This is a genomic window from Arcicella sp. LKC2W (genome assembly GCF_034931005.1).
Taxonomy (GTDB): Bacteria; Bacteroidota; Bacteroidia; order Cytophagales; family Spirosomataceae; genus Arcicella.
The window spans coordinates 1-57,671 of the sequence record NZ_JAYGIN010000009.1; the positions used below are offsets into that span (position 1 = coordinate 1).

General features: G+C 35.7%; 45 protein-coding genes (1 of these 45 running past the window's edge). 23 read left to right on the top strand and 22 right to left on the bottom strand.

What is annotated here, in order from left to right; all coding sequences use genetic code 11:
• Positions 1–195 precede the first annotated feature (195 nt).
• Positions 196–1,026 (bottom strand): hypothetical protein, encoded by an 831-nt coding sequence (locus VB796_RS08335; protein ID WP_323346067.1) that lies wholly within the window; start codon positions 1,024–1,026, stop codon positions 196–198.
• A gap of 309 nt (positions 1,027–1,335) precedes the next feature.
• On the opposite strand from VB796_RS08335, the gene VB796_RS08340 reads away from it, so the two are divergent.
• A complete protein-coding gene (locus VB796_RS08340; RefSeq protein WP_323346068.1) occupies positions 1,336–1,773 on the top strand; it encodes a hypothetical protein in 438 nt (145 codons plus the stop codon).
• A 106-nt stretch (positions 1,774–1,879) separates the two neighbouring features.
• Here the strand turns inward: VB796_RS08340 and VB796_RS08345 are convergent, their stop codons facing one another.
• The 3 genes from VB796_RS08345 to VB796_RS08355 all read right to left on the bottom strand — a co-directional run bounded on the left by VB796_RS08345 (position 1,880) and on the right by VB796_RS08355 (position 5,882).
• Entirely contained in the window at positions 1,880–3,181 is a 1,302-nt protein-coding gene (locus tag VB796_RS08345) for an amidohydrolase (protein ID WP_323346069.1), read from the bottom strand.
• Positions 3,182–3,465: 284 nt separating this feature from the next.
• Positions 3,466–4,410 carry a ketoacyl-ACP synthase III gene (locus VB796_RS08350; RefSeq protein WP_323346070.1) on the bottom strand — a complete coding sequence of 315 codons (945 nt, stop codon included), beginning with the start codon at positions 4,408–4,410 and terminating at the stop codon, positions 3,466–3,468.
• Positions 4,411–4,634: 224 nt separating this feature from the next.
• Positions 4,635–5,882 (bottom strand): DEAD/DEAH box helicase, encoded by a 1,248-nt coding sequence (locus tag VB796_RS08355; protein ID WP_323346071.1) that lies wholly within the window; start codon positions 5,880–5,882, stop codon positions 4,635–4,637.
• A 394-nt stretch (positions 5,883–6,276) separates the two neighbouring features.
• Here VB796_RS08355 and VB796_RS08360 point away from each other — a divergent pair, with 394 nt between their 5' ends.
• From VB796_RS08360 to VB796_RS08395, 8 genes are all read left to right on the top strand, one after another.
• The gene (locus tag VB796_RS08360; RefSeq protein ID WP_323346072.1) at positions 6,277–9,075 is read left to right on the top strand and encodes a bifunctional YncE family protein/alkaline phosphatase family protein; all 2,799 of its coding nucleotides are present in this window, start codon (positions 6,277–6,279) and stop codon (positions 9,073–9,075) included.
• Positions 9,076–9,283: 208 nt separating this feature from the next.
• On the top strand, positions 9,284–11,800 hold the full coding sequence (locus tag VB796_RS08365) for a TonB-dependent receptor plug domain-containing protein (RefSeq protein WP_323346073.1): 2,517 nt from the start codon (positions 9,284–9,286) through the stop codon (positions 11,798–11,800).
• Positions 11,801–11,932: 132 nt separating this feature from the next.
• Positions 11,933–12,295 carry a hypothetical protein gene (locus VB796_RS08370; protein ID WP_323346074.1) on the top strand — a complete coding sequence of 121 codons (363 nt, stop codon included), beginning with the start codon at positions 11,933–11,935 and terminating at the stop codon, positions 12,293–12,295.
• Between the two features lie 106 nt (positions 12,296–12,401).
• Positions 12,402–13,493 (top strand): F0F1 ATP synthase subunit A, encoded by a 1,092-nt coding sequence (gene atpB, locus VB796_RS08375; protein WP_323346075.1) that lies wholly within the window; start codon positions 12,402–12,404, stop codon positions 13,491–13,493.
• Positions 13,494–13,575: 82 nt separating this feature from the next.
• Positions 13,576–13,815 (top strand): ATP synthase F0 subunit C, encoded by a 240-nt coding sequence (gene atpE / locus VB796_RS08380; RefSeq protein ID WP_323346076.1) that lies wholly within the window; start codon positions 13,576–13,578, stop codon positions 13,813–13,815.
• Between the two features lie 238 nt (positions 13,816–14,053).
• Positions 14,054–14,554, top strand: a complete 501-nt coding sequence (gene atpF / locus VB796_RS08385; protein ID WP_323346077.1) for a F0F1 ATP synthase subunit B — start codon at positions 14,054–14,056, stop codon at positions 14,552–14,554.
• 194 nt (positions 14,555–14,748) lie between these two features.
• Positions 14,749–15,285 carry an ATP synthase F1 subunit delta gene (gene atpH / locus VB796_RS08390; protein ID WP_323346078.1) on the top strand — a complete coding sequence of 179 codons (537 nt, stop codon included), beginning with the start codon at positions 14,749–14,751 and terminating at the stop codon, positions 15,283–15,285.
• 85 nt (positions 15,286–15,370) lie between these two features.
• On the top strand, positions 15,371–16,444 hold the full coding sequence (locus VB796_RS08395; RefSeq protein ID WP_323346079.1) for a CHC2 zinc finger domain-containing protein: 1,074 nt from the start codon (positions 15,371–15,373) through the stop codon (positions 16,442–16,444).
• Positions 16,445–16,487: 43 nt separating this feature from the next.
• Here the strand turns inward: VB796_RS08395 and VB796_RS08400 are convergent, their stop codons facing one another.
• The 4 genes from VB796_RS08400 to VB796_RS08415 all read right to left on the bottom strand — a co-directional run bounded on the left by VB796_RS08400 (position 16,488) and on the right by VB796_RS08415 (position 25,472).
• The gene (locus VB796_RS08400) at positions 16,488–16,994 is read right to left on the bottom strand and encodes a YdeI/OmpD-associated family protein (RefSeq protein ID WP_323346080.1); all 507 of its coding nucleotides are present in this window, start codon (positions 16,992–16,994) and stop codon (positions 16,488–16,490) included.
• Positions 16,995–16,997: 3 nt separating this feature from the next.
• On the bottom strand, positions 16,998–20,096 hold the full coding sequence (locus VB796_RS08405; protein ID WP_323346081.1) for an AsmA-like C-terminal region-containing protein: 3,099 nt from the start codon (positions 20,094–20,096) through the stop codon (positions 16,998–17,000).
• 186 nt (positions 20,097–20,282) lie between these two features.
• Entirely contained in the window at positions 20,283–24,836 is a 4,554-nt protein-coding gene (locus tag VB796_RS08410) for a translocation/assembly module TamB domain-containing protein (protein ID WP_323346082.1), read from the bottom strand.
• A gap of 225 nt (positions 24,837–25,061) precedes the next feature.
• Complete coding sequence (locus VB796_RS08415; RefSeq protein ID WP_323346083.1) at positions 25,062–25,472, bottom strand: GxxExxY protein; 411 nt, start codon at positions 25,470–25,472, stop codon at positions 25,062–25,064.
• An 82-nt stretch (positions 25,473–25,554) separates the two neighbouring features.
• Here VB796_RS08415 and tsaD point away from each other — a divergent pair, with 82 nt between their 5' ends.
• From tsaD to VB796_RS08445, 6 genes are all read left to right on the top strand, one after another.
• Positions 25,555–26,553: a tRNA (adenosine(37)-N6)-threonylcarbamoyltransferase complex transferase subunit TsaD gene (gene tsaD / locus VB796_RS08420; RefSeq protein WP_323346084.1), complete on the top strand. Its 999-nt coding sequence runs from the start codon at positions 25,555–25,557 to the stop codon at positions 26,551–26,553.
• Between the two features lie 320 nt (positions 26,554–26,873).
• A complete protein-coding gene (gene glmM, locus VB796_RS08425) occupies positions 26,874–28,265 on the top strand; it encodes a phosphoglucosamine mutase (RefSeq protein WP_323346085.1) in 1,392 nt (463 codons plus the stop codon).
• A 343-nt stretch (positions 28,266–28,608) separates the two neighbouring features.
• Positions 28,609–29,745 carry a cysteine desulfurase family protein gene (locus VB796_RS08430; protein WP_323346086.1) on the top strand — a complete coding sequence of 379 codons (1,137 nt, stop codon included), beginning with the start codon at positions 28,609–28,611 and terminating at the stop codon, positions 29,743–29,745.
• Positions 29,746–30,174: 429 nt separating this feature from the next.
• Complete coding sequence (locus VB796_RS08435; RefSeq protein WP_323346087.1) at positions 30,175–30,672, top strand: hypothetical protein; 498 nt, start codon at positions 30,175–30,177, stop codon at positions 30,670–30,672.
• A 471-nt stretch (positions 30,673–31,143) separates the two neighbouring features.
• Positions 31,144–32,001 (top strand): energy transducer TonB, encoded by an 858-nt coding sequence (locus VB796_RS08440; protein ID WP_323346088.1) that lies wholly within the window; start codon positions 31,144–31,146, stop codon positions 31,999–32,001.
• A 208-nt stretch (positions 32,002–32,209) separates the two neighbouring features.
• Positions 32,210–34,177: a M1 family metallopeptidase gene (locus tag VB796_RS08445; RefSeq protein ID WP_323346089.1), complete on the top strand. Its 1,968-nt coding sequence runs from the start codon at positions 32,210–32,212 to the stop codon at positions 34,175–34,177.
• 257 nt (positions 34,178–34,434) lie between these two features.
• Here the strand turns inward: VB796_RS08445 and VB796_RS08450 are convergent, their stop codons facing one another.
• Complete coding sequence (locus VB796_RS08450) at positions 34,435–35,145, bottom strand: hypothetical protein (RefSeq protein ID WP_323346090.1); 711 nt, start codon at positions 35,143–35,145, stop codon at positions 34,435–34,437.
• A gap of 86 nt (positions 35,146–35,231) precedes the next feature.
• Between VB796_RS08450 and VB796_RS08455 the strand changes: the two genes are divergently transcribed.
• Complete coding sequence (locus VB796_RS08455; RefSeq protein WP_323346091.1) at positions 35,232–35,864, top strand: NUDIX hydrolase; 633 nt, start codon at positions 35,232–35,234, stop codon at positions 35,862–35,864.
• 69 nt (positions 35,865–35,933) lie between these two features.
• Here the strand turns inward: VB796_RS08455 and VB796_RS08460 are convergent, their stop codons facing one another.
• The 5 genes from VB796_RS08460 to VB796_RS08480 form a co-directional block, all read right to left on the bottom strand.
• Entirely contained in the window at positions 35,934–37,349 is a 1,416-nt protein-coding gene (locus VB796_RS08460) for a vanadium-dependent haloperoxidase (protein WP_323346092.1), read from the bottom strand.
• Between the two features lie 353 nt (positions 37,350–37,702).
• Positions 37,703–38,494, bottom strand: a complete 792-nt coding sequence (locus VB796_RS08465; RefSeq protein WP_323346093.1) for an SDR family oxidoreductase — start codon at positions 38,492–38,494, stop codon at positions 37,703–37,705.
• A gap of 2 nt (positions 38,495–38,496) precedes the next feature.
• Positions 38,497–38,928 (bottom strand): HNH endonuclease signature motif containing protein, encoded by a 432-nt coding sequence (locus VB796_RS08470; RefSeq protein WP_323346094.1) that lies wholly within the window; start codon positions 38,926–38,928, stop codon positions 38,497–38,499.
• Positions 38,921–39,298: a hypothetical protein gene (locus VB796_RS08475; protein WP_323346095.1), complete on the bottom strand. Its 378-nt coding sequence runs from the start codon at positions 39,296–39,298 to the stop codon at positions 38,921–38,923. Before VB796_RS08475 ends, VB796_RS08470 begins: the two co-directional genes overlap by 8 nt.
• A gap of 61 nt (positions 39,299–39,359) precedes the next feature.
• A complete protein-coding gene (locus VB796_RS08480) occupies positions 39,360–41,504 on the bottom strand; it encodes a S9 family peptidase (protein ID WP_416233519.1) in 2,145 nt (714 codons plus the stop codon).
• A 169-nt stretch (positions 41,505–41,673) separates the two neighbouring features.
• Here VB796_RS08480 and VB796_RS08485 point away from each other — a divergent pair, with 169 nt between their 5' ends.
• Together VB796_RS08485 and VB796_RS08490 are read left to right on the top strand one after the other, a co-directional pair.
• Positions 41,674–42,126: a regulatory protein RecX gene (locus tag VB796_RS08485; protein ID WP_323346096.1), complete on the top strand. Its 453-nt coding sequence runs from the start codon at positions 41,674–41,676 to the stop codon at positions 42,124–42,126.
• 407 nt (positions 42,127–42,533) lie between these two features.
• A complete protein-coding gene (locus tag VB796_RS08490; RefSeq protein ID WP_323346097.1) occupies positions 42,534–43,703 on the top strand; it encodes a pyridoxal phosphate-dependent aminotransferase in 1,170 nt (389 codons plus the stop codon).
• A 39-nt stretch (positions 43,704–43,742) separates the two neighbouring features.
• Here VB796_RS08490 and lpcA read toward each other — a convergent pair whose 3' ends face one another.
• The 5 genes from lpcA to VB796_RS08515 form a co-directional block, all read right to left on the bottom strand.
• Positions 43,743–44,315: a D-sedoheptulose 7-phosphate isomerase gene (gene lpcA, locus VB796_RS08495; protein ID WP_323346098.1), complete on the bottom strand. Its 573-nt coding sequence runs from the start codon at positions 44,313–44,315 to the stop codon at positions 43,743–43,745.
• 41 nt (positions 44,316–44,356) lie between these two features.
• Positions 44,357–44,953 carry a YceI family protein gene (locus VB796_RS08500; protein WP_323346099.1) on the bottom strand — a complete coding sequence of 199 codons (597 nt, stop codon included), beginning with the start codon at positions 44,951–44,953 and terminating at the stop codon, positions 44,357–44,359.
• An 81-nt stretch (positions 44,954–45,034) separates the two neighbouring features.
• Complete coding sequence (locus VB796_RS08505) at positions 45,035–45,931, bottom strand: DUF5777 family beta-barrel protein (RefSeq protein ID WP_323346100.1); 897 nt, start codon at positions 45,929–45,931, stop codon at positions 45,035–45,037.
• Between the two features lie 55 nt (positions 45,932–45,986).
• The gene (locus VB796_RS08510) at positions 45,987–46,454 is read right to left on the bottom strand and encodes a ubiquinol-cytochrome c reductase iron-sulfur subunit (protein ID WP_323346101.1); all 468 of its coding nucleotides are present in this window, start codon (positions 46,452–46,454) and stop codon (positions 45,987–45,989) included.
• A 486-nt stretch (positions 46,455–46,940) separates the two neighbouring features.
• Positions 46,941–48,119: an aminotransferase class V-fold PLP-dependent enzyme gene (locus tag VB796_RS08515; protein WP_323346102.1), complete on the bottom strand. Its 1,179-nt coding sequence runs from the start codon at positions 48,117–48,119 to the stop codon at positions 46,941–46,943.
• Between the two features lie 178 nt (positions 48,120–48,297).
• Here VB796_RS08515 and VB796_RS08520 point away from each other — a divergent pair, with 178 nt between their 5' ends.
• The 4 genes from VB796_RS08520 (at position 48,298) to VB796_RS08535 (ending at position 53,786) form a co-directional block, all read left to right on the top strand.
• Positions 48,298–50,175, top strand: a complete 1,878-nt coding sequence (locus VB796_RS08520; protein ID WP_323346103.1) for an ATP-binding protein — start codon at positions 48,298–48,300, stop codon at positions 50,173–50,175.
• Positions 50,176–50,255: 80 nt separating this feature from the next.
• Positions 50,256–50,882, top strand: coding sequence for a response regulator transcription factor (locus tag VB796_RS08525; RefSeq protein WP_323346104.1), 627 nt, complete (start codon positions 50,256–50,258; stop codon positions 50,880–50,882).
• Positions 50,883–51,018: 136 nt separating this feature from the next.
• Positions 51,019–53,184, top strand: a complete 2,166-nt coding sequence (locus VB796_RS08530; RefSeq protein ID WP_323346105.1) for a tail fiber domain-containing protein — start codon at positions 51,019–51,021, stop codon at positions 53,182–53,184.
• 5 nt (positions 53,185–53,189) lie between these two features.
• Positions 53,190–53,786, top strand: a complete 597-nt coding sequence (locus VB796_RS08535) for a hypothetical protein (protein WP_323346106.1) — start codon at positions 53,190–53,192, stop codon at positions 53,784–53,786.
• Positions 53,787–53,791: 5 nt separating this feature from the next.
• Here VB796_RS08535 and VB796_RS08540 read toward each other — a convergent pair whose 3' ends face one another.
• Positions 53,792–54,574, bottom strand: a complete 783-nt coding sequence (locus VB796_RS08540) for a LuxR C-terminal-related transcriptional regulator (RefSeq protein ID WP_323346107.1) — start codon at positions 54,572–54,574, stop codon at positions 53,792–53,794.
• A gap of 597 nt (positions 54,575–55,171) precedes the next feature.
• Here VB796_RS08540 and VB796_RS08545 point away from each other — a divergent pair.
• Entirely contained in the window at positions 55,172–56,008 is an 837-nt protein-coding gene (locus tag VB796_RS08545; protein WP_323346108.1) for a hypothetical protein, read from the top strand.
• A gap of 115 nt (positions 56,009–56,123) precedes the next feature.
• Here VB796_RS08545 and VB796_RS08550 read toward each other — a convergent pair whose 3' ends face one another.
• Both VB796_RS08550 and dnaG read right to left on the bottom strand, forming a co-directional pair.
• Positions 56,124–56,627, bottom strand: coding sequence for a SixA phosphatase family protein (locus tag VB796_RS08550; RefSeq protein ID WP_323346109.1), 504 nt, complete (start codon positions 56,625–56,627; stop codon positions 56,124–56,126).
• Positions 56,628–56,681: 54 nt separating this feature from the next.
• On the bottom strand, positions 56,682–57,671 hold the final stretch of the coding sequence (dnaG, locus tag VB796_RS08555) for a DNA primase (RefSeq protein ID WP_323346110.1). 1,104 nt of this gene lie beyond the right edge of the window; only the last 990 of its 2,094 coding nucleotides appear in the window; the start codon falls outside the window, past its right edge; the stop codon is at positions 56,682–56,684.

Consider the following 57,671-nt stretch of genomic DNA (forward strand, 5'->3'; position numbering starts at 1 on the left):
GAATAGAGAATAGAGAATAGAGAATAGAGAATAGAGAATAGAGAATAGAGAATAGAGAATAGAGAATAGAGAATAGAGAATAGAGAATAGAGAATAGAGAATAGAGAATAGAGAATAGAGAATAGAGAATTTTTCCCTCCATAAAACTCTGATGTCGATTATCTATTTTCTGCCATCTGTACTCTATTATCTACATCAGAAATCATATCCAATAGAAACACCTGTTACGTTGGCTTTGGAGGCTGGATTGGTATAGCCTCTGATTGAGTCAGAAGTACCAATATTTATTCTTTCGTAGCGAAGTTTGATGGTGACTTTTTTGACTCTCACGCCTAATTCAACCGAAGGAGAAAGCATTTTTGTTAAATCAATTTCAGTATTGGGTAAAGCTAAATTTTTTTCATCCGTTTTCATTTTTGAAATAAGTGGATAACTGGTTGAAATTCTTAGACTTACCTTTACTTTTGATTTAGTTGCATAATTTAATTTTGCCCCTAAAGCAGGAGATAAAAATTTATATTTTTCCTCAAAAACCATTGGATTTCCTTCCGTTCCATAATCTGCTGAACGATTCCATACTTTGGCTTCAATTCCTACAAAAGGTTCAATGGAAGTTCTTGAACTATCTCCCAATTTAATTGGTATTCCTGCATCAATATTGACAAATCCCCCCTGATAACCCATTTTAGGAGCATTAAATGACGTAGTTCCATTTGGTCCTAAGGATATTGAACCTCCCATTTGATTTTTGTCCCCAAAACTCATATTTGCAGGATAATTATCGTTCACTTTTACATCACCGAGACTACTAAAAAAACCTCCATCTAAAGACAAACTGACTTTTTTAAGCGGTTGAACTTGAACATGAATACCTAATTTGCCAACAGTGGCATTTTCGAACCAATTAAAATTTTGAATTGAAACAGTTGGAGTAACTATGATAGGCTTCTGAATACCAGACGATTGCGAGAAAGTTGTCAATGAACTTCCTGTTAGGAAAATACCAAAAAGTACAATTCGTTTCATAGTTTTAAGCCCAATAGGGGTTTATAAGTTACTCTAAGAAATTACAACGTAAATCTTACTAAATTATTGCTTAAAAGTACGACAATTATTAAAACAGAAACCCTAAAAAACTGTTAATTTTTCCTAAAAAATCAGGATGCCTCATAACTTTAATTTCGGTGTAAAAATAAAATAAGCGAGCTAACACATACCGAGTTAGCAATTGTTAAGTCAAAACCTAAGGAAAAAGGAGAGTTATTTTGATTTCTATTAAAAAAGTTAATAAATTAGGAGAAAAATAAGACAACCCCATAAATAAAAGATATTTTCATGAAAAAGATTTCCACACTTTTGTCAGTAGCTTTACTTACCAGTCTGAGCATGAGCAGTTGTACTGATACTAAACAAATCACTGATTTACAAGACCAAGCTCGTAGATTAGAAGCACAAGTACAGAAAGAACGTCAAGAAAATGCAGAATTGAGTAGCTATCGTTTTAGCATGGAAAGTCAGTTTAAAAGAAAAAATGAAGACTATGTAAAATGTCAAGAAGAGGGAAAAGAGAATTTTGAATCTTTGAGTAAAAAATACGGTGAATTAGGCTCTGACTATGAAAAATTACAGGCTGCCTACAAATCACTAAATGAAGCTAATGACGCTAACCGAGAAATGTCTGCTCGTGTAATTGTTGATTTAGAAGAAAGAATTAAACAAATAAGAATTGCTAATGCTCCTTCAACTGCTCGTAAACGTAGTAGAAGACGTTAAAAATATAAGGGTTGACATATTATCATTATCAACAAAAAATAAATGTAAAAAGGGTAGCTTTCAATTGAAAGCTACCCTTTTTACATTTAAACTGATTATTTTCAATTTACTTCTCCATATAATCTACCACTAAACTCGCCATTGATTTCATACCTAACACAAAACCACCTTCGTCGATATAAAAATCTGGTGTATGATGTGGTGCAGTTTGCCCTTCGGGTTTGCCTTTTGGAGCTCCACCCAAGAAGAAAAACAACCCTGGTACTTTTTCCTGATAAAAAGCAAAATCCTCTGCACCCGTAGCTGCAGCCGTAATGGATACATTTGCTTTACCAGCTACACTTTCTAAAGTTGGCACCATTTTATCCGTCAAAGCTACATCATTAAAGGTAATCGGACACATTTTCGTAATTTTCACTTCGGCAGTTGCTCCTGCACTTTGAGCAATATTAGTCGCTACTTGTGCCATACGAGCATGAATCATATCTTGCACGGCTGGGTCAAGGGTACGAATTGTCCCGTTCATATTTACTTCTTCTGGAATAATATTGCTACGGACACCACCATTAATTTGTCCAACAGTAACTACTGCCGCAGATTCATTTAGAGGTGAATTTCTACTCACAATCGTTTGTAAACCCATAATCACTTGTGATGCCGTCACGATGGGGTCAATACCTTGCCAAGGGCTTGCACCATGCGATTGTTTCCCTTTAATTTTGATTTTAAACCAATCTGAACTCGCCATTGTTCCACCAGGTCGGTATCTAATTTTACCTATTTCGGTTTGGGCATTGATGTGTAACCCAAAAATAACATCTACTTTGGGGTTCTCCAGAACTCCTTCTTTTATCATCAATGGAGCTCCCCCCTCTTCTCCTTCAGGAGCTCCTTCTTCAGCAGGTTGAAAAATGAATTTAACGGTTCCTTTTAAATCATTTTTCATAGATGCCAAAATCTCAGCCGTACCCATCAAAATAGCAACGTGCGTATCATGTCCACAAGCGTGCATAACATTTACTGGCTGACCATTATATTCTCCAACGGCTTTTGAAGCAAATGGAATATCAACTCTTTCTTTCACGGGCAAACCGTCCATATCTGCACGAAGAGCAACAACAGGCCCAGGTTTTCCTCCTTTCAAAATACCAACAACTCCAGTTTTTCCAACGCCTGTTTTTACTTCTATTCCAAGCGATTTGAGGTGATTAGCTATTTTTTCAGCGGTTTTAAATTCACGATTTCCCAATTCTGGATTCAAGTGAAAATCTCTACGCCAAGCAACTACTTTACTTTCAAGGGTTTCTGCTTTTTGAGCAATTTTAGATTTTAAAGCGGTAGCGTTCTGCCCCAAAGCATTTGCCGTAATAAGTCCTATAAATGCTAATGTTGTAATACTTTTTTGCATATCAATATTTGATTTTTAGAATGATGAATAATTTCTCCATTAATATACAAAAAAAATGCACCCAATCTACATAAAGTTGATTGGGTGTTGTATCTAATTTTAAATTAGTATTGGAACTCGCTATTAATACTAATTTTAATGATTTTGATGCATTTTTAAAATTAGTATAATCAACCCATTGCAACATAAGCAAAGATAAACGAAGACTTATTACACAAAATAAAAAAAAATAAGCCGACTCAAAAATTATTTGAATCGGCTTATTTATAAGGATAAATGGTTTTCTATATTTCCACAAGCATCGCTCCGTAAGAATATCCGCCACCGAAAACGGTAACAATTATTTTATCTCCTTTTACGAATTTACCTTTATTTTCGTCTAAAGTTATCGCACAACCTGCACAACCTGTATTACCTAAATATTGGATATTTGAAAGCATCACATCTTCTGAAACGCCCAAAGTTCCCGCAACGTTTTTCGAAATCCTAAGGTTTGCTTGGTGTGGTGCAATATATTTTATATCGTTGATTGTTAAACCATTACGCTCAATTACTTGTAAACTTGCCTTTGGCATATAAGTACAAGCATTGATGAATACGTCTTTCCCGAAAGGCATAATAATTCCTCGGTCAAGTGGCTTTAAGGTTACGCTTACAGATGCTTTTCCAACATTGGCTGCTCCTCCCGTAAGTACATCTTTTATTTCCCAGTCTGACTCGGACGTTCTTTCTTTTGAAATTGACAACACTACTGCACCATCACCCCAAAGATGTCCTGCTTTTGTATCGTCTTCATTATTATAAGCCGTATTATGCTCTGATGCCACAATAAGTGCCTTTGTAGCCTTATTCAAAGCAAAATATCCTTGAACAATTTCGACAGCATTCAATAAAGATGAACAAGCTGATGAAATTGTTACTACTGGAATTTCTCCAACATTAATGTGATGTTGTACGGCATGAGCAAGTGTAAAAATACAATCATGTGGCGTATAAGTTGCCCCAATAATGAGGTCTATTTCAGAAAGGTCATAAGGAAGATTAGCGGTTAGTTTATCTACCGCCTGAATCGCCATTGTATGCGTATTTTCATCTGCTGATGCTTTACGACGTTCACGGATTCCTGTACGTTCAATAATCCAGTCATCAGTTAATCCATTCAGCTCTTCAAAATAGGCATTTGTAATAATTTGCTCAGGCAAATAACTGGCAATAGCGTTTATAAACATTCGTCTTTTGGTTCTTATGTTAGGAATTTTTAGTGGTTCAATTACACCTATAAAAGTACAGGCACTAAAAATTACCACAAAGAAACTCAAAGTTTGAGGAGCTTACAAATTATTCATGGAAATAAACAATTTTTACTTGAAATAATCTAAATATTTTTTGTACTATTTCCATGTTTTTTGCATAAATCTTATAAATGTCTGAAAAATTGACTTATAATACCGATTTACTTCCGCTTAAACCAAGTCTTCTTTTTAGTACCCGAAGCCGATTCATTTGGCTTTGAGGTATTTCTATGCTGATTTTGCGGTTTGGGTAATTCTACAACGGGTTGCGTACTAATTGGATAATCATGATTTTCAATGACTGGAATTTTCTTTCCAATCAATTTTTGAATATCCTTTAAATATGGTAATTCTTCAGTTTCACAAAATGAGAATGCCGTTCCGTTTGCTCCAGCACGTCCAGTACGCCCGATTCTATGCACGTAAGTTTCGGGAATATTAGGTATTTCAAAGTTGATAACATAAGCCAAATCGTCCACATCAATACCACGTGCAGCAATATCGGTAGCGACTAACACTCTGGTAGTTTTCGCTTTGAAATTATCTAAAGCTCTTTGACGAGCATTCTGGGCTTTATTTCCGTGAATGGCTTCGGCTTTGATATTACTTTTCAAAAGTGTTTTTACTACTTTATCCGCTCCATGTTTAGTACGAGTAAAAACTAAAGCCGTTTCAATCTTATCATCTTTCAGAATATCTAAAAGCAAAGCGTTTTTATTGTTTTTATCAACAAAATAAAGGGCTTGCTTAATAGTATCAGCCGTCGAAGAAACAGGGGTAACTTCTACTTTTTGAGGCTTATACAGAATACTATCCGATAGTTTTTGTATTTCTGGAGGCATCGTTGCCGAGAAAAACAAAGACTGCCGACGTGGCGGAAGAATTGCTAATAACTTCTTAATATCATGCACAAAACCCATATCCAACATACGGTCGGCTTCGTCCAAAATGAATATCTGAATGTCTTTTAAAGAGATAAAACGCTGATTAATTAAATCTAATAATCTTCCAGGGGTTGCCACTAAAATATCGACTCCATTTTGCAAAGCATCGGTTTGCCTGCCTTGTTTAACTCCTCCAAAAATTACGGTATGTGTCAAACCTGTATATTTCCCATACGCCTTAAAACTATCATCAATTTGTATCGCTAATTCACGAGTAGGCGTAACGATAAGAGCTTTTATCGAACGTTTTCCTTTATGAAAGGTATGATTCTTAAATAATAATTGAATAGTCGGAATAGCAAAAGCAGCCGTTTTTCCTGTACCAGTTTGAGCCACGCCTAATAGGTCTGTTCCTTGCAAAATAATGGGAATTGCCTGTGCTTGAATGGGTGTAGGAATTGTATAACCTTCCTCTGCTAATGCTTTTTGGATAGGTTCAATAAGATTTAATGATTCAAATGACATATTGTAAGGATTATTTATCACAATTGTAGGGGCGTATCACATACGCCCTCGCTGGTAGATATTGAGCGTATGATACGCCCCCTACCACAGAATTTCTGTACGAGTACAAAATTACGGAATTAATAAGGGAAAAACGATTTTGTGAGGTTTTAGGGTTAATCGGCTCAAAAAATACCTATATTTGAGCCGATTAGAAGGGTTAATTGGCTCAATGGATATTTTGGCAATAGAAAACCAGACAAAAGAATTTGTAACCCGATGCTTCCGCATCGGATTTTATTCATGTCCGATGCGGAAGCATTGGGTTACAGACAACTTAACCAAATAATAATCCCAAAAATTAGTCCATCAAAAAGAAAAAAACTAAATTTCAATTTCAACAAATCCAACATCAATGAAACGGTTTTTAATCTTATTTTCTTTTTGTACTTTCCCAATTTTAAGTTTTTCACAATGGCAAATTTCTGCTCCTGCGGGCGAGCGATATGCTACGGTCAATTCTGCTGGAGAAACCATTATCCCCAACGGTAGGATTATTAAACCATTAGGTAAAACTTACCGCATTGCTCCGCATCCTTACGGTATGGCGATGAGTCACGACGGCAAAACAATCATTACTGCCAACTCTGGAACTAACCCATTCTCTATCAGTATTTTGCAAAATATTTTTACGACTAACCCAACCATTACTCAGATACCTAACTCCCCCAAAACGGACGATAATTTATTGGCTGCCGTGTTTATGGGCTTGGCTATTTCTCCTGATAACAAATTGGTTTACGTAGCGGGTGGACAGACGAATAAGGTCTTTATTTTTGACATAAAATCAGGGAAAAAAGTAGGAGAAATCAACTGTAATATTTCTTTCGACAATCAGGATTATTCCGATGGATACATGGGCGACATGACGATGTCGGCGGATGGTTCAAAACTATATGTTGTTGACCAAATTGGTTTTAGAATTGCTATTATTGATACCAAGAAAAAAGCGGTCATTGAAAACGTAAAAACGGGTCGTTATCCTTTTGGAATTACACTTTCACCCGATGAAAAATCGCTTTACGTTGCCAATGTCGGAATGTTTGAATACAGTTTAGTCAAAAACCTTGACCCTAAAAACAAAGAAACGTATTTGAAAAAACCAGCTTTCGGGTTCAATACCAAAGAAATGCGTGAAGGTGTAAGAGTTGAAGATAAAGACGTGGCAGGTTTAGGCGACCCAAATGTACCAGAATCGTTTTCTGTTTGGGCGTATGATTTGACAGGAAAACCCAAAGTAAAGTCCAAAATCAAAACGGGTGTTATGGTTGGTGAAATGATTGAGGGCATTCCTGCGGTGGGCGGTTCAAGTCCAAACTCATTGGTGGCGACTGATAAATTCGTTTTTGTGAGCAATGGAAACAACGATAATATTTCTGTCATTGACCCGAAGGAAGGCAAAATAATCAATACTATCAAGTTGCAATTGGATAAAAGATTAGGTCGATTTAAAGGCGTTATTCCATTTGGTTTAGCCATTTCTCCAGACCAAAAACGCCTTTACGTAGCAGAATCTGGCATTAATGCAGTTGCCGTTATTGACATTCCCAAAATGCAAACCATTGGACATTTGCCTGTGGGTTGGTTTCCTTCAAAATTGAAAGTCAGCAAAGACAATCAAAAATTAGTAGTTGCCAATGCCAAAGGTTTTGGTTCTGGACCAAATGGCGGTTCAAAATTTAAAATTGGTGCAGAAGGTAGTTACATCGGAAGTTTAATGAAAGGTTCGGTTTCTGTGTTGGATATTCCGAAAGACGAAAATTTAAAGACCGAAACGGATAAAGTTGTGGCTTATAATTTCAAGTTTGAAGCAACAAAAAAGAGTGAAAATAATCCTATTCCAAGTTTCCCGAAAGAGAAAGAATCACCCATTAAATACATCGTTTATATCTCAAAAGAAAACCGAACTTATGACGAAATTTTTGGGCAATTAAAACAAGGAAATGGCGACCCTTCAATTGCTCGTTATGGCATCAATGCAAGTTTTGCTAATAAATCTGGCTCTCAAAAAATCAGCAATTGTACCGTGATGCCCAACCATTTAGCCTTAGCAAAACGATTTGGAACGGCAGATAATTTCTATGTTGACTCCGACCACTCCGCTGACGGACACCGCTGGCTTTCAGGCGTTTACCCAAATGAATGGATGGAAACTCATGTATCTGCTGCTTATGGTGGCAAACGTGAATACAAACAAGAATCTACTGCTCCAGGTCATTTTGCATTTGTGGGTTCATCGGGCAGTTTTTATCCTGAAGATTATAATCAGGACGGCTCAATGTGGGAGCATTTTGAACGCAATAATATCTCATTTCACAACTACGGATTTACGACTGAGCAAGAAGGAAATTACAATGACTCAACCATGAAAATTAGCGGTGAAAAATATGGTGTAAATTATCCACTGCCTAATGCTATGTACAAAAATACGGAATGGGAGTTTCCAACCTATAATATGGCAATTCCAGACCAATTTCGGGCAGATGTTTTCATCAAAGATTTTCAAAAGAAATTTATAGGTGAAGGCAAAACCATGCCTCAAGTTGTGCCTTTGATGTTGCCAAATGACCACGGAGCGGGCGAAAGACCAAAAGCAGGTTTTCCGTTCAGAGAAAGTTATATGGCAGATAATGACTTGGCGGTTGGGCGAGTTGTGGAATTTTTGAGCCATACGCCTTACTGGAAAAACATGGCGATTATTGTTACCGAAGATGATTCGCAAGGGGGAATTGACCACGTGGATGCACACCGCAGTATTTTGCAAATTTATTCCCCTTATGCCAAGAAAAATTTCGTCGGACATCAGCATTATAGTTTCGGCAGTATTTTCAAAACGATGTGGAACATTTTGGGCATTCCGTACTTAAATCAATACGACGCAGGAGCAACTGACCTTTCAGATTTTTTTACTGATCAAGCAGATTTTACGCCTTACGATGCCCTAAATGTGGATAAACGCATTTTTGACCCTATCAAAGCACTCACTCCAATCGATGAAAAATTTGATTGGAAAGCCTTAAAGGAATCTCCCATTATGGATGATGATGATTACCTTTTTAAAACTCGTGAAGAAGAAGACAAAAAGGAATTAGAAGAAAAAGAATTTCAAGCAAATCCAAGATTATATAAGACAAAAAAGAAGAAGAAAAACTGATTTTAATGGTGATTTAGTGAATTGTGATTATTAAAAAATATTAAAACACAATTCACTAAAACACAAATCACTAATTCACCATTCATTAAATCACTCAATCACAATTAAATAATCCTCCTTTTATCATAAATTAATTGCGTTTATCGTTTTGTGTTCAGAAATTTGACAAAATTAACTCTAACGCTTTTAATCCCCATTCTACCAAAACATGATTCGTAAACTTTACGCCTTTTTGGCGATTACCCTATTTACTGCTACTGCCTTTACATTTACCGAAGAAGGAGAAAATCTCACTGAAAAAATTGCTCTAAAACTCGAACAGTATCGACTAACAACTCCCCAAGAAAAAGTCTATCTTCATTTCGACAAACCGTACTATATGGCAGGAGAAACGATGTGGTTTCAAGGTTATCTTTTTGATGGCATGATTCATAAAGTAGATTCAGTGAGCCGTGTCTTGTATGTTGACTTAATTGATGAAACAAAAGGTAAAGTCATTGCCAGTAGAATCTTGAAATGCGATGGTTCAACACACGGAGATTTCGTTTTACCTGATAGTTTAGCAGAAGGTATTTATCACATTCGAGCGTACACCAATTACATGAAAAATTATTCAGAAGAATTCTTTTTTCACCAAAATTTTAAAATTTGGCAAGGCTCAATTAAGAATCGTTTATCTGATGAAAATGCCTTAAAATTAACGCAAGCGGCTGATATTCAATTTTTTCCAGAAGGAGGAAACACGGTCATTGGCATCACCTCTCGTATCGGGTTCAAAGCCATTAATGTTGCAGGCAAAGGCGTTGATGTTCAAGGATTTGTGTTGGACAATATGAAAGATACCGTAGCGGCATTTCAGTCTGAGCATTTGGGAATGGGTTATTTCAGTTTCACACCCGAAGAACAAAAAACTTATACTGCCTACATCAAGCAAAATGACGGAAAAGTTCTTCCGTTTGCTATGCCAGCAACCTATGCACAGGGCTATACAATAGCGGTTGACAATTTAAGTAACAAAGAGAAAGTCAAAATATTTGTCTCTAATAGTTCTCCTGTCTCTGCTGACAAATCAAAAGAATTAATCATTGTGGCACATCAAAGAGGTCAACTTTGTTTTATAGCAAAAGGCAACGAAACACAAAAAACATTCGGGATTTCAATACCTAAAACTAAAATTCCTGATGATGGAATCGTACAAGTTACCTTGATGAATGCTCAAGGCGAACCAATATGTGAGCGTGTGTTTTTTCATAGTCAACAGCAAAAACAACTAACGCTAAAAGTCACTCCTGACAAAGCCAGTTACAAACATCGTGAAAAAGTTACGGTAAATATAGAAGCTACCAATCCTGACGGAAAACCCGTTATTGGTAATTTTTCGGTAGCCGTAACCGATGCCAAGCAAGTATTAACCGAGCCATATCAAGAAAATTTATTGTCTTATCTTCTCATCAGTTCAGATGTGAGTAGTCTATCGAGTAATGAATATTATTCAACTTTAAGAGGAAATATTGAACAACCCGCTTATTATTTCAACAAAGAAAATCCAGAAGCTAATCGTCATTTGGATATGTTGATGATGACACAAGGTTGGCGAAGATTTATCTGGAAAGACTTAATGTCAGATAAACAACCCAAATTAGCGAATTTCTTGGAAACAGGTTTAGAAGTAACAGGCAAAGCATTAAGACCCAATGGAAAAGTTGCCGACAATGTAACCCTAACATTGATGGTAAAAAACCCAAAACAAGACCCTATTTTTCAGATGGGCATCACTGATTCATTGGGGCGATATGGATTTTATGGTTTAGATTTTAATGACTCCACTCAAATTTTTGTACAGGGTATGAAAAAAGGAGGAAGCAAAAATCTTGATGTTTCGATTGATGGTTTAAAACCTACTCCAACCGTCAGAATCATTAAAACACCTTACAAAGCCATCGAATTTAACACACAAGAATTAGCGATTTTTCTTAAAAAAACCAATGAAGCCATTGAGTTAGACAAGAAAATGAGATTAAGTAAAGACTCCCAATTATTAGAAGGCGTAACAGTAAAAGCAAAAAAAATTGAAGAACACGACTCTCGAAAAATTTACTCGAATCCTCAAAGTTCTATTCAAGTAAATCAACAACTTTGTGCTGGAGCAAACAGTATTTTCCAAATTATTCAAGGCAGAGTCGCTGGCGTTCAGGTATCTTCTAATGGTCAAGGTGGTTACACCGTTTTGATAAGAGGAATAAGTAGTATATCGGCAAGTAATGAACCTCTTTATTTATTGGATGGTATGCCCGTTGATGCCGACGCACTTTCTTCAATCACTCCTTGTGATGTAGATAAAATTGACATCTTAAAAGGAGCAGAAGCCGCTATGTTTGGGTCAAGAGGTGCAACAGGGGTAATTTCTGTTTTAACTAAAAGAGGTTCTGGAAATTATGACTACTCAAAAGACCCTGTTTTGGGGATTAGTGTTCAAAAACGGATGGGGTATAACGTTGCTCGTGAATTTTATGCTCCAAAATATGATGTGGACATTCCAGACCATGTTCGACCAGATTTTCGCTCTACTTTACATTGGCAGCCCAACGTAAGAACCGATGCCAATGGCAAAGCAAGCATTACCTACTGGAATACTGATGCCTCGACAGATGTACGCATCATGATTGAAGGAGTTTCTGCACAAGGAAATATTGGCATCGCAAAAATTGAATACGGAGTGAAGTAATTCAAATGGGGAAAGACATTCATAGTTTGAGATGTTGAAATATAAAGAAACTATTGCTAAGATAATTTCCATATTTTAACATCTCAAACTATTCAACTTTAATCAACTATCTTTGCAGAAAAAACAGAAAAGATGACTCGTATCATTTTACTCACGCTTGTTATTGGAATTATTATTTATTTCTCCCCTCAAATTGGACTTTTCCAATATATCCACCCACAGAAGTGGATTATCCTATCCTTCTTTTTTGCTATTGCATATTTCAACCATATTTTGATGCAATTTGGCTTTGCCAAAAACCGTGAAAACTTCGTCCAATTCTATCTGGGGAGCATTGTAAGCCGCCTTGTCCTCAGCCTTGTGTTCATTGGCACATTCGCATATTTGGGTACTCCAGACATCAATCTTTTCATCATTAACTTTTTTGTACTCTATTTATGTTACACAGGTTTTGAAATATTCGGATTGTATCGTAACTTGCGACACTTTTCATAGGGAATGCAACCATTTTAATTATAAGTAGTTGACAATCAATACGAAGACACAAAACCACCAGTAAGACAAATTTCAATAATCAACCATATACTTCCAAGAAGCCGTGATGAAGAAAGTGTATTTTTCAAATATTTTTGCTTTTTTATTTTTAATTTCAAGCACCCTTTTTGCTCAGGAACACCATGCAGATTCAACTGCTGAACACGTTACTACTGAAGCTATTTCGACAGAAATTACCGCTCATGCAGAAGGAGAAGGACACGGCGAAGAAGCCGAACCTTTCAACCCTGGCAAGATGATGTTGGAACACATCGCTGATGAACACGAATGGCATTTTGCTACTGCTGGACATACACATTATTCTATTCCTCTACCTTGTATTGTTTGGAATAAAGGAGGATTAAAATTTTTCTCTTCAAATAGATTTAAGAACGAACACCACGAAAATACTGCTTCTTATGAAGGTTTAAAATTAGAAGAAGGTAAAATTATTGCAGAAGATGGTTCATTTGTTTTAGACTTATCTATCACTAAAAACGTAGCATCACTATTAATTAGCCTTGTTCTTTTGCTTAGTATTTTCTTTACAATCGCCAAATCATACAAAGAGCGTTCTGGTAAAGCTCCTAAAGGATTACAATCTTTATTTGAGCCAATCATCGTTTTTATTCGTGATGAAGTAGCCAAGCAAAATATTGGCGAAAAACACTACAAACGCTTTACTCCATATTTGCTTACAGTATTCTTCTTTATCTGGTTTAACAATATGTTAGGCTTATTACCAGGTAGTGCAAACGTTACAGGTAATATCGCTGTTACTTTAGTATTAGCACTTATTGCGTTCTTCGTAACTAACTTAAATGGTAGAAGTACCTATTGGGGACACATTTTCGCTATGCCAGGTGTTCCAAAATGGTTATTGATTCTTTTAACACCAGTAGAAATTATAGGCGTATTCATGAAGCCGATTTCATTAATGATTCGTCTTTTTGCAAATATCACTGCTGGTCACTTAATTCTTTTGAGTTTAATTGCTATCATCTTTATTTTCAAAAGCTTAGGTGTTGCTGCTATTGCAGTTCCATTCTCAGTTTTCATGAATTTAATTGAGATATTAGTAGCATTTTTACAAGCGTTCATCTTTACTGTATTGACTTCAACTTATATTGGTTCAGCAGTAGAAGAAGGACATCACTAAGATTTTTTGCCTGAGGATATTCACTCATTCAAAACAATCAAAATTTCATTCGTATTTTTCAAATTAATAAATATAAACAATTATGTCAATGTTATTAGAAGTTTCTCAAGCTTTAGGTTTAGCTGGTATTGGTGCAGGTTTAACAGCAATCGGTGCAGGTTTAGGTATCGGTAAAATCGGTGGTTCTGCTATGGAAGCAATCGCTCGTCAACCTGAAGCATCAGGAAAAATTCAAGGTGCGATGTTAATCGTTGCTGCATTCGTTGAAGCCGTTGCTCTTTTCTCAGCAGTAATCTGTTTGTTAGTAACTACAAAAGCGTAATTATTAACACCAATTAATCATTGTGGAGGTATTTAAACTTGCAAAAGAAATAGTCTCTGTAACATTTATCTCAAAAATGATTAATCAAAGTCATTACAATCAGCATACTACGCATTAGGCAGGTATGCTGATTTTTCAGTAAAAATTACTCTAATTTGAAAATTTGTAAAAGCTTTAATCAATATCCTTGATTCATTTTCACGTTTTCAAATTTTCAAATTGTTAAAATAATAAAACCATGTTAGTATCCATCTTAGAACCAGCCCTTGGTCTGATAATCTGGCAATTAGTAATTTTCGGAATATTGTTTTTCCTTTTAGCAAAATTTGCTTGGAAGCCAATCATGGGTGCATTACAAGAACGTGAAGCATCAATTGAAGATGCTTTATCTTTAGCAGCAAAAACTCGTCAAGAAATAACGGATTTAAAAGCTGGTAATGAACAACTTATTGCTGAAGCACGTGCTGAACGTGATAGAGTTTTGAAAGAAGCAAAAGATGCAGGAGATGCAATGATTGCCCAAGCAAAAGCTGACGCTCAAAAAGCAGGTGCTGAAGAAATTGAAAAAGCTCGTGCAGCTTTCAACCAAGAAAGAGCAAATGCAGTGGCAGCTTTGAGAAAAGAAACAGCAGCATTGTCGTTAGAAATCGCAGAAAAAGTTTTGCGTAACCAATTGTCAGACCGTACAGCTCAAGAAAACTTAGTTACAAGCCTTTTAGCTGACGCTAAGTTGAATTAGTGATTGGTTAATAGTTATTGACCACATTAATGATTGACAAATAAATACTCTGATGCTTTAAAGTTTAGTTAAAAATTGACTGTTGTTATTATTCGTGCTTTGACCTTATTTGTCGTTTATTAATTAGATGTACTGTCTAATAACCATTCACTAATAACCAATAACTTATAAAAACAACTGATAACTGTAAAAAAATGTCCCAACAAACAGTTGCCTTCAGATATGCTAAATCATTGTTAGACTTAGCAAAAGAAAGAAAAGTTGAAGATAAAGTATATGAAGATATGAAATTCTTCGGTCAAGTCTGCGATGATAATCATGATTTTTACCTGTTGTTGAAAAGTCCAATTGTATCACACTTTGATAAATTGACTATTCTACAAAAAATATTTACGGGTAAAGTTGATACTTCATCAATGTCTATCTTTGAAATTATTACAAAGAAGAATCGTGAAGAAATGCTTCCACATATTGCAGAAGATTATTTACGTCAATACGAACTATTGAAGGGTATTCAGAAAGCTTATGTTACTACTGCAACTCCTTTGACTGCTACTCAAAAAATTGAATTTCAGAAAATTGTAGCAGATGCTACTGGTAAAACAGTAGAAGTTGTAGAGAAAATTGACGAAAGCCTTATTGGTGGATACGTATTAACCGTAAATGACCGTCAAATTGATACTTCAGTGAAAACAAAATTGAATGAGTTGAAAATTAAGTTTTTAAACTAATTTTTATTCTTATCCTTTCGGTTTAGAACCCCACAAAAGAACTTGACTTTTGTGGGGTTTTTGGTTTATTTTACCCAAAAAAAGCATGAACATTCTTGACGAACTCAATCAAGTTTCCATTTTACAAGTTGCTGAAGACTTGGGCTTAGAAGTTCAGCGTCATCGCATGAAATGCCCATTCCATGAAGACGATACACCGTCGTTGGTGTTATATCCACACACCAATAGCTTCTATTGTTTTGGATGTGCAAAAACGGGAAACTCAATTACGTTATATTCTGAAATTAAGCATTTAGATATCAAAACTACCATCAATGAAATGGCAAGTGAATACGTGGTAGGTTTTCAGAAATACAAAACAAATAGTTATAAATCTCTTCCTAAAATTAATGTATTGAATGTTCCCGAAATACGGAATATTCAGGCAAAAGAAAAACCTATTGCAGAAATTCATTCGCAAATTTATGAAGCATTTAGGGATTTTTGTCTTCAACAAAAATCTAATGAAAACTCGCAAAAAGCACTCGAATACTTAAAACATAGAGGATTTACGGAGAAAACAATTAAAGATTTTAGATTATTTGCCATTAAAGATTATACCGAAGTGACATGGTATTTGAAACAGCGATTTTCTTATTTAGACTTACAAGAATCTGGGCTATATAATATCAAAAATAACCTCATTTTTTATGCTCACTCTTTAATTATTCCTTACTATCGAGGTGGGAGAATTGTCTATTTGCAGGGCAGAGTGATTGGAAAACCCGCAGAAGGTACAAACCGCTATTGTTTTTTGAATAATCAACCTTTAACACTTTTTAATTCTGACTCCTTATTGAAAGTCCGCATGGGAGAAACAGTATATGTGACGGAAGGAGCTTTTGATTGTATCAGACTTGTACAAGAAGGAAAAGTTGCCGTAAGTTTGGGAACAGCCAATATTTTCAAAAAAGAATGGGCAAAACTCTTCAAAAGAGTAAATGTTGTTTTCTATTTAGATAACGACAAAGCTGGACATAAAGCTGCCGACGAATTAGAAAAGATATTTAGTCACTTTAATATCTCTTGTTCACGAAAAAACCTACCCGATGAATATAAAGATGTAAACGATTATTACACAGGAAAATTAGGCAGTAATGAGCAATTAGGGCTTTTTTAGTAGCACACTTTCAATCTATTATAGACTAAAGTCTGTGTACTAATCAATCTAAATTTTTATAATATCGCATCATTTCATTATAGTTCATACCCATGGCTAAACCATGAACGGTCATCGTAATTCGTTTGGTTTTTGTTTCAATAGTTTTGGCTGATTCAATCCATTTTGAATAATAGTTTTGGTGACCTTTGGGCATTTTCAAGAAGATTTCTAAAGCTTTCGGTTCGTCTTCAAGGCAAATCATTAACTCCTCCGATTGTGGTAATTCATCGGTATCTTCTTCCAAATTTAGCGAAACCATTGCTCCTTCTTCTTTACAAATTCCCTTACGCATTCGTGCATTAATGGGAATAACAAAATCGCCTTCACCGATTGGAATTAATGCTACTAACTTTATACTAAAATTATCAATTGTTCCTTTAACACGATACCCTTTTTTAGTATTCGGTTTGATTTCTTGGGCAATATCGGCAGGAATATGAACATGAGTCCAACCCGTTTTTTCGCCTTTTTCGCCAAATTTTTGTAAGATTGTTTGAAACGCTACCATATTCTAATTTTTAATTGCTCTTCTGATGTTTTTTGTAGTATCGGCTTTATTTTTCTTGAAAAGTCCATCTAAAACGCTCTTTTTCTGCTCTTCTAAAATCTTCTTTGCTCGGTCGGCAGCCGCTTTTTTGATGCTATCTACGGTAGTTTTTGCTTTCGCCTCAATAGCCACTTTTTCTTTTTGTATTCTTGCCTCAATTTCTGCTTTCTTGGCATTGGCTTCATGTAGCAAACGTTCCTTTTCAACTTGTAATTTGGCTTCAGCTTCCTTTTTTAAACGGTCAGCTTCTTCTAAAGCTTTTGTTTTGGCAGCATCAATCTGTGCTTTTGCTTCGGCAACAACGGCATCTTTTAGTGAATTGGCGGTGCTACTACCTTTAAAACCAAAAATAGGATTTTTCACCGTTCCAGCTAATGATAAATCAAACTTTACACGGTCGGTTCCTTGTAAAGTTTTACCCGTCCATTTCTGAAAAATATTACTAAATGCTTCGCCAGTTTTACCAGCTGGAACATCTAATACCAAAGCATAATTCATTGACCCAACCAAGCCATGACGACCCGATGCAGTGATTTTATAATCATCGAATTTAATATCGAAAGGTTTCACGCCAAATGTCCCATCAACGATTTCAAATTGCATTAAAAGATTATTTAATTTGGTATCTTTCAACTTGGATAATTTCGTGGTTTCTACTAATTTTTGCACCAATGGATTATCCTGTGAGATTTCTCCTTTCAATATTTTCATCAATCCATCACCACTCAATGTATTGATTTTGGGCATCATATCCTGTCCTAATTCACCATTAATTTTAAATTTTGAATTTACTCCACCAATCAAATATTGAGCTACTGGCATTAAGTATTTAACAATATTGAGGTGTTGATAGGCTTGTGTAATTTCTACGTTTTCAAGGTTAAGAGCAAAGTCAAATTTTGGATGTGCTAAATCAGCAGAATTATATGTCCCATTCGTAATAAAATTGCCTCCAAGCGATTGAAACGCCACATTTTGCATTTTAACTGCTCCACTCCCAACGGTTAATAAACCCTTAATATTATTCATTTTCATATCATCATATAGCACCTCTCCTATTTCGGAATCCATTACAAAATCAATATTTTTAGGAATTTCTACGACTTCCAAATTACTCGAATTTGTACCGCCTGATGTAGGAGTTGGACTACTTTTCATCCACTCATTTACATTGAATTTCTGTGATTTCAATTTCATTTTTCCTTTCAACGATTCATCATTAAGCACATAAGCAATATAATTTGAGAATGTTCCAGAAGCATTAAAATCACTCGTCCCTAAATATCCACTCGAATTACTTACATTAATACTTTGTGGAGTAAAAGTCATATCAGCCGAAGTAACTTTAATGCCTTGTGGATAGGCTTTTGAAGCAAATTCTATTCCTTGAACTTTGGCTTTGCCATTGGTTGGCAGGTTGGTATAACGCTTCGCTTTTACGTCAGACATGGCTCCTTTCGTCGTGATATCGGCATCAATAATTCCCTTCAAAGTCATATCGGTTAAAGGATATATTTTGGTAATTTTTGTTAAATCAAGTTTGCCTTTTGCTCTAATGTCCCAATTGTAATTTTCAAAGTTTTGAATTATTCCATTTGCCGTAAAAGGCTCGCCATCAAGTACCATTCGGAGGTCTGCAATATTCAGTTTTGTAGAAGCCAAAGCTCCGTCTGTATTTAACAAGGTAGCTTTTACATTCAAATTCTGAATTGGTTCTGGAAATTTATCAGATTTGATAAACCCATTTGCCAAAGACATCACCGCATTTACTTGCGGAAATTGCTTCGTGAGGGTGTCATACGTTCCTTTCGCTTTTAAATTAATATCATACAAACCTCTCATTTCCAAGCCTTTCATCGGGAAAATCTGACTAATTTGGTGTAAATCTAATTTTGCCACAAGGTCAGCATCGATGAGTGATTTTTGTAGTCCTTTTATCAATATTTGCCCTTTAATTGGATTTGCTCCAAACTTTAAATCAATATTTCTAAAGTCTATTACGGTATTGTTTAGGTCATCCGTCATATTTTGGATATTCAAAGTAATATTAATATCTTTTACCGAAGTAGGCATTTCAGCATATTGAAACATTCCATTACGTATCTCTATTCCATTTGAAAATGAAGGAAATTTTGTGGCGTTTTTTGTTCCTTTTATTATTCCGCCTAAAACCACATTTCCATCCGCTTTTAAGTCTTTAAACTTATCCGTATAAATATTTGGCACTAAGGAAAGCAGATTTTTGAAGGTATTTTCGGGAGAAGAATACGTTAAATCCATGACAATATTAGAAGTGTCAGGTGTGGCTATTGAACCTGCAAAATTTAAAATCAAGTCATTGATTTTAAATACATTATCTTTAAATATATACGTTTTATGAACTTGGTCAATATGTATATTTATATCTGCGGATAGTTTTTTATCGTTTAAATAATTCGTTCCACCATACTCAATTATTGCGTTTTCAATTTCTGTTTTGGTCACTAAATCATAAACATTGGCACTTATATCGCCAGAGCCTTCGTGAATAATATTTTTTAATGAAACATAAGCATCTTTCAAACGGTCATCATATACAATTTGTCCATTATTTATCTTCCAAGATTGAACGTTTACCTTAAAATTACTATTCTCCTTACTTTCTTCTTTTTGAACTTCCAATGAATCCGTTTTATAAATATCATAGTTTGAAGAACCATCTCGAAGCGTTTTTATCAGGATTTTGGGAGATTCTAATGCAATGGCATGAACGTCTATTTTATCGCCCGAAAGAATGGATTTCACATCAACGGAAACTAAAAACTCCTTTGCTTGAACAAGTGTATCTGCTCTAAATGGAGCATGACCAACTACTCCAAAATCAGATAATGAAAGGGTTAATTCTGGAAAATGTTTAATTAACGAAATGTCAAAATTATTATAATAAACCTTCGCATTTATCTTCTTCGCAATCTCCTGATTAACTTTTGCTTGGATTTTATCTTTGAAAAAGTAAGGTACAGCAAGGACAATTCCTGCCATTAAAGCAATAATAGAGACGATAAGGATTAAGACTTTTTTCATTTATATTCTGAGGTTTGGCTATTGTAAGTAACGCTAAAGTTATATAAATTTTTGGTTCGATTATCGGATAAATTACATTTTTCAATATTCTGTATCTTAGTGTATTTTCACTTCTAAAATACTAAAAACAAAAAGGTACATACCAAAAATATGTACCTTCTAATGATTTTTTTTATTGACATGGCCTTAAGGGCTGATAACCTCAGTAGATAAGTTTACTGGATTTTGCGTTTTTTTCCTTTCTGAAAACAAGTAATTAAAGCTTTTTGTGTAAAGAATACTTGCTCCACCCGCCGTAAAAGTTTGGCTGTTACTCAACGAACCAAGCCCTAAAGTGGTTTGTAAATTTCGGTTATACGTTTTCAATCGGAGGCTACCATCTCGGGTAATGTACCACTCCAAAGCCCAGTCTCCAATGAGTGATTGGGCGTTTGTTTGATTAGTCAAAGTAGTAAATCCGCCACTTCGAGTAATTCTGAAACGGTCATTGAAATTATAGGAAAGTCGAAGCTGGAGATTATTGATTAAGTCCTGATTCAAAGCCGTTCCATTCACTGAAAAATCGACATTTAGATTTGGGTCAATCTGTGAGAAAACGTTACTAATTTGATTAGAAAGTAATTCAGAAAGGCTACTAACCAAGTTTATAGAAGCAAATGCCCCTGCGTTTTGTGGCAACATTGAGTTCAATAATAATACATTACTCACCTGACGATTTAGCTCTTGTTCGTCCGTTCTAATTCTATTTTCAAAGGCAGTCACTCCCGAATTAAAATCTGGATTTTGAGGATAATCGTGCATTTTCATGTTGAAACTAATGGTAGGTTGCAACAATCTATCCTTTAAATTTATGGTCACATCCACAGGGTAACGACGCAAATATTCGGCTTTATTTCTGAACTCATTTCCTCTTCGAGAAGTATCAATCACCGAACCCAAATAACTAAGATTTTGTGTATAAGTAGCCTGAATATCCACAATGGCTTCGTAAGGACTGCCAGACCACGAAATTTTACTTCCTCGGTTGATATTAAACTTTTTGTTTAGGATATTTTGGAAGGTAAAAGTATAATCTCCACGCTCAATATTATAGTCGCCTGTCATGTCAAAACCTCCACGAGTATCTACTTTTAGGTTAATTTTCCCCGACCCATTGGCACGCATAATATCGCCAGTCTGTTTATCAAATTGAACTTCTCCATAAGCATCAGGAGTCAATTCAAAATTGAAATCCATTTTAATTCCACTCGTGCTTACTTGTGAAACCGCCTGTTTTTTATCGACTGAATCTTTCTTAACAATCGCACTCAAAAACTCTATATCTTCTTGATTTCCAGCATCCTGAGCCTTATCAAGTGGAATATACAAACGTGTTCCTCTATCACTTCTCACGTCAGCATCAATGCTCAAATTATCAAATGTCCCGCCTAAATTCAATCTTCCTGTTGCGTAAGCGGTTCCATAATACAAATCGTTGTCACGACGAACAGTGTTTAATATTTTAAAACGATTTAAGTCAGCCGCCAACTGAACGCTAAAAGTTTTGTCACCATCATAAAAAACGCTTCCTTTCAACGTTCCTTTATTTCCTTCGTCATCGGTAAGACGCAAAGCTTTCGCTCTAATTTCGTCAGGTTCAAAGGTGATTTTATCTTCAAAATTCAAGACCGCTTTTAAATAATCGAAGAATAAAGTCCCTCTTCTAATATCAATTGCTCCTTCAACAATTGGGTGCGAAGGTTTACCCGAAATTTTAAGTGTACCATCGGCAGTTCCACCCAATTTAGAGAATAATCCTTTGGTAAATGGCTCTAAAATCTGAAGATTGGTTTGGCTCAAAGTAGCTAATAACCCTAGAGAGTTATCGACATTTTTGGGGTCATAAATCCCCTGAACGGTCAAAATTTTGGTGTTTAGACGTTCCAAAGAATAATCCAGATTTAAGAGTTGCCTTTCATTGTCAAAAACGCCATTTCCTGAGATATTTCCAATTAAAAAATCATCAACCGACAAGCCTTCTATCTTCAAATTACTCTCAGCATTGACATTTTTATAGATATTTTTCAATTCAACTTCTCCATTTACTAATCCCTTCAAATTCAAGGAAATTAGTGGTGCAAGGGTTTCTAATTTAAAGTTTTTTGCTCTAAATTTTAACGGTTTTAGAGAATCTTGAGAAACAACTCCATCCAATGAAACAAATTGCTCTAAATTATTGATAATCAAACCTTTTGAGGTCAATTCATTACCAACAATTGTCAATAAATTATCAGGGTTTACTGTCCAATTTTGGTCAAGCAATTTGAATTTTGAGCGTTTAAATTGCAATTCTAAACCATCTTGAATAAAACGTAAAGTTCCGTTCAAATTAGCTTTATTGGTTGTTCCAGACTGCTTTAATCCACTCGTGAAAGCAATGCGGTCTTTCTCCCAAGAAGCTTCTGCTTCAAGGTCTTCAGTGGGAGCAAGAATATTCATTTTTTGATTTTTAGAATTCAAAATCAAGGATGCTAAAACTTCTGGATTATTGTAGAATTTAGAAGAATTGAGGTCAATTTCGGATTTATAAAAACGGTATTTATCACTCAATAAAAGCGTATCTACTTTAGAACTGAGCGAGAAAACGGAGGTATTTCCGATGCCAAAAGAACCTTCAATTAAAGTCTTTTTAGAAACGTGTCCTTCGGGATAAACGAAAGCTAAAACTGGGTCAAAATTCTTCAAAAAGAACTGATAATCAATGCTATAATTTGACGGAACGATTGGAGATTTCTTGGCATAATAAGCATTTCGAGTTGCTTCGTCACCTGTGAAGTAAATTTTATATTCTTCCACCAACGTTTTCAAATCTTTGATAGCTTGCGAGGGTTGAAATTTACCTGTAAAATTGACATTCACTAAATCGGATAAAAGTGCCAAACGACGTGCATTTTCATTGATTTCAGAAATAAGTTGCAAGGAATCAAGAACGATATTTTTCTTATCAAGTGTCAGATAAAAATTCAAGAAATTGGCTCTTCCAATCAAATTATCCAATTGTTTTCCTCTGAATTGTACGTCAAGAATGGTAGAAACTCGTAAATCTTCTTTAGAAAAATTAAGGTTTTTCAGATTGGCTTTTGAAAGTTTCCCCAATAAATCAACTTGGTCTTTTCCTTCTCGTAAATCCACTTTTCCGAACAAATCAAAAGTCAAATTGGTGTCTTTTACGGCTACTCTCCCATCAAATAACTCCTTTGAAAGCTTTCCATTAATATAAATATTTTTATAATTATAGCTGTTATAAGCAATTTGTTTTACCGTTCCATCAAAATCTAAAATTGCATCTTTGATTGATAAACCTTGTCCTTTTACTTTGCCAGAAAGCGTCAAATCGCCCAAAGTTCCAGCATCTTCAATGAGTTTTCCGAGTTTAAAATTATCTAATTTCAACGAGCCATCATACGAAGAGTTAGCAGAATTAGGTTTCAAAATCATGGCTAAATCGACATCGACTTTTCCTAAGTCTGACTCCATCAGACCTGTCGTTTTGAAATTGGAAGTCGTGCCTTTAAACGTTCCATCAAACATTACATGACCAAATTTTGCCAAAGTTGCCGTTGGCTCTTTTCCTATATACTTCTCTAAATCAGCCACTTGCACATACGATTTTCGCATTTTCAAGTCCATCATTGTTTTAGGAATATTCGGTAAACCTTTAAATGCAAAATCTCCTTTCAGCTTAGATTTTGTGCCAAAATACAAATCAAAATTTTGGAGTTTAAAGTCATTAACCGTTCCGTCAAATTTACCGTTGAGATAGTACGTGTCTTTGTAATTGTACATATCATTCACGATACGAGCAATGTCACTCGCCACCACTACCGACGAATCGAAATCGGCTTGCATTCGTACTTTTGAATTCCAATATTTAAAATCCTTCTGACTTTTAAAGGACATTCTAATTTTATTTCTAACAACGGTATTATTGACTTTTAGCAATAAATCATCAAAACGCATTTGCGTATCTGAGATTAAGAAATTGGTTTTCAGCGTTTTAATTCTAAAATCAGAAAAACGGTCATACGCCCGCAAAACGGTATAAAATGCTACGGTATCACGAATCAAGGTAAAATCTTTGAGGTGGGCGTTGAGGTCGTTTAGCGTAAAATGATAATGGTCGAAAGAACGGCGGTCGTTCATGTACGGCTCAGTTTCATCGTCCATACGTAAAGTTCCATCTACAATATCAGCTTCTGAAATGATAAAAGGTGTTGGGGTAGATTTAGGTTTGGGTGTTGGCGAAGCAGCTAATTTATTAATTCTTCGGATAAATTCATCAATATTCAAATCACCGTTTTTATCAGTAACTAACTTAACCACAGGATGATACAAACGAACATAGTCTAAGCGAGTTTTGGTAGAATCACCTTCTACTCCCAACAATGGAACGGTTAAATTCAACAATCTCCCAGCATCAAAATCAACATCAAGTTTTTCAATATCAAGCATTTGATGTCCTTGATAATCCTTCACACGCACACCTTCGAGGGTGGCTTCATCAAAAAAACGAATGGTTACTTTATCAATTTCGATGGGATAACCCAGTTTTTGGGAAATAATTGGGGCATAATATTGAGCTAAACGAGTCTGAACGTAAGAATTACGAGCTAAAAAAACTACCAAAACTGCAAACAAAAGCAATCCTATAATTGAATATAAGACAGTTTTTGTGAATATTTTGGATATTTTTATGAGCATTTTTTTGGTTTTGGCACGCAGATGACGATTTAGACCACAGATTTAACAGATTATACTGATTATCACTGATTTTTTAAAAGTGATTCTGATAAAGATTTTTTGTGGTCATTTGTAAAAATTTCATTCTGCTGATTTATGATAAGTCTACATTTCAAATCTTAATCAGCGAAAATCTGTTCAATCCGTAACATCAGTGGTCTATTTCATAAAGGTTAACAGATTGTGTCAAGATGATTTTGATAACGATTTTTTTCGGTCATTTGTAAATATTTTTCTTCTTATCTGAGGTTTTAACCCAAAGTTTAATAGTAATCCAACTTCCATAGCCGTTGCTTTCAAATAATTTAGTAGTTGAGCTTCATGTTTTTCCTCAAGTCCATTTGAAGATTTCAGTTCCAAAATTACTAACTCATTAACAACCATATCTGCATAATAATCGCCTACCTGTTTTCCTTGAAAAAATACCTTTATTTGCTTTTGTGGTTCTACTTTAAACCCTCTTGACATTAATTCAAGGTAAAGCGAGTTTTGATATACCTTTTCAAGAAAACCATAACCTAACTCATTATAAACAAAGTAAAAGGCATTGATAATTTCATCTGTTATTTCTTGATGTAGTAAGTCTGTATTTTCCATTTTCAAATCTTAATCGGTGAAAATCTGTTTAATCCGTAACATCAGTGGTCTATTTTGTGAAGCCATTAATTATCTTTGCACCATGACTATTTTAGCAATCGAATCTTCTTGTGATGACAGCTCAGCAGCTGTAATTATCAACGGCAAACTTTGTTCCAACATTGTGGCAAGTCAGGCTATTCACACAAAATGGGGAGGTGTTGTTCCCGAATTAGCAAGTCGGGCTCATCAGCAACATATTGTCCCTGTTGTGGCAGAAGCCCTCGAAAAAGCAAATATAACCAAAAACGACCTAAACGCCATTGCTTTTACTCGTGGCCCTGGTCTTTTAGGCTCTCTTTTGGTAGGAACTTCCTTTGCCAAAGCTCTTGCGATGGGGTTGAATATTCCTTTGATTGATGTTCACCACATGCAAGCCCACGTTTTGGCTCATTTTATTGATGAACCAAAACCAAATTTCCCATTTTTATGTCTCACCGTTAGTGGTGGACATACACAAATTGTTTTTGTTCGTTCAGCTTTAGATATGGAAATTATCGGCGAAACCCAAGATGATGCCGTAGGTGAAGCGTTTGACAAAACAGCGAAATTGCTCAATCTTCCGTACCCTGGAGGACCTCTAATTGATAAATATGCCAAAGAAGGAAATCCAAATCGCTTTGAATTTCCGATGGTAGAAATGCCCGCTTTAAACTTTTCTTTCTCTGGAATCAAAACGGCATTTTTATATTTCTTGCAAAAGGAAACGAAGAAAAATGCAAATTTCATTGAAGAAAACTTAGCCGATATTTGTGCTTCGATGCAAAATACTTTGATAAAAATCCTATTACAAAAACTAAGAAAAGCTTCAAGACAATATAAAATCAAGGAAATTGCTATTGCAGGTGGTGTTTCTGCCAATTCTGGATTAAGGGCTGAATTACAAAAATTAGGCGAAACCGAAAATTGGAATGTTTATATTCCTGCTTTTCAATATTGCACCGACAATGCAGGTATGATTGCGATGGCGGCACATTTCAAAGCTGAGGAAAAAATATTTTGTACTCAAGATGTCAGTCCATTGCCAAGAATGGCTTGGTAGTTTTTACATGATGAATTTCTGGTTGTCTGTACCATGACTTCAGGATTAAAATATTTTAAGATTGTTTATCAGAAAAACTCATTTCCCAAATCATAAAATGCTTCAATCCTAAAAATCACGGTTCAGATAAGACCATAAGTAATACCATAAAATAAAAAATGCCTAAATAATTCTTCTCTCATTGAATTTTATCGTAAGAACTCACGTTTTTTAATTAACTTTAATACTATTTCTCAATAATTTTATTGTTCGATTATCAGTAAATATCATATCAGTAACAACAAATTGATAATCCCTTACAAACTATAACTCATAATAAATTGACACTCATTAAATCTATTTCGGGCATCAGAGGAACAATCGGTGGAAAAGTTGGCGAAGGTCTAACTCCCCTTGATGTTGTAAAATTTACCGCTGCGTATGGCACTTGGCTAAAACGCCAAAACCCTGTCAATCAACTAATTATATTAGGAAGAGACGCACGTTTATCGGGTGACATGGTTTCTAAACTGGTGGCAGGTACACTACAAAGTTTAGGCCTAAATGTCCTTGATTTAGGGCTTTCTACCACACCAACTGTTGAAGTAGCCGTTCCCGAAGAAAATGCAGCGGGTGGCATCATTCTTACCGCAAGTCATAATCCAATTCAATGGAATGCCTTGAAACTCTTGAACGCTAAAGGTGAATTCATCTCTGGACAAGATGGTGAAGATATGCTTAAAATTGCAGATGATGAGGACTTCGATTTTGTCGATGTCAAAAAATTAGGCTCATACAAAACCGACGATACTTGGCTTCAAAAACATATTGATATGATTTTGAAATTGCCTTTAGTGGATGTTGAAGCCATCAAAAATCGCAACTTCAAAGTTATTGTTGATGCCGTAAATTCAACGGGAGGAATTGCCGTTCCGATGATGTTGAATGCTTTGGGCGTAACGCAAATCACAAAATTACACTGCGAACCAACAGGACATTTTGCCCATAATCCTGAACCATTACCCGAAAACCTTACTGATATAACGAAGGCAATCGAAAAGGAAAAATTTGATTTAGGAATTGTCGTTGACCCAGACGTGGACAGACTTTGCTTTATGTGTGAAGATGGTTCACCTTTTGGCGAAGAATATACCCTTGTTGCAGTTGCCGATTATATTTTGCAAAATGTAAAAGGAAATTCAGTTTCAAATCTTTCTTCAACTCGTGCTTTGCGTGATGTTACCGAGAAATCAGGTGGAAAATATTATGCTTCGGCAGTTGGTGAAGTAAATGTGGTGTCTTTGATGAAATCGTCGAAAGCCATCATCGGTGGAGAAGGAAATGGAGGCATTATTTATCCAGAACTACACTACGGTCGTGATGCTTTAGTGGGAATTGCCTTATTTTTAACTCATTTGGCAAAATCAGGCAAGAAAATCTCGGTCATGCGTAAAGGTTTTCCAGAATATTATATTTCTAAAAACAAAATCGAACTCACTGCCGATATTGATGTTGACGGAGTATTGGATGCCATGAAAAAGAAATATGCCAAAAACCCTATCAATGCCATTGACGGTGTGAAAATTGAGTTTGATAAAGAATGGGTGCACCTTCGGAAATCAAACACAGAGCCAATTATTAGAATTTACTCAGAGTCAGATTCTATCACCAAAGCAGATACTTTGGCGAAGAAATTAATTAGCGATATTAAAGAATTTGTGGCAGGGAAGTAATCGACTTCTGTTATTAACTATTTTACAGAATAAGACTAAATATTTGGATTCAAAATATAGAACAAGAAAAAATTACTTTAAAATATTCCTAAAAAGCCATTTCACAGTAATAATTTCTAAGAATTGGAAAATTATATTACCCAATTTCTTATTATTCTCTCTTCTGCAAAAGTATTTTCTGTTTTATTAACTTTGTTATAAAACAATTAAAGGCCAATGCTTTAATAGGCGAAAATCAATAAAATAGATTTCAAGATAAGAATGTCAGGCTAATGGTCTGACATTCTGCATTTTATATAAAACTCAATTAAACAGACAGAAGTAATAGACTTCATCAAAATCAATGAATAGAATTTATTTAGATAATGCTGCCACTACTCCCATCGACAGAGCCGTAATTGATGCCATGCTTCCATTGATGGAAACAAATTTCGGAAACCCCTCATCTATTCACGGACACGGGCGTGAAGTTCGTAGTGCCATTGAGCGTGCCAGAAAAACCATTGCAGGACTTTTAAATACTTCTCCCGCTGAAATTACATTTACTTCTGGAGGAACAGAAGCCGATAATATGGCAATTGTTCGCTCGATTGAGAAATTTGAAATCACCCATGCCATTACCTCAAGATTAGAACACCATGCCGTTTTGCATACTTTAGAATATTTGGCTGGCAAAGGAAAAATAAAACTCAGTTTTGTAGCATTAGATGAAAAAGGACACATTGATTTAACCCATTTAGAAGAATTATTACGTGACAATCCCAAAACGTTAGTGTCGTTGATGCACGGAAATAACGAAATTGGCAACTTATTAAACATGGATAAAGTAGGGCAACTTTGTGAAGATTACGGAGCAATTTTCCACTCTGATACAGTCCAGACGATGGGACATTATCGCCATGATTTACAACAACTAAAAGTAGATTTTTTGGTGGGTGCAGCTCATAAATTTCATGGGCCAAAAGGCGTTGGTTTTTTATATATCAATGCTAAAAACAAAATTCAACCTTTGATTCACGGTGGTTCACAAGAGCGTAATATGCGTGGCGGCACTGAAAATGTTTACGGAGTTGTAGGCATGGCTAAGGCTCTGGAAATTGCTTATGCAGGTATGGACGAACACCGTAAACACGTAGAAGGCTTGAAAGAAAGAATGATTACTAAATTACGACAAAACATAGAAGGCATTGAATTCAATGGAGACTCTGATAACTTAGAAAAAAGCCTCTATACCGTTTTAAACGTAAGTTTCCCACGGTCTGACGAAGGAGATATGTTTTTATTCAATTTAGACATTAACAAGATTTCTGCATCTGGTGGAAGTGCTTGTACAAGTGGAACAGACATTGGCTCGCACGTTTTATCAGCCCTAAATGTTTCCCCAGAACGCCCATCAGTTCGTTTCTCTTTCTCAAAATATAATACTACCGAAGAAATTGATTTCGTGGTAGAAAAATTATCAGAATTGGTTACTGGTTAATTGGTTACCGTGTAATTGGTTACTGGTTACTGGTTAATTGGTTACTGGTTAATTGGTTACTGGTTAATTGGAAAAAGCCCACTGATAAATTTTATCAGTGGGCTTTTTTATGAATGAACCAATTTTTAGTAACCAATTACCAATCAACCAGTAACCAATTACCAATCAACCAGTAACCAATCAACCAGTAACCAATCAACCAGTAACCAATTACTGAAAATACTCGCTGAAAAGGTAAAACAGTAAAATCATCAATCCTAAATTAGCCACTACGAGCCAATATAATTGCCGCCAAGATTTGACGAAGGGAGGAAGTGATTTATCTTTGTCTTTCATTATAAATATTTTTAATTTCTATCAAAATTAATTCAATTTAGAAAATTATAATTCGAAAATAGATTTATTTTTACGCAACAATCACACAACAATATGGAACAAACACCAGAACATTATCGCCGAGTACATAAGCCACGTGCCAAACTCAAAATGCCTCTTTTCGGGAATATGTTTGGTGGTAGTGGAGGTAATCAAAAACCAGCAAGTAGCCGAGATGATACTTCGCTTTATAACAAACTTACCCCCATCATTATTGCCATCGCTGTGATTGCCTTTGGAATTGACTATTTTAGAACAAAAAACGATACCAAACGTACTTACAGAGGAGCAGAGGAAATACAAGCCATGCAGTTTAATGGTAAAATCATGAGAAAATGGTACAACGTAATTCCTCCAAATAGTGAAATTGAATATGTTGTAGAACTTTTCAATGATAAAAACGAAAAGCGGATTATCAGTTTCAAAGATGAAAAAACAAATTTTGGAGATTTAATCCTTCCTAAAAATACAATTATCAAAAAAGAAGGAAGTTTAGACGTAACGCTAAAACGTTACCACAAAGCAGATACCGTTTTGACACTAAAATATTAATCAAGAATCCGTTTGAACTTATTTCTTTTGTTGTAAATCGTTTTATTTTCCTATGCATATACACTTTGTTCAATGTAGCTCTGGTGAGTTTTAAATTCACAGGCAAAAGTCAATTCAGAACGAAAAGTTTAAACAGAAACGAAATAAATGCAAGAACGAAGAAAATAAAGGAGCATTATTTGTTTGTTTTGGAAGGAAAGCGTCTAATTCTTTTCGAAACAAACAAATGTCATAAAATATGTGATTTTTTTATAAAAAAGTAATAAATTTGATTAGTCATTTCAAAAGCTTGCCGCCATTCGCTTAATGACCCCTTTGAGCGTGTAATATTTACTGTCCTTTCTCTCTTTTGGCGGCAGTATAGCAATTAAGTAGTTTAATTCTGAAAATTCATTGATGCTTAGCTCGTATTGGCATAAGATTTGTGTTTGTTTCGTTTAACTATTCCCATGTTTATTATCCTTACAACCCATGAAAAAATTATTGTTTTTAAGCATACTTATGTCAATTACTGGCGTAATATCCTTTGCTCAACCTGTCCAAAAATCTTCTGTGGGTTCAGTTAAAACTGACAGTTCAGCAGTAGTAACTTCCAAAAAAAATACAGAGAGTCAAACATCACCAATGACTGGTGCAAGCAAACCTGAAAAAGTAATTGCGACCTCCACAACTAATGATGAAGATGATTTTGACGAGCAAGAGTTAGACGAACTTGAAATTAGTATCGCAAAAGCAAAAGCAGCTTTAGGACTAAAAAATGTTTCCACTACTACTTCATCAAAAAGTGTTTCTTCAAGAAGCAAAGAAGTTGTTAGTAAGGTCGAAGAACCTCGTCAGGTTGCTCCAACAACAACTTACCAATCCCCAACTTTATTGCTGAATGGTCGTGCATCAGAATCGTCATCTACTCCAAAAACTGATTTCAAGCAAGTTGCTTTAACCGACGAAGAGAAACAATTATATAATGTAGGAGGTTTAAAGGTAAATGAAATTGATGAAATTGACAGAGATTCAATTTATATTAACCCAAGTATTCCACCAAGTTTTTCAGGAGGAATTGAAGCGATGAAGGCATTCTTTGCTCAAAACTTGAAAGTCCCACAAGTATTAGAAGGACAAGAAATTAAAGGAAGAGTTTTCATTCGATTTGTCGTTAGAAAAGATGGAAGAATAGATAAAGTACATTTGGTAAAAGGACCCAATGACGATTGTAATGCCGAAGCGATTAGAGTAATTAAAATGATGCCAAATTGGCTTCCTGCTTCCGACAAAGGTGATAATGTAAGTGCTTATCATGTGTTACCAATATCGTTCATGACTAAGAAATAAAACATATTATAACTCGTTGAAAGGTTTCTCAAGTATATTGAGAAGCCTTTTTTTGTGGACTTCTCCCAAAAATTAAAACACAATCATCATTTAATCACAGTCCCCAAACAACAAGTCGTTACAATTTCAGGTTATTTAATTAAATTGTAAACAAATTATTTACCAACATTCTCTACATAACTTTGTTCATGTGGTCTAAATCAAGAAGATGAAAAAAATATTGTTCGGAGCATTCGCCCTTATGAGTACATTCGGGACAATGGCTCAACAAGCTCCTCAGAAGTCAAATTACAGCCAGTATGATTTGTTCAATCCGTTGTTCAATTATACCCTTTCAACACCTACTCGAAGTGGTACAGGCTCGGCAGGTTCAACGTATTGGCAAAATTCTGCCGATTATAAAATCAATATTTCCTTGGATGATGTAAAAAACATAGTGGACGGAGACGTTGAAATTACCTACAAAAACGCTTCTCCCGATAAGTTAAACTTCCTTTGGTTGCAATTAGACCAAAATCAATTTAATACAAAATCTCGTGGTGGACTTACTACGCCAATTAATGGTGGAAGATACGGCAATGTTGGATTTGAGGGTGGTTATCAAGTAAAATCTGTCATAATTGATGGGAAACCTACTGATTTTTATGTGACCGATACTCGGATGCAAATTAAATTGGCAACGCCATTGTTGGAACGTACAGGCTCTGCAAAAATCAAAATTACTTTTTCTTTCAATATTCCTAAGTATGGTTCTGACCGTATGGGAATGCAAGAAGCCAAAAACGGGACTATTTTTGAACTTGCCCAATGGTATCCACGTATGTGCGTATATGACGATATTGAAGGTTGGAATGTACTTCCATACTTAGGAGCAGGTGAATTTTATTTAGAATATGGAAATTTTGAATATGCCGTAACCGTTCCATCTTCGCATATTGTAGTGGGTTCGGGAGAATTGACAAACCCTACTGAATGTTGGACTTCTGAGCAACAAAAACGCTTAACTGAAGCTTCTAATAGTGATAAAACTGTGATGGTTTTGGGGAAAGATGAAGTTGGAAAAGATGAGTCTCGCCCTAAAAAAGATGGAAAAATTACATGGAAATTCCGTTGTAATATGGCTCGTGATGTGGCATTTGCAACGTCAAAAGCATTTATTATTGATGCTGCTAAGATTAATCTTCCAAGTGGTAAAAAATGTCTGGCAATGTCTGCCTATCCAGTAGAATCAGCAGGAGAAAAAGCATGGAGCCGTTCAACTGAATATGTTAAAAATAGTATCGAATATTACTCAAAATGGTTGTATGAATATACTTATCCAGTGGCAACAAATGTAGCTGGAGTGGTAGGCGGAATGGAATATCCAGGAATTGTTTTTTGTGGAAATAGTAGTCAAGGAGAAGGACTCTGGGGCGTAACCGACCACGAATTTGGACATAACTGGTTTCCAATGATTGTTGGGTCAAATGAACGCAAATTCGCTTGGATGGATGAAGGCTTTAATACATTCATCAATTTTTATTCAACCGATGAATTTAATAAGGGTGAATATAAAAGTTCTAAAATGGATATGCACCAAATGTCTAAACAATTATTTCGTGAAGGTGCTGAACCAATTATGAATATCCCTGATGTCATTCAAGCGAATGGATTGGGATATGAAGCGTATTTTAAACCAGGTTTAGGACTAAAAATGCTACGTGAGCAAATTCTTGGAGCTGAACGTTTTGACTATGCCTTCCGTGAGTATATTAAGCGTTGGGCGTTCAAGCACCCAACTCCTTACGATTTTTTCAAGACAATGGAGGATGCCGCTGGAGAAGATTTATCGTGGTTTTGGAGAGGTTGGTTTTATGAAACATGGAAACTTGACCAATCTGTGAAGGACGTTCAATACATTGAGCAAGATCCGAAAAATGGGGCAATTATCACAATTGAAAATTTAGAAAAATTAGCGATGCCAGCCATCGTAGATATAGAAATGGTGGGCGGAACAAAAGAACGTGTAACGCTACCTGTTGAAATTTGGCAAAGAGGTGGTTCTTGGACTTTCAAAAGTACCACAACTTTACCTTTAAAATCGGTAACAATTGACCCAGACCATGTTTTCCCTGATTTTAATTCTAAAAATAATACTTGGAAGCCTTTGAATTACAAAACTCCAAAGGCGAATTAAGAATTTAGTTATTGGGAATTAGAAAATGGGGAAAGTGTTTACTTTCTTTCAAAAAAAATACATTTTCGGAATTAGCCAATTACTTTAAAACTATTAAACAGGTTTCCAAACGCCGTCAAAATTTAAAATTTTGACGGCGTTATTGTTTTAGAAGCTGTTTAGGTTAATTTATTCGAGTTAAAAAAAGTAATTTTTAGGCTACAAATCATTCAAAAACTTATCATTTTCACGTTCAAAAAATTAACCTAAACAGCTTCTTAATCAAATTCAATAATAAATTTATCGAAATTATCTATCTCTGGATTACCAATGTGGAATCTCTCAAACTCGCTTTTATTGCCAAACCATTGTAAAACCTCATCACGCTTCAACTTGGTCAATGCTTTACTTAAATGTGCATGGTAAGAGGAATGAGGATAGGCTCTAAAATCATTGACAAAGCCATGTTTTTGTGGGTTATGATGGATGTAGTAAATCAATTCGGTGAAATACGCATCGTTATTTACTAAAATTCTGCGGAAAGGTTCTTCAAAAAGCTTTCCTGTTCTATTATTAGCTTTATTGATAGCTTGAGCATACGAGTTAAAGAAATCCGAAAATTGTTTGCTGATAATAAGCTGAACGGAGGGGATTTTAATATCAATTAGTGTTTCAACGCAGACAGGGTTTTGAACCCTGTCTGCGTTAGACATAGCATTTTCAACTTCCTTATACTGACTCTCTTTCATCTTTCTCTTCACATAAAAATCAACTATCTCAGCTTCGCTTTTTGTCCTAATTGCTATATGAAAATGATTTTTAAGTAAACAATAAGCAAAAGTATCAGCTATTGGCTCCATATATTGAGCGTATTTTTGTAGGAAATATTTATAATTTCGTTCTTCTTTAAAGATATTTTCGCCATTAATTCCACGATTATATAGGTGATAAACACACATTGGCTCTAATAATTCTATATTCTTTTTCATTTTGTAGTATTTTAATTCGTTTAAAATTGGGTGTAAATGCCTCTTAAAGCTAAAACTCAAATAAATTTGCACAAAATAACATTCTCATGCAAAACAACACACTCCTAACCGTTGCCAAACGCCTACAATCTATTGCTCAAGCAGGGATTTTTTATAGTGACGACAAACCCTTCGACCGTGAGCGATACGAAGAAATTTCAGAACTTAGTGTTCAGATTTTAAGTCAATTAACGGATGAACCTATCGAAAAAATTGGCAACTTATTTACCCAAGAAAGAGACGGATACCAAACACCTAAAGTCGATATTAGAGCCGTCGTTTTTAATGAATCAGGTGAAATTTTGATGGTAAAAGAAAAAGTAGATGGTTGTTGGTCTTTACCTGGAGGCTGGGCAGATGTTGGCTATACTCCTGCGGAAGTTGCCGTGAAAGAAGTCCGTGAAGAAACAGGACTGGATGTTAAAACGATAAGAGTATTGGGTATTTTTGACAAGAGAAATCATCCACATCCACCTGAAGGTTGGTATGTTTATAAAATTTTCATTTTATGCGAAAAAATCGGAGGAGAAATTTCAAAAGATACCACTGAAACTTCTGACATTCAATATTTTGACTTGAAAAACTTACCTCCACTTTCTGAACCTCGAAATGTATATAATCAAATAAAAATGATGTTTGAGTATCGGGACAATCCAGCAAAAGAAGTGTATTTTGATTAAGAAATCGGTATAAACAAAAATTGCCAACTTTTACAAGTTGGCAATTTTACTACTTCTAATTAAAATAATTTATTTCTTAAATTTCAAAGTCAAAACATTTGCTCCGATTTTGCGACCTTCCGCCAAACCTGTTTCATTATCTTGGCGAGTATGTATTCCTCCATAAAAACGAGAATTTGCTGATTCAATCGCAAATTGATTGAAGTTTTTGAACGAACGAGCTTTAAGTTCAACTCCTGTACTCGCATCCTTTGCACGACCTACGTGTGAGTTATCAACAAAGGCAAAGTTATCTCCAAAGAAATCTGTTAAAACTGCCGAAACCGCTCCCGATTGAGTAGCATGACCCGAAGGAAAACCAGGAAATGGAGGTGCTGGCCAAAAAGGTTTCCAGTTGGCATCTACCGTTCTTCTCAACATTGTATATGGACGCTCATTATTGTACTGATATTTACATTTCCAACAATTAATGAAGGCATCATTAACTGTAATTCCTATACGAGCAAATGCTTCTGCTGACTTTCCTAATGCTGATTTCGTTTGTTTCACGGCGATATTAGCAATATTATAAGAGTGTCCTGGAGGCGTAAATGTTTCTACTGGATTGTCTGCCCACCAAACTGCAATTTCCTTTTCTTCAGCCGTTAAAGATTTGCTTTTTGTATAAACTTCAAAGTAAGTTGAAAAATACGGTGATATCAAAGAGGAAGAAAAAGAAATTGGCTTAGGCATTGTCATATTCTGATTGGCAACAACAAATGTACGGTTGTTTCCCCAAGTTGGTTGCATTGGTATTTTTTGTCCGTTTTCAGTAGTCTGCCATGCTCCATCAAATACTGGAACTACATAACTTGCAGGAAAATTGCGTTTATACCCTTCATGACCTCCATCTGTTTTTGACCACTCAAAAATAGCATTGGCAATATCTTGACCTAATTTTTCAGAACGGTCAACAACGTCTTGAGCAATACTTACTTTATAGGACGTTTTCAAAACAGTTTCGAGTGAGTCAATTATTCTTTTATTGGCAACTGCTTGTGGACGAGACGCTTCAGCATATAATGCTCTTAATATTGTAGCTTCTGCGGCATTCGCACTTAAAGCCCAATGATAATCTTTTCCAGATTCTGGTTTTGGCAATGTTGCTAAACCAGCCAATTGTCCTGCTAATGATTGGTTATTAGTTAATCCTCCAACAATGGACTCATACATTGTTAAGCCACCATACGCATAGGCACGTGCCGCAACGGGTGGTGTGTATCCTGCCGTTTGTTTGGTAAGTTTCAACTGTAAATCTGCCCATAAAGTAGCGACTTCTCCAGAAAATTTATTGGCAGGAGACGAATCAACTACTGGCTCTGGCGTAACTGCGTCCTCTTTTACTTTACAAGAATCTATAAATAGAGCTAAAGCAATTAAAGTAAGCCAATGCGATGTTTTTTTAATAATACTCCCAGAAGAAGGAATGAGTCTATGTGATTTCATACGTAAGAAATATAATGGTTTGAATTATTACGACATGACTATTATAATAAATTCTTAACAGTCGTTCTGCAAATTTCTTGCCATAACTTTAGATTGTCGATTATACAAATTTGAGTGTCAAGTAAATGACTGAATAATTAGAATTATCAATACTCAAGAATTAATAGAAGTTAAAAAAGGAAGGAATAAGAAGTGCAAAAATAAATACTCCTCACAATGATTGCAAGGAGTATATTTTTTATTTAATAGCAAGAAACTTCAGCTTGAGTGTTTAGGTACTTTATGTAGTTATGACTACATTTAAGAGGAAAGTCACAAATCTTTGCTATTTTTTTCAGACAAAGTAAATATTTCTACTTTTTTCTGACCATTCTGTAAACCAAAGTAGGTAAAAATCGCTTGAGATATACGCCCATTACTTCGTAAATTCCACCGATATAAACTTCTTTTTTATTGTTTTTTATGGCTCTTAAAGCTTTTTGAGCAAATACATCTGGCATCATTCCATTGGCTTGATTATCGTCCATCTTACCGTGTTTATTACCCGAAGAATCTAAAGCATTAAAGGATATTTGAGTTTTGATATACCCTGGGCAAATGGTAGTTACATTGATATTATCTTGCCAAACCTCCGCTCGTAAAGAATCAAAAAAGGCAATAATAGCGTGTTTGGCAGCCCCATATCCTCCACGTAAAGGCACGCCGATCTTACCTGCAATGCTACTGATTACGATAAAATGTCCCGATTTTCTTTCGGTTAAATGCGGTAAAAGTGCTTGTGTAAAAGAGACGACACTAAAGAAATCCAATTCCATCAAATCACGATACACCTGAAATTTTGTATCTTTCACATACGAACGTTGTGACACACCCGCATTCTGAACAATAAAATCTATTTGTCCGAAATAATCCAAAACAGTATGAACTTTTGCAGGGAATTTATCAAATTCCATCATATCCATCGGTAAAACCAATACATCACTCTCAGCTAAACCTGTGGCTTCAGCAACTCGTTGCAACTCATTTTCACGTCTTGCAGAAAGGATAAGTTTTGCACCTTCCTTCGCAAATTGATACGCAAGAGCTTCGCCAATACCTGACGAAGCTCCTGTTATCCAAACGATTTTGTTTTTAAGATTAATCATGTTTATTCTTCTGATGGCGGATGTTCACCAATAGAAATCAATGCACGTCTAAGGTTTTTGACAGGAGTACGATTTAACTTTAAACCTTCGGTAGTTGCACGACCAATGGCAGTTTTACCAATGATTATCGTTAAAGATTCATCCCAAATGAAATGGTCTGTCCAATTCATTTTTCGAGGATTGTAGAGGATAGAGATTGCTTGGGAAACAACATCTATAAATTCTGTTTTGTCAGATTTATAGATGTTGCATCCAATACAGGCGTAAGCCAAATTGTCAAGTTCATTTGAACCACTTTTCGACCGAGGTATGATATGTTCAATCGAAAAAAGTTCAGTGGAAAAATCGGAAGGACATTTACAATATTCACAATATCCTTTTGAACGCTTGATAATCAATTGCTTAGAACTGGCAGAAATATGAGTTTTAGCCATTTGCCAAATTGATATCAAGTTGCTTCATTAATTCACGCACAGATACGTTTCTCAAGCGAGCAAGTGCCGCTAAATACTTAACACGATTGGTATTTAATTTTTCTGTTTTTTCAAGTAAAATCAATAATTCATCGTATTCAGAAGCTATGAGAGTTTCGTCCAAACGTTTTTTGTTAAGCATTCTAAAACGTTCTACCTGCTTTAAGGGTAAACTTTTATTTATTTTCTCTAACAATAAAGCCTCTTGTCGTTGTTGATTAGATACTTCACGACGAACCCTCAAAGACATTACATTGTCTATAAAAATATCAAGAGAACGATTATCTAAACGCTCTACTTCATGAAAAAGGGTACTCATTGTTGTACTCATTTGCTTTAGTTTTAAACAAAAATAAACTTTTAAAGAATACTACCAAAATCGTTTTAAAGAACTACTCCCCTACCCCAACCAAATTCAACATAAACGCATATTCTCTTGCCACTTCATGAAAACGCTTGAAACGTCCCGAAGCACCACCGTGTCCTGCATCCATATCGCAATGAAAAAGGAGAATATTTTTATCCGTTTTCAAAGCTCTGAGTTTAGCAACCCATTTGGCTGGCTCAAAATACTGCACTTGCGAATCATGAAAACCTGTGGTTATCAACATATTAGGATAATCTTTTTTCACGACATTATCAATCGGAGAATACGATTTCATATAGTCGTAATAAACTTTATCTTTCGGATTTCCCCACTCTTCCCACTCGCCCGTTGTCAACGGAATTGTTTCGTCTAACATCGTCGTAACTACGTCCACAAACGGCACGCCCGCCAAAATGCCTTTGTATAAATCTGGACGTAAATTGGTAATTGCTCCCATCAATAAACCACCCGCAGAACCTCCATTGGCAAATAATTTATCTTTTGAAGTCCATTTTTCTTTGATTAAAAATTCCGAAACGTCGATGAAGTCATTAAACGTATTCATCTTTTTCAACAATTTTCCATCTTCATACCATTGGCGACCCATTTCTTGTCCTCCACGAATATGAGCAATGGCAAAAGCAAAACCACGATTCATCAAACTCAAACGAGCCGCCGAGAAATATGGGTCAGTAGAATAACCATACGAACCATAAGCGTATTGCAAAAGTGGCTGCGAGCCGTCTTTCTTAAACCCTTTTTTGTAAACAATTGATATTGGCACTTTTACACCGTCACGAGCCGTAGCAAAAAGGCGTTCAGTTACGTAATTCTCTTTGTCAAATTCGCCTAAAACGTCCTGTTCTTTCATCAATTTTTCTTCTTTCGTATCCATATTATAGTCGAAAGTAGAACTTGGCGTAGTCATTGAAGTATAAAAAAAACGAAGCGTATTTGTCTCAAAATCAGGGTTTGCACTCACACCTGCATCATAAGCAGGTTCATCAAATTTTACGTAATGTTCTTTTTTATCGGTCTGATTAATGATTCTCAAATGCAAAAGAGCGTTACTTCTTTCTTGCAAAACCAGATGATTTTTGAAAACTTCCATACCGTCCAAATACGTATCAGCACGATGCGGAATTACTTCTTTCCAGTTTTTCATATCCGCAGTTTTGCCTTCTTCTACTTCCATCAATTTGAAATTTGAAGCTCCATCTGCATTAGTACGAATATAAAATTTACTACCAAAATGTTCAATATAATACTGTAAACCGTGTTTTCTTGGAAAGAATGTTACAAATTCGCCCGTAGGATTTGAAGCATCCAATAAACGATATTCCGATGAAATTCCGTTATGGTCAGACACCGAAATGATGTATTTCTTAGATTTTGTTCTACCAATTCCCGTATAAAATTGTGGGTCTTTTTCGGTATAAACCAAGACATCGGTTTTAGGGTCAGTTCCCAACACGTGGCGATACGCTTTGGTAGCAAGCAAAGTCTGTTGGTCACGAATCATGTAAAAAATCGTCTTGTTATCTGCCGCCCACGCATACGAACCACCTTCAGTATTTTTGATTTCGTCTTTGAGAATTTTTCCTGTTTTTAAATCTTTAAATTTCAAGGTATAATTTCTACGGCTAACATCATCAACACCATAAGCCATAATTTCTTCATTATCCGTAATTTCGTAACCGCCAATATTGAAATAACTTTTGCCTTTTCCCATCGCATTGCCATCCAAAAGGATTTCTTCAGTTCCTTCCAAAGAACCTTTTTTACGACAATAAACTGGATATTCTCCGCCTTCTACGTATTTTGAGTAGTAGTAATAATCACCATCTTTTACGGGTACAGATTCGTCTTGCTCTTTCACACGCCCTTTCATTTCATTGAAAAGTTTTTCTTGTAAGCTCTTTGTTGGAGCCATTACAGTATCAGTGTAGGCATTTTCTGCTTCGAGGTATTTGATAACTTCTGGGTTTTCGGGGTCGTTCAACCAATAATAATTGTCTTCACGAGTATCTCCGTGCAGCGTCATCGGGTGTGGCTTAATAGCTGCCACAGGAGCTTTAATTACGTCTGGATTCATTATAACTGCTTTTTTTTCTTCTTTACACGATGCTAATAATAAAGCAACGCCAATCGTTAAAGATAAGTTTTTCATTAGAAATAGTTTTGATGATGAGATAATATTGCTTTAAAATTAACCAAAATTTAAGAACATTGTTGATATATTTACACCTGTAATTCGGACAGCCTTGTCCGTAGTCAATATTTACATTCGTCTATTACCAACATTTATATTTAAGCGGACACGGCTGTCCGTATTACAAATGAATAAAGAAGCCCTCGTAAAAGCTGCCAATTTTTGTGCATATCAAGAACGTACCCAAAAAGAAGTTCGTAGTAGATTAGCAGAATTAGACATACTTGGCGATGAAACTGAGGAGATTATCGTGTGGTTGATTGAAAATAATTACCTCAATGAAGAACGTTTTTCCAGAATATTTGCAGGAAGCAAATTTCGACAAAAACAGTGGGGACGCATCAAAATTCGGCAAGAATTAAAAATGCGTGGCGTTTCGGATTATTGTCTTCGGGCAGGAATGAGTGAAATTGATGACGATGATTATATGAATACTTTACAAGAAATTATCGAAAAAAAATCTCGTGAAATTAAAGACAGTGATAAATTAGTCAGAAAGCAAAAATTAGTCAGATTTGCCCTTAGTAGAGGTTTTGAACAAGATTTAGTATTTGATACGGTAAATAGATTTTTGAAATAAAATTCAAAATCATCTACAATGTGTCGCAGAAAAACAGACCACAGATTTTACTGATTCTACAGATTTACGTCCACAATGGAATTGAGAAAATTAAAGTAAATCAGCGAAAATCTGTCAAATCTGTTTTATCAGTGGTCTAAATTATTTTTGCTACTTTTTGTCAAAACAAAATTTCAGATTACCTTTGTCCCATGCAAAACGCAAACAACACATATCCAAACTACTATTACTACTACGGTCAGTAAGAGTCGGGTGTGTTCAAACAGAAATAAAGAACTAATTATACACAAGCCGACTCCGCAAGAGTTGGCTTTTTTTATTTATTTGAGTTATTAGTTACTGGTTATTAGTTATTAGAAAATTCTGATGGCGTACACCAATCTCTAATAACCAATAACCAATAACTAATGACTGTTTCTCCCGCTTCCCGAATGAATTTGGTTCAAGAATATTACTTCTCGACCAAGCTAAAACAAATTGCCGAAATGCGTGCATCGGGCATTGATGTCTTGAATTTAGGCATTGGTAGCCCCGACCTCCCTCCTTCTGCTGAAACCATTGCAGCACTTTCAACGTCTGCTCTGAATCCTAAAAATCATGCTTATCAAAGCTACGTGGGGATTCCTGCTTTGCGTGAGGCAATGGCTGATTTTTATCAAACGGCTTATGGTGTTTCTTTAAATCCTGTTAATGAAATTCTACCTTTGATTGGCTCAAAAGAAGGCGTAATGCACATTTCAATGGCATATTTAGAAACTGGCGATGAAGTTTTAGTACCCAATCCAGGCTATCCAACTTATCGTGCTGCCTCTTTATTGACAGGTGCAACGGTGGTTAATTATGACCTTTCGGAAGCAAATGGGTGGTTGCCAGATTTGAAGGAATTGGCGAAAAAAGATTTATCAAAAGTGAAATTAATGTGGGTCAATTATCCTCACATGCCAACGGGTGCAAAGGCGAATAAAGGCTTTTTTGAGGAATTAAGGGATTTCGCATTGGCTCATAACATTCTGATTGTCAATGATAATCCATATAGTTTTATTCTGAATGATGACCCGCAAAGTATTTTGTCGGTTGAAGGAATGAAAGATGTGGCGTTGGAATTGAACTCGCTTTCAAAATCGCACAATATGGCGGGTTGGCGTGTAGGAATGGTGGCAGGGAAAGCGGAGTTTATCAATCCTGTTTTACGTTTTAAATCTAATATGGATTCTGGAATGTTTTTACCTTTACAAATGGCGGCGGTTCAAGCTTTGAAAAATGACAAAACTTGGTTTGATGAGTTGAACCGTGTTTATAGAGAACGTCAGCAAAAAGTTTTTGAAATGATGGATTTACTTGACTGCCAATACGATAAGAATCAGTCGGGAATGTTTGTTTGGGCAAAAATTCCTACAAAATATACAACTGGCTACGAATTATCGGATGAAATTTTAGAAAAAGCAGCGGTATTTATTACTCCAGGTGGAATTTTCGGAACGGCAGGAGATGGCTATATTCGTACTTCGCTTTGTGCTGAAATTTCTCTTTTTGAAGAATCAATTTTGAGAATTCGGAAAGCTTTGGGGATTTGCTAATAAAAAAAGAGACAAGGCAATGCCTTGTCTCTACTGATTTTAAACCACTAATTTCTCAATCAACAATATCAAAATATGTATTACTTTGATATGAACTTCTTGAATACGGTCGGCATAACCAAAATGTGGCACTCTGATTTCTACGTCGGCTTTATCGGCTAATTTTCCACCGTCTTTTCCCGAAAGAATAATTACTTTCATTCCTTTTGCACGAGCAGTTTCTACGGCTTTGATGATATTTCCAGAATTTCCACTTGTTGAAATTCCTAACAAAACGTCTCCTTGATTGCCAAGTCCTTCGATAAATCGAGAGAAAATAAATTCATATCCATAGTCATTACTTACGCACGATATATGAGATACGTCTGAAATGGCAATGGCTGGCAATGCTCTGCGGTCGTCACGATAACGCCCTGAAAGTTCCTCTGCAAAGTGCATAGCGTCACAATGTGAGCCACCGTTTCCGCAAGAGATAATTTTATTTCCTGACTGAATAGCCGTTGCCATCAAACGGGCAGCCGCTTCTATGTCAGCGATATTTTTTTCGTTTGATAGAAAATTTTGTAGGACAATTTGAGCTTCGTTCAGCTCCTGAGATATGATTTCGAGCATTTCGTAATTCTATATTTTTCCCAAAATTACAAAATGCTGTCTTAGTATTGAGTATTTTGGGTTAAATGATTTAAACCTGAAATATTTCTTAAAAAGGGGCTTAATTCAAAATGAGTGGTGACTTCCACATTTTCGGCAATTTTATAAGATAATACTTTAGGGACTTTCATGTTAAAATCTTCAAGTTTTACCCTAAAATTGGCATCAAGAATCATGGTTCTGTTGTTGGGGTCTATCAATAAACGTCCCTCAATAATTTCCATTTTTGAAACGCCATGAATATTCATCGTTCCAGTGGCACTGATAGAAATATTTGCGTATTTGGTCAAATCAATTTTCTTATTAAAAAAGCCTTTAAAGGTTGCATAAGGATAAAGGGTGCTTTCTGCGTAACTTTCTTTGAAATGCGTTTCCATCAATTTATTAGAGAAAACAAATTTATTCATGGGGATTTTTACAGCAATTTCTTGTTTTTCAAAATCAATAATGATGTTAGATGATTTATTATATGTTGAAATGTCCTCTAAAAGTGCCTCTGAAAACAATTTGACTGATGAACTCTTAGACATATACATTTTTTGTGCGTACACATTTTGTATCGCTGATAAGGTTAGCAGTAGTAATAATATTTTTTTCATTTTGTCATCTTCATTAAGTTGAACATAGACTGATACAGGATAAAACCCCGTATCAGTCGAATTTAAACCCCTAAACTATTCTTATTTAACTGGTACTTTATGTTGTCCTTTATATTTTTTGCCTAAGCCAAAACTACGTCCCAAATTGAACCCAAAGTGAACGCCACCATCTGCCCAAGAATCAACGGTTTCTGCCAAAAATTGCTTGGTTATCATGCCCGTAGAATTGGTAAAATGTAGCGAAAAAACGTGTCCTCCTGTTTCAATATCAAAGCCAAACGATAACGCATCTTTGTATTTTGTTGCAATTTGGTTTGGTAAAACGTAATAATATTCTCCGACCAATGCAGTACGTTTTGTCAATTTATAACGTCCAGCCACACCCATTGAAATCACTTCGTTTGTTTCGCCGTGTACGTTGTTTCTATTTCGGTACAAGAACGTTGGCATTATTTGTAATGATAATTTATCACTGATTTTTCGAGCAATTAATGCCTGAGCCATATAGCTATATTTAGACAAATTAGTCCGTGAATCTTCCGTCGGATACCGTAACATATCTGCATAAGCTTCGCCCATAAGTGTTATTGACACAGGTGTTCCTCCTTCGGTTTTTTGTTTCAAAAGTCTCATTTTAGTAAATACATTAAGCATTTTTTGCTCAGTGCTACGTCCCAAACCTACCATCAAATTATCATTAATGCCGTACTCAAAACCCATATAAATGTACCCTTGGTCAAGTCCGTAAAGTTGATATGAACCCGAATTGATAGGTCCAAATCGGTGTGAAACTCGATATTCTAAATGATGCCCTGCCACCGTTTCGATGGATTGCCCACTGATAATTCTGGTTGCTTTGAATGTTCCTGTTACTGGCTCTGTGGTTTTGTCATCGGGCAACATACTGAGCAAATCATCTTGTGCATAAATATTTAATACACTGACTAACAGAAAGATAATTGTGATTATTTTTTTCATAATAATGGGATTGTGTAATCTATATTGTACAGACCAAAGTCTGGGTTACTTCAAACTAACTTTCAAAAACACGCAATTGCATTGTTGTCATATTAAAACTGGTCTGATACATTTTGAGTGGAGCGGGTGCGGGTGATTGCGTTACCTTACCCATAATGTCATACATTGACCCATGATTGGGACAATAAATATCGTCTGAGTCTTTTTGGTAAACTACCGTTGTACCTTGATGCGTACAAACTTTTGAGAGTGCAATAAAATTGCCCGATTTTACTCTTGCCACAATAATGTCTCCATTGTACAAAAATCCTCCACTGGTAGTAAGCTCTTTATTAGCCGCTAAGGTAAGGTCGAGGATAAAATCTATTTTTCCAGTGGACGGATTTGTAGTTGGCGGATTAATATTTGTTGCAGGTAGCGGAGTGTCTTCTTTTGTACATGAAGTCAAAGTTCCCATACAATAAACAGCCATTAATGCTCCTGAGCCAAGTCCCAAACTGCGTATAAATTCTGAACGTTTCATAATTTGTAGTGAATTAATATTTACACACACTTACGGCATAAAGATTCGCTTGGATTCAACAATTAATAGACTATACGATATATACGACAAGAATTACTTAAAACAAGAAAATTCCTGATACTCGTAAAATTTACGTGCATCAGGAATTCACTAAGTTGTTTATAGAGAGACAGTTATGTAGGCATTAAGAATTAATGAACTGGTGAACTCAATTAGAAATTAGAAAGCCGTAGGCTTGACCCATCTTGTAGCCCCGAAATGAATTTCGGGGTGAAAATGACAAAACAAACCATTAGCTAAATCTCCCATTCCTACTTTCCCCGAAATAAATTTCGAGGCTACAAAATCGCCCGAGCCTACGGCTCTTTTTAGGGCAAGTTTTAAAATGCCAAAGTAGAATTAAATTAACATTCAAATTTATTGGCAATTCAAAAAAAACATAAAAGATTGATAATAAGCACTTTACAAATAACCAATAACTAATAACTAATCACCAATAACCACATCTGCCAAAAGACCATCCATTAAAACATCAATATCATTTTGGTCATTATAAACGTGTGGGGCAATACGTATCGACTCCCCTCTTACAGATACTAATACATTTCTTTGCTTTAAGGCTGTTTGTATTTTTGTAATATCCACTCCCGAAGGCACTCGCAAACCCACTAAATGATATGCTTTGTACGGTTCTTCATCTACCCAAAATCCTTTTTCTTGCAATAATTTCAACGGTTCTGCCATCAAATTTTTACAATATGTCTGAATATTATCTACGCCCCAAGCTAAAATTTGACTCAAAGATGCTTCTAACATCGGATTCAAAATAAAATTACTTCTTTCACCCACGTTGTAGCGGTCTGCTTTGGGGCGATAATGGTCGCTGTAATTTATCAAATTTCTAAATTCTTCTGAACCAACCCGATTTATCCAATTCCGTTCAATGGGTGAACCTGTGTCAAAATATTCACCGAAATAAGCCACTCCCGACGAATATGGGCCTAAAAGCCATTTATAACCCACATTTATTAAAGCATCGGGTCTGAAAGTTTGAATATCAATGGGTAAAGCTCCAACCGACTGCGTTCCGTCTATCACAAATAAAGCTCCGTATAATCTACATTGTTGACCGATGGCTTCTAAGTCAAATAGCGTTCCGTCTGCCCAATGCGTCGGCGAAATCACGACCATACAAGTGTTGGCATTGATAGCATTAATGAGGGTTTCATTCCAAATTTTACCACGATTCACTAAAGTATTAGGCGGTAAAATTGTTTTCATTTTCAAACCTTTGTCCATACAAACGCCTTCCCATGCGTACACATCTGAAGGGAATTCTTCATGAACCATCAAAATTTCTTGTCCCGCCCGAAGATTGGGTTTGAAAGCTAAATTTCGAGCAACAATTGCCATACCGTAAGAGGTGGACGGAATCAAGGCGATTCGGTCGGGGTCAGGACAATTAATTAATTGAGCAAAAAGTTTTTTAACGGGAGCAGTCGTCTCAAAAAACGTTTCTTGTGTAATAAGATGTGGTTTTGATTTACGTAAAATACCCTCAATCCCAGCTTGTTCAACTGATTTTAAATTGGGCGACATAGTGGCACAATTGATATAATGGACGTTTTCGTCGAGACTAAACAATGATTTTTGGCAAGTGAGCATAATTTGTTGATTTCCTAAAAATGATTTTTTTCTAAAAATACGAAAAACTTTTTTGGCGACTATCTCTAATTTCTGTATAAATCATACCGCAAACTAAATACTTCATTTAAACCTTTGATTAACAGCACTTTTATTATATCATTGAATCAAAATATCAAACCTACCTAACCTCAAAATCGTGAAAAAGAGCTTGCTAATATTTTCATTTATTTGTTTCTATACGCAAGGATTTGCTCAATATCCAGAAACGTTGGATTCGCTCAAAATTTTCTTAAAAACACAGAAACAAGATACCATTTACATCTTGGCATTGAATGAATTTGCTTTTTTGACCATTCAAGAAGGAAAATTTGCCGAAGCTGAAAAATCCATCAAGCAAATTGAAGATTTATCCACAAAATATGATTTCGGAACGGGTTTTTATAAAGCCTCAAACCTCAAAGGAGTCATAGAATACACCAAACAAAACCCACAAAAAGCACTTGTTCATTTCACCAAATGCAATGAAATTATTTTGAAATATAAACTTCCTAAAAAGATATTTCAGAACTCATTGAATAATATTAGCATCATTTACCAACAATTGGGCAACCGTGAAAATGCCACAAAATATGCGATGCAATTGATTGATTTTCAAGAAAAAAATAAACTCGAACCGCTCAAAACCAGCCCTTATGACCAAATTGGGGATAATCTTAAATTTTACGGAAAATATCAAGAAGCACTAACATATTATCAAAAATCATTAGCGATTGAGACAAAATACAAAGACATCGTAAACATGGCGATTGGTGAAAACCGTGTAGCGGAGGTTTATGAGTTGATGAATAAGCCAAAGGAAACATTGGCATCGTACCAAAAAGCATTTCATTACGCAGAACAAGCCAATTATAAACTTTTGCAGGCAGAGGTTTTGATAAATTTAGGGAGACAATATCGTATCAGAAAAAACTATAAAAAAGCCGAAGAATGTCTCAAAAAAAGCGAGCGATTTTGCCGTGAATTGGAATCTGTAAAATCACTCAATGAGGTTTTTCAGGGATTGGGAACGCTATATTTTGAGCAAAAAAAGTACCCTTTGGCAGAGAAATATTTTTTAGAGGCATTGGAAGCTGTTAAAGAAATAAAAGACCCAAATTTTATCAGAAATGCCAATCAAGATTTAGCTGATTTATATGAAAACACCAAAGATTATAAGAAAGCTTTCCAATATAAAGTAGCGGCAGATATTGCTAAAGATTCACTTTTTAAAATAGAAACAGTAAAGAATACCGAAGATTTATTGCGGAAATATGAAGCTAAAGAGCAGGAACAAGAAATTGCGTTATTGAACGAAAAAAATGAAAAAGCATCCTTCCAAAATAAGAGTTTAATAGCGGGTGGATTATTGATTTTGTTGCTTGCAGGCGTTTCTGCGGTGTTTTTTGTGAATAGAAATAAACTGAAAAGATTAGAGGAATCCCAAAAATTACGTAACCGAATTGCGGCAGATTTGCACGATGAAATTGGAAGTACGCTCAGTAGCATTTTGCTAATTAGTGGTATGGCTAAAAAGACAGACAGTGCCGAAAAAAATAGTAAAATGTTCACCAAAATTCATGCTGATTCGCAACACGTAATGGAATCGGTGGATGAAATTATTTGGTCGGTCAATCCTGTCAATGATTCTTTACAAGGAATTATGCTTCGCCTACGTGAGTACGCTCAACCTTTGGCAGAATCTAAAAATATCACCTTCGATTTTAAAGCCGATGAAGCTATTGAGAAAATGATTTTACCGATGGAAATCAGGCGAAATCTGTATTTAATTGTGAAAGAAGCGATTAATAATCTGATAAAATATTCAGAAGCAAGCCAAGCAAGCGTACATTTTTTGCAAGATAAAAAACGAATAATTGTCACGGTAAAAGATAATGGAAAAGGATTTGATACCGAGATGATTACCTCAAGAAATGGCTTAAAAAATATGCAAGTTAGAGCAAAAGAGATTCAGGGAAATATCAGTATTTCGTCTTCTGAGCATGGTTCAGAAATCCGTTTGAGTTTTGAGGTTTAGTAACGCTTTCATGGCATAAATCCGTCATTTTTTCGCAAGATTTGAAACTCTACCTTTGTTTACCGATAAAATTAAATGAGATGATAAAAGTTTCTATATACGAAGACAATCCGCAATTGAGCGAAACATTAGTTTGGATTATCGATTCTTGCGAAGAGCTGGAATTGGTAGGTACGCACGCTGATGCAACTAATGTGCTAAATGATGTGGAAACCGAACAACCCCATGTCATTATGATGGATATTGAAATGCCATTCATAACGGGTATTGAAGCGGTAAGTTTACTTTCAAAAAAAGCCAAAATAATGCCCAAAGTGCTAATGTTGACGGTTTTTGAAGATACAACTCGCATTTTTGATGCCATTAAAGCGGGAGCAGTTGGCTATTTGGTCAAAAAAACTTCGAGTGAAAAAATCATTGAAAGTATCAAAGAAGTTTATCATGGTGGCGGTGCGATGAGTCCGTCCATTGCCCTAAAAGTGTTAAGTTCATTTCAAGCACCCAAAGCCAATCCTTATGATTTGACGAGTAGAGAAATTGAAGTTTTGCATCGTTTAGTGGAAGGCGACAGTTACAAATTAATTGCTTTTCATTACAATATCAGCATTAATACCGTTGAAAAACACATTATGCATATTTACCAAAAACTTCACGTAAATTCTAAAGGAGAAGCCATTACAAAGGCTATTCGGAATAAATTGGTGTAGGACAGGTTTCTAACCTGTCATTTATTTTACAGATTGACAGGTTGGAAACCTGTCCTACCTAAATATGGCATATTTCCGTCATTGACAACCCTTCATATTATTTCTAATTTTGAACACATAAATCAGTAATAATCTCATGAAAAACGCCCTACTCTCTCTTCTTCTATTTTCCTGCATTTCAAACACTTACGCTCAAATTGGCATAAATACTGATGGTTCAGCACCACATTCATCGGCTATTTTAGATGTAAAAAGTACCTCAAAAGCCTTTTATCCACCACGGATGAACACTGGTGCAAAAGAGGGAATTGTGGGTGTGCAGGCGGGGGCCTTGGTGTATGATGTAAATGCCCAAGATCTTAATTTTTTTACGGGTAGTCTTTGGTTAAATGTAGCAAAACTGAATTTGCCAATTTTACAATTCGGTACAACTGGTAGTTCTGATGGACTATTATCCTTAACTAATAACGCTTCATCAGGTTTTAGCACTGGCATAAGAGCCAATATTCAAGGTGACCAAGGTTTTGGCGTTGTTGGTAATGCTTATAAAACGAACCCAACGCTACAATCTATCGGTGTGGCAGGTTTTAATTCATCAACTAATGCCAATGGTATGGGCGTTTATGGCGAACACGCTGGAAATGGCTCAGGAGTTAGTGGAAAGGCATTTGGGGCAACGGGTGTAGGTGTAAAAGGGGTATCCAATACTGGACAAGGTGGCTATTTTAGCTCAGTATCTGGTGCGGGACTTTTAGCCGAACTTACCGATACCGCCCCTGCTAATAGTTCCCCCGAAAAATATGCTTTAGGAGGTATAAATCAATCTCTAAATACAAATGGATTTGGCATTTATGGAGCACATAAAGGAGGAGGTGATGGTGTATTTGGTAGTGCAGTTAGTGGTAGTGGGGTAAGTGGTATTGGCAAATATGGAGTTACGGGCTATACCAATGATGCAACGGGTGCGGGTGTTTATGGCACTACTTCTTATACATCAAATAGCGTTGCTGTAAAAGGCAAATCTGATGCACTTGGAGGTGTTGGTGTATTTGGCGATGGACTCAGTATAGGTGTGCGTGGCAAAGGAGGTACTTTTGGGGTATTAGGAGAGGGAGGGGGTAATCCAGGCGTAAAAGGCACTTCCAGTGAAACGGCAATATTAGGTGAATCTACGGGTAACAGTGGCTCTGCGGGTTATTTACCGATTGGAGTTAGAGGCGAAGCACTTGGGGATTATGGAAAAGGGGTTTTCGGGAATGGAAAAAGTGTAGGAGTTGAAGGTATTTCTTATGATTCAGATGGTGTGATAGGCAGAGCCAAAGAAGTAAATTCAACTCACTATAATGCAGGTGTTTATGGTGTTAATGATAATAATTATAGTAGTGGATATGGGGTATTTGGAGAACATAAAGGCTCAGGTAGTGGTGTATTGGGATATGTTAATAGCAATGGCATAGGAGTGCGTGGCATTATAAGCCTTGGTGGTAGTGCTGGGCATTTTTCGGTAGATGAAAACTGCTCAAACTGCTATGGTTATGCACTTACAACAGGCATTGGCAATGTTGGTATCGGTACAAATACACCCGTTGCCAAAATGGATATAATGGGTAGTGCCTATTTAAGTCATTTTTATTATGGTACAAATGAAAACACCTATATAAGAGGTGGCAAAGCAGGTTCACACGTGCTGATAAATGATATAGCTGGGCAGGGTAATGTAGGCATTGGCGTGACGAATCCTGCGTATATTTTGGATGTAAAAGACAGAATCCGCTTACGTGCCAATGGTTCAAATACCGCTGGTATATACCTAAATAATGCTACAAACACTACTTGGACGGCTTTTGCGGGCATGAAAACGGATACTGAAGTTGGCTTATTTATTGGAGGTTCTTGGCGGTTTTGGGTTGATAATGCTGGCAGCGGTTTTTTGAACGGCAACCTAATCCAAACCTCTGATAAACGTTTGAAACAAGACTTTTCAGTATTAACCAATTCATTGTCAGATATTTATCAATTACATGGCTATCATTTCAAATGGATAGAAGCATCCAGAAGTCAAGATTTACAGACGGGATTAATTGCTCAAGAAGTTCAAAAAATATTTCCAGAATTAGTACAAACGGATGAAAAAGGTTTTTTGTCAGTCAATTATATTGGCTTAATTCCACACTTGATTGAGGCTGTGAAGGAGTTGAGAAATGAGAATAAAAATTTGAAAACTAATAATCAAAAGTTAGAAAATCGCCTTGAAAAAATAGAAGCTATTCTTTCCACTTCAAATCCTTCAACGGGTAAATAAAAAACATGAAAAAGAACACATTTTTAATTATCTGCTTAATGCTATTGACAATTTTCAGTTGTAATAGCAAAACAGAAAAAAGCACTAATACTTCTGAAATAATAGAAGAAGTTAGTCAAGATGAATTTTACTTTACTTTTACCATTGATGGTAAAGAAATCAGCATCAAGCCAGATGATGTTTCAACGTCTTATAATACGGCATTACCCAAAGTAACGTTCAAGATTTTGGCAGGAAATTATGGAGAAATTAGTGTGGTTTTGACCACTACTGCCGATATGACCAAGCCTTCTTCAACGCCTTCAGGTTCTACTAATTATGACGAACAAATCACGCAGGGAAGTGTTTCATTGCAGAATTATCCTGAAAAAAATTATGTTTTCAATAGTTTTGACAAGGGTTCGGCTTCAACATCAGTACCCGTTCCAAATGCTTTTGTCATCACAAAAACCGAAAAAGTTTCAGATGGTAGAATCATCACAGGAACATTTAATGTGAAAGTTTTTGGAGGAGATAACAAGAAAAATGACCCCAATATTAAAGATAGAATGGTGGTTGGAAAATTTAGGATAAAGCATACTTTCTCGGACACCAAATTTTAAATTTGTCAAATCATACCCATAGAAATCGCCACTTGTAAAAGTGCTGTAATATCTTTCATACCTGTACGGGCGAGCATATTTCGCCTGTGGGTATGCACAGTGGCTAAACTCAAAAAGAGCGTTTCTGCAATTTCGTTAGAATCTTGTCCTTCTTGAATTAATCTCAAAATATCCTTTTCACGGTCAGAAAGAATGTCTCCTTCATACGTTTTTTTGGTTGCAGAATCGTAATATTTAACTTTTGAAAAATTTTCTCCGTAAGTATATCTCATCCACCAAAACTCATCTTTCATTAAATGCGTAATGTTTTGAATGGTATTGACCACATGAATCGGGTTACGATTTTTGTCTTCGTCTAAATGAGTAGTTTGGATAAAAGTACGAATGACTTTCCCCCTTTTAGTTCGCATTTTTGCCCCGACAAAAGCAATTCTTTGATTTACTTTATCTTCAAATGACGTTTCTTTCAAACATTTCAGATACCATCGCCCTGCCGTAATTGGAAAAAGGGCATGGTCAAAAGTCATCATTTGGACATACACCAAAACCCCTAAAGTAGGATTATCTTCAGCAGTATATCCAAACATTTCTTTTACATTACTACTAATATAGAGTTTCTTGTAAGATTTCAGCCCTATGATAGCAATAACAGTATGGGAGTTTTTAGAGAGTAAATCCAACGATTCTTTGTTGTACAAACTTTCCTCTGACTGCTCAGAATTCTCTTTTGCAAACTCCGTCCAAACGGCTTTTGCTTGCGTAAGAAGATTATCAAATTGATTGCTCATACCTAATTGTAGAATAATAAATATTTATAACTCAATGTCATTTTCGACCTACATACCAATTTTCCAAAATCCTGAATTTCAATACTTTATAAAACAATCAAGAAAAATATTCAAAATACCTAAATTAGGTATTGCAATAAACTTGTCTGGATACGACCTTTGTTAAGGAAATATTTAACAATTGTTAATATTCTCACCAAGTTAACCATTTATTAGAAAATTTCGTATTAAAATATAAAGCCGCTACTTTATTTTTAAGAACAAAAGCCTTTCGTTGTTTATACACGAAAGGTTTTGTTTTTTATAAAATGTTCAAATTATCATTTCCCGATTAATAATAGCCTATTTCGAGACCTATTGCCCGATAATTAAGCCTTCTCCCCTACTTTTATTTCACCTTTTTATGATTAATCATTGTTGTTTCTTTGAAGTCAATTTACAGCAAAAATCACACCATAGTTTATCTTAAATTCTAAATCTAACTAATATACCTCAATACTCAATTCTATGTAATAATCAATTGCAAATCAGCCTTCTGTGTAATAGAATTTACTGAAAATGTGTAAATTGCCCTTCCTTAATTTCATCAAAATTCTCATGGACAAATTTATCCGAAACAACTTTTTAGCGATTTGTATCACTTTGGCAGTCATTTTTGCCTTTGCCAAGAAAGCAACAATTTTTCAACAAGATGCTCCCAAAACCATTCAACCCATTATTAAAAATACCAATCAAGAAATAGATGCTACGTTTAATAGTTATTGGAAAAAACAAGGTGTGGAAATGTCTCAGTTTGTGCTAAAACAAGACTCTGTAAAAATTGGAGAAGTTACGCTTTCTTTTACCTTACAAGATTTTGAGCAACACGAACCCAAAGAGCATATTCAGATGCTTTCGAGTGTGTTTAATCAGAAGAATATAGATTATAAATATTCCGTGACGACTTCAACGCTTATGCCTTTAAACATTTTGCTTCGTCCTCATGCTTTGGAAGTTTCAAGTTCGGTACAGGCAATTCATGGAACGGAATTCATGAAACTAAAAATGGCTCCAAAATCTTACGCAGTAATCATTGATGGCAATTTAATCAAAAAAGAAGAACATTTAGCATTGAGCAAAACCCATAATGAAGATGAAATTTGGGCAAAAATTAGACAAAATCCAGAAACGTTACCACAAGGAGAATTTGACATTATTCCAAGTTTGACTTATTGGAATACAGTCCATAAAACACCAGAAGTTCAGTCAGCAAAGGCAGAACTAAAAAACTATGAGGGGAAAGAATTTATAGGTAAAAAACTGAAAACATACAGTCTCAATTGTCCAGATTTAAAGAGAAATTTAACTATCGTTTTTGAAGGAGATTTCCCTTTTCAAATTGTAGGTTGGCAGGAAGAAAATGAAGGAAAAGTGGTGATTGGGAGAAGTAAATAAGTTTTGCCACGAAGGCACAAAGACACTAATTTTTTATAGAAGAAAATAGGTTTTACCACGAAGGCACGATAACTCAAAGAAAAAACTTCGAGTCTTTGTGTCTTCGTGGCAAAAACTATATCTTAATTCCCATTATTCCATCTGGAGAATCATAAAATATCATGTGACCTGTTTTCTTTGAAACCTCCGCCCATGTCAAATTTTCAAAAGTCATTCCCACTACGCCACAAGTTGGCATTGAGCCAATTTCTTCATGGGTAAGGTATTCGGCAAAATAACTAATACTTGGATTATGCCCCACAATCATCACAGAATCAACCTCTTCCGAAAGCCCATTCACAACATCTAAATAATGCTTCGGAGAACTTTCATAAAGGGCAGGTTCAACTCTAACCACCTTATTATCAACCCCTAATTGCTCACAGAAAACCTGTGATGTCATTTGGGTACGCTCGGCGTTAGAAGTTACAATGAGGTCAATTCCTTGCATTTTCGACGCAAGATGTCTGCCCATTCTTGCCGCATCAATCATTCCGTTGGATACAAGCGGACGAACAAGGTCAGGACTAACCGATTGGGAAGCCTCTGCGTGGCGGACTAAATACAGTGTTTTTGTCATTGGTATTATTTATAAATGATTAATGTTTATAGTGATTAGATATTTCTCGAAGGCTTACTTCACTACTGTCCCCAATTCTTTAGAAATTTGTTTTTCAATCTCTTTGGCTTCCATGAACATTTCTAATAAGCGAGTTTGTTCATTGATGTCTTTTGTTTGAGAAATCTGCTTCATCAACCCTTTCATTTGCTGTTCGTTATAGGCTTTTTTCAAACGAAGAATATTCTGAAATGCTAAATCTGCCAATTTATCCTCTTCCGTTGGCACATGAATATCGTGTTTTACCCATGCTTCCGAGATGCTATAACGTTCTGTCGAAAGATTGATTGCTTCCATTTGGATATTGGCAAGTCTATGTCCAATAAAATGTTGAGCATTCAAGATATTTCCCTGCAAAAATTGTTCCCGAAATATCGTAAGGATTTCTTGATAAATGGGCGTTTCAAAATTCATTCCATCAATTTCTGATAAAATATATTGCATTAACGTAACCCCTGGAGCCACACCTGGGTCAACCTCTTTCGTGCCGTGATTTATCAACAATCTAATACATTCCAACTCTTGAATTCCCATGCCAGAAACCACCGTTCTTGGTGCTTCAGGTGATTCAATTACGGGTGTATTTACAGGCTGAGTAGGAACAAAATCAACTGGAAAACCCGAAAATTCTTCTTCTTCCGAAAAACTCATCATGCCGTCCAAATCAAATGAGGATGGCGGAGGCGTTGGTTTACTGACTGTTACGCCTTTTGGTAAATCATTCTGTAAACGTTGGCGATTTTGTTCTCTTTCTCGGTCTTTATCTTTCTGTTTTGCTCGTTCAATCGAAACTTTGTTACTTTCCGAAATCAGTAATTGTTCATCAATCTGCATCAAATTGGCAGTTTTCTGAAAAAATACGGAACGTTTTATCGAATCAGGAATTTTGGAAATACTGCCCACCATATCCTTAATCAACTCAGCACGTTTGAAGGGGTCATTCCCTGCTTCTTTCAAGGAAAGCTCGGCTTTGAAGGTAATAAAATCGGAAGCATGGTCTTCAAT

Bases quoted from the DNA above. Each gene is read 5' to 3' on its own strand.
- VB796_RS08335 (WP_323346067.1), bottom strand. From the start codon at position 1,026: ATGAAACGAATTGTACTTTTTGGTATTTTCCTAACAGGAAGTTCATTG.
- VB796_RS08340 (WP_323346068.1), top strand. From the start codon at position 1,336: ATGAAAAAGATTTCCACACTTTTGTCAGTAGCTTTACTTACCAGTCTG.
- VB796_RS08345 (WP_323346069.1), bottom strand. From the start codon at position 3,181: ATGCAAAAAAGTATTACAACATTAGCATTTATAGGACTTATTACGGCA.
- VB796_RS08350 (WP_323346070.1), bottom strand. From the start codon at position 4,410: ATGTTTATAAACGCTATTGCCAGTTATTTGCCTGAGCAAATTATTACA.
- VB796_RS08355 (WP_323346071.1), bottom strand. From the start codon at position 5,882: ATGTCATTTGAATCATTAAATCTTATTGAACCTATCCAAAAAGCATTA.
- VB796_RS08360 (WP_323346072.1), top strand. From the start codon at position 6,277: ATGAAACGGTTTTTAATCTTATTTTCTTTTTGTACTTTCCCAATTTTA.
- VB796_RS08365 (WP_323346073.1), top strand. From the start codon at position 9,284: ATGATTCGTAAACTTTACGCCTTTTTGGCGATTACCCTATTTACTGCT.
- VB796_RS08370 (WP_323346074.1), top strand. From the start codon at position 11,933: ATGACTCGTATCATTTTACTCACGCTTGTTATTGGAATTATTATTTAT.
- atpB (WP_323346075.1), top strand. From the start codon at position 12,402: ATGAAGAAAGTGTATTTTTCAAATATTTTTGCTTTTTTATTTTTAATT.
- atpE (WP_323346076.1), top strand. From the start codon at position 13,576: ATGTCAATGTTATTAGAAGTTTCTCAAGCTTTAGGTTTAGCTGGTATT.
- atpF (WP_323346077.1), top strand. From the start codon at position 14,054: ATGTTAGTATCCATCTTAGAACCAGCCCTTGGTCTGATAATCTGGCAA.
- atpH (WP_323346078.1), top strand. From the start codon at position 14,749: ATGTCCCAACAAACAGTTGCCTTCAGATATGCTAAATCATTGTTAGAC.
- VB796_RS08395 (WP_323346079.1), top strand. From the start codon at position 15,371: ATGAACATTCTTGACGAACTCAATCAAGTTTCCATTTTACAAGTTGCT.
- VB796_RS08400 (WP_323346080.1), bottom strand. From the start codon at position 16,994: ATGGTAGCGTTTCAAACAATCTTACAAAAATTTGGCGAAAAAGGCGAA.
- VB796_RS08405 (WP_323346081.1), bottom strand. From the start codon at position 20,096: ATGAAAAAAGTCTTAATCCTTATCGTCTCTATTATTGCTTTAATGGCA.
- VB796_RS08410 (WP_323346082.1), bottom strand. From the start codon at position 24,836: ATGCTCATAAAAATATCCAAAATATTCACAAAAACTGTCTTATATTCA.
- VB796_RS08415 (WP_323346083.1), bottom strand. From the start codon at position 25,472: ATGGAAAATACAGACTTACTACATCAAGAAATAACAGATGAAATTATC.
- tsaD (WP_323346084.1), top strand. From the start codon at position 25,555: ATGACTATTTTAGCAATCGAATCTTCTTGTGATGACAGCTCAGCAGCT.
- VB796_RS08430 (WP_323346086.1), top strand. From the start codon at position 28,609: ATGAATAGAATTTATTTAGATAATGCTGCCACTACTCCCATCGACAGA.
- VB796_RS08435 (WP_323346087.1), top strand. From the start codon at position 30,175: ATGGAACAAACACCAGAACATTATCGCCGAGTACATAAGCCACGTGCC.
- VB796_RS08440 (WP_323346088.1), top strand. From the start codon at position 31,144: ATGAAAAAATTATTGTTTTTAAGCATACTTATGTCAATTACTGGCGTA.
- VB796_RS08445 (WP_323346089.1), top strand. From the start codon at position 32,210: ATGAAAAAAATATTGTTCGGAGCATTCGCCCTTATGAGTACATTCGGG.
- VB796_RS08450 (WP_323346090.1), bottom strand. From the start codon at position 35,145: ATGAAAAAGAATATAGAATTATTAGAGCCAATGTGTGTTTATCACCTA.
- VB796_RS08455 (WP_323346091.1), top strand. From the start codon at position 35,232: ATGCAAAACAACACACTCCTAACCGTTGCCAAACGCCTACAATCTATT.
- VB796_RS08460 (WP_323346092.1), bottom strand. From the start codon at position 37,349: ATGAAATCACATAGACTCATTCCTTCTTCTGGGAGTATTATTAAAAAA.
- VB796_RS08465 (WP_323346093.1), bottom strand. From the start codon at position 38,494: ATGATTAATCTTAAAAACAAAATCGTTTGGATAACAGGAGCTTCGTCA.
- VB796_RS08470 (WP_323346094.1), bottom strand. From the start codon at position 38,928: ATGGCTAAAACTCATATTTCTGCCAGTTCTAAGCAATTGATTATCAAG.
- VB796_RS08475 (WP_323346095.1), bottom strand. From the start codon at position 39,298: ATGAGTACAACAATGAGTACCCTTTTTCATGAAGTAGAGCGTTTAGAT.
- VB796_RS08480 (WP_416233519.1), bottom strand. From the start codon at position 41,504: ATGAAAAACTTATCTTTAACGATTGGCGTTGCTTTATTATTAGCATCG.
- VB796_RS08485 (WP_323346096.1), top strand. From the start codon at position 41,674: ATGAATAAAGAAGCCCTCGTAAAAGCTGCCAATTTTTGTGCATATCAA.
- VB796_RS08490 (WP_323346097.1), top strand. From the start codon at position 42,534: ATGACTGTTTCTCCCGCTTCCCGAATGAATTTGGTTCAAGAATATTAC.
- lpcA (WP_323346098.1), bottom strand. From the start codon at position 44,315: ATGCTCGAAATCATATCTCAGGAGCTGAACGAAGCTCAAATTGTCCTA.
- VB796_RS08500 (WP_323346099.1), bottom strand. From the start codon at position 44,953: ATGAAAAAAATATTATTACTACTGCTAACCTTATCAGCGATACAAAAT.
- VB796_RS08505 (WP_323346100.1), bottom strand. From the start codon at position 45,931: ATGAAAAAAATAATCACAATTATCTTTCTGTTAGTCAGTGTATTAAAT.
- VB796_RS08510 (WP_323346101.1), bottom strand. From the start codon at position 46,454: ATGAAACGTTCAGAATTTATACGCAGTTTGGGACTTGGCTCAGGAGCA.
- VB796_RS08515 (WP_323346102.1), bottom strand. From the start codon at position 48,119: ATGCTCACTTGCCAAAAATCATTGTTTAGTCTCGACGAAAACGTCCAT.
- VB796_RS08525 (WP_323346104.1), top strand. From the start codon at position 50,256: ATGATAAAAGTTTCTATATACGAAGACAATCCGCAATTGAGCGAAACA.
- VB796_RS08530 (WP_323346105.1), top strand. From the start codon at position 51,019: ATGAAAAACGCCCTACTCTCTCTTCTTCTATTTTCCTGCATTTCAAAC.
- VB796_RS08535 (WP_323346106.1), top strand. From the start codon at position 53,190: ATGAAAAAGAACACATTTTTAATTATCTGCTTAATGCTATTGACAATT.
- VB796_RS08540 (WP_323346107.1), bottom strand. From the start codon at position 54,574: ATGAGCAATCAATTTGATAATCTTCTTACGCAAGCAAAAGCCGTTTGG.
- VB796_RS08545 (WP_323346108.1), top strand. From the start codon at position 55,172: ATGGACAAATTTATCCGAAACAACTTTTTAGCGATTTGTATCACTTTG.
- VB796_RS08550 (WP_323346109.1), bottom strand. From the start codon at position 56,627: ATGACAAAAACACTGTATTTAGTCCGCCACGCAGAGGCTTCCCAATCG.